Annotated in this window: 50 protein-coding genes, 1 tRNA gene and 3 rRNA genes (2 of these 54 cut by a window edge); 28 read left to right on the top strand and 26 right to left on the bottom strand. The window is 56.6% G+C overall.

The features are described from left to right. The 6 genes from fabY to AFK65_RS19550 all read right to left on the bottom strand — a co-directional run. On the bottom strand, positions 1–384 hold the 5' end (the start) of the coding sequence (fabY, locus tag AFK65_RS19525; RefSeq protein WP_007703451.1) for a fatty acid biosynthesis protein FabY. 558 nt of this gene lie to the left of the window's left edge; only the first 384 of its 942 coding nucleotides appear in the window; it begins with the start codon at positions 382–384; the stop codon falls past the left edge of the window. Positions 385–428: 44 nt separating this feature from the next. Next, positions 429–866, bottom strand: a complete 438-nt coding sequence (gene dtd / locus AFK65_RS19530) for a D-aminoacyl-tRNA deacylase (protein WP_038858583.1) — start codon at positions 864–866, stop codon at positions 429–431. Continuing rightward, positions 863–1,732 (bottom strand): virulence factor BrkB family protein, encoded by an 870-nt coding sequence (locus AFK65_RS19535; RefSeq protein ID WP_038858580.1) that lies wholly within the window; start codon positions 1,730–1,732, stop codon positions 863–865. The genes dtd and AFK65_RS19535 overlap by 4 nt, the downstream gene beginning before the upstream one ends. Continuing rightward, positions 1,726–2,325 (bottom strand): glucose-1-phosphatase, encoded by a 600-nt coding sequence (gene yihX, locus AFK65_RS19540; protein WP_007703458.1) that lies wholly within the window; start codon positions 2,323–2,325, stop codon positions 1,726–1,728. The genes AFK65_RS19535 and yihX overlap by 7 nt, the downstream gene beginning before the upstream one ends. Positions 2,326–2,434: 109 nt before the next feature. Further along, positions 2,435–3,238, bottom strand: coding sequence for a DeoR/GlpR family DNA-binding transcription regulator (locus tag AFK65_RS19545; RefSeq protein WP_038858578.1), 804 nt, complete (start codon positions 3,236–3,238; stop codon positions 2,435–2,437). Between the two features lie 36 nt (positions 3,239–3,274). Then, entirely contained in the window at positions 3,275–4,174 is a 900-nt protein-coding gene (locus AFK65_RS19550) for a sugar kinase (RefSeq protein WP_038858575.1), read from the bottom strand. A gap of 211 nt (positions 4,175–4,385) precedes the next feature. Between AFK65_RS19550 and yihU the strand changes: the two genes are divergently transcribed. From yihU to ompL, 7 genes are all read left to right on the top strand, one after another. Then, positions 4,386–5,285 (top strand): sulfolactaldehyde 3-reductase, encoded by a 900-nt coding sequence (yihU, locus tag AFK65_RS19555; protein WP_038858573.1) that lies wholly within the window; start codon positions 4,386–4,388, stop codon positions 5,283–5,285. A 24-nt stretch (positions 5,286–5,309) separates the two neighbouring features. Continuing rightward, entirely contained in the window at positions 5,310–6,185 is an 876-nt protein-coding gene (gene yihT, locus AFK65_RS19560) for a sulfofructosephosphate aldolase (RefSeq protein WP_038858572.1), read from the top strand. 14 nt (positions 6,186–6,199) lie between these two features. After that, positions 6,200–7,441, top strand: coding sequence for a sulfoquinovose isomerase (gene yihS / locus AFK65_RS19565; protein ID WP_038858570.1), 1,242 nt, complete (start codon positions 6,200–6,202; stop codon positions 7,439–7,441). Positions 7,442–7,457: 16 nt separating this feature from the next. Beyond that, complete coding sequence (locus AFK65_RS19570; RefSeq protein WP_007703500.1) at positions 7,458–9,482, top strand: alpha-glucosidase; 2,025 nt, start codon at positions 7,458–7,460, stop codon at positions 9,480–9,482. Between the two features lie 46 nt (positions 9,483–9,528). Further along, positions 9,529–10,923 (top strand): MFS transporter, encoded by a 1,395-nt coding sequence (locus AFK65_RS19575; RefSeq protein WP_038858568.1) that lies wholly within the window; start codon positions 9,529–9,531, stop codon positions 10,921–10,923. Positions 10,924–10,971: 48 nt separating this feature from the next. Beyond that, complete coding sequence (locus tag AFK65_RS19580; RefSeq protein ID WP_038858566.1) at positions 10,972–12,402, top strand: MFS transporter; 1,431 nt, start codon at positions 10,972–10,974, stop codon at positions 12,400–12,402. Positions 12,403–12,476: 74 nt separating this feature from the next. Beyond that, positions 12,477–13,163, top strand: a complete 687-nt coding sequence (gene ompL, locus AFK65_RS19585) for a porin OmpL (protein ID WP_007703512.1) — start codon at positions 12,477–12,479, stop codon at positions 13,161–13,163. An 84-nt stretch (positions 13,164–13,247) separates the two neighbouring features. Here ompL and typA read toward each other — a convergent pair whose 3' ends face one another. Then, positions 13,248–15,071 (bottom strand): ribosome-dependent GTPase TypA, encoded by a 1,824-nt coding sequence (gene typA / locus AFK65_RS19590; RefSeq protein ID WP_007703515.1) that lies wholly within the window; start codon positions 15,069–15,071, stop codon positions 13,248–13,250. Positions 15,072–15,449: 378 nt separating this feature from the next. On the opposite strand from typA, the gene glnA reads away from it, so the two are divergent. The 4 genes from glnA (at position 15,450) to AFK65_RS21965 (ending at position 19,759) form a co-directional block, all read left to right on the top strand. Further along, complete coding sequence (gene glnA, locus AFK65_RS19595) at positions 15,450–16,859, top strand: glutamate--ammonia ligase (protein ID WP_023899705.1); 1,410 nt, start codon at positions 15,450–15,452, stop codon at positions 16,857–16,859. A 199-nt stretch (positions 16,860–17,058) separates the two neighbouring features. Continuing rightward, positions 17,059–18,108 (top strand): nitrogen regulation protein NR(II), encoded by a 1,050-nt coding sequence (gene glnL, locus AFK65_RS19600; protein ID WP_038858564.1) that lies wholly within the window; start codon positions 17,059–17,061, stop codon positions 18,106–18,108. A gap of 8 nt (positions 18,109–18,116) precedes the next feature. Beyond that, positions 18,117–19,526: a nitrogen regulation protein NR(I) gene (gene glnG / locus AFK65_RS19605; protein ID WP_038858563.1), complete on the top strand. Its 1,410-nt coding sequence runs from the start codon at positions 18,117–18,119 to the stop codon at positions 19,524–19,526. Between the two features lie 110 nt (positions 19,527–19,636). After that, on the top strand, positions 19,637–19,759 hold the full coding sequence (locus tag AFK65_RS21965; RefSeq protein ID WP_007703532.1) for a YshB family small membrane protein: 123 nt from the start codon (positions 19,637–19,639) through the stop codon (positions 19,757–19,759). Positions 19,760–19,786: 27 nt separating this feature from the next. Here the strand turns inward: AFK65_RS21965 and hemN are convergent, their stop codons facing one another. Then, positions 19,787–21,160, bottom strand: a complete 1,374-nt coding sequence (gene hemN / locus AFK65_RS19610; RefSeq protein WP_038858560.1) for an oxygen-independent coproporphyrinogen III oxidase — start codon at positions 21,158–21,160, stop codon at positions 19,787–19,789. A 184-nt stretch (positions 21,161–21,344) separates the two neighbouring features. After that, positions 21,345–21,875 (bottom strand): Der GTPase-activating protein YihI, encoded by a 531-nt coding sequence (gene yihI, locus AFK65_RS19615; RefSeq protein ID WP_032805056.1) that lies wholly within the window; start codon positions 21,873–21,875, stop codon positions 21,345–21,347. Positions 21,876–22,465: 590 nt separating this feature from the next. On the opposite strand from yihI, the gene yihA reads away from it, so the two are divergent. After that, complete coding sequence (gene yihA / locus AFK65_RS19620; RefSeq protein ID WP_038858628.1) at positions 22,466–23,101, top strand: ribosome biogenesis GTP-binding protein YihA/YsxC; 636 nt, start codon at positions 22,466–22,468, stop codon at positions 23,099–23,101. Positions 23,102–23,194: 93 nt separating this feature from the next. Here yihA and AFK65_RS22495 read toward each other — a convergent pair whose 3' ends face one another. Continuing rightward, a complete protein-coding gene (locus tag AFK65_RS22495; protein WP_071892919.1) occupies positions 23,195–23,242 on the bottom strand; it encodes a spot 42 RNA, inhibition of DNA synthesis in 48 nt (15 codons plus the stop codon). A 164-nt stretch (positions 23,243–23,406) separates the two neighbouring features. Then, the gene (gene polA / locus AFK65_RS19625) at positions 23,407–26,190 is read right to left on the bottom strand and encodes a DNA polymerase I (protein ID WP_038858559.1); all 2,784 of its coding nucleotides are present in this window, start codon (positions 26,188–26,190) and stop codon (positions 23,407–23,409) included. A gap of 428 nt (positions 26,191–26,618) precedes the next feature. Here polA and AFK65_RS19630 point away from each other — a divergent pair, with 428 nt between their 5' ends. Further along, entirely contained in the window at positions 26,619–27,527 is a 909-nt protein-coding gene (locus AFK65_RS19630) for an acyltransferase (RefSeq protein WP_007703551.1), read from the top strand. Between the two features lie 26 nt (positions 27,528–27,553). Here AFK65_RS19630 and dsbA read toward each other — a convergent pair whose 3' ends face one another. The 3 genes from dsbA to AFK65_RS19645 form a co-directional block, all read right to left on the bottom strand. Next, a complete protein-coding gene (dsbA, locus tag AFK65_RS19635; protein ID WP_032805770.1) occupies positions 27,554–28,177 on the bottom strand; it encodes a thiol:disulfide interchange protein DsbA in 624 nt (207 codons plus the stop codon). Between the two features lie 27 nt (positions 28,178–28,204). After that, positions 28,205–29,191, bottom strand: coding sequence for a serine/threonine protein kinase (locus tag AFK65_RS19640; RefSeq protein WP_007703564.1), 987 nt, complete (start codon positions 29,189–29,191; stop codon positions 28,205–28,207). Between the two features lie 76 nt (positions 29,192–29,267). After that, positions 29,268–29,537 (bottom strand): YihD family protein, encoded by a 270-nt coding sequence (locus tag AFK65_RS19645; RefSeq protein ID WP_007703566.1) that lies wholly within the window; start codon positions 29,535–29,537, stop codon positions 29,268–29,270. Positions 29,538–29,603: 66 nt separating this feature from the next. Between AFK65_RS19645 and mobA the strand changes: the two genes are divergently transcribed. Continuing rightward, entirely contained in the window at positions 29,604–30,182 is a 579-nt protein-coding gene (gene mobA / locus AFK65_RS19650) for a molybdenum cofactor guanylyltransferase MobA (RefSeq protein WP_007703585.1), read from the top strand. Continuing rightward, entirely contained in the window at positions 30,182–30,694 is a 513-nt protein-coding gene (mobB, locus tag AFK65_RS19655) for a molybdopterin-guanine dinucleotide biosynthesis protein MobB (protein WP_007703586.1), read from the top strand. The genes mobA and mobB overlap by 1 nt, the downstream gene beginning before the upstream one ends. Positions 30,695–30,832: 138 nt before the next feature. Here the strand turns inward: mobB and rrf are convergent. The 4 genes from rrf to AFK65_RS19675 all read right to left on the bottom strand — a co-directional run bounded on the left by rrf (position 30,833) and on the right by AFK65_RS19675 (position 35,839). Further along, positions 30,833–30,948 (bottom strand): 5S ribosomal RNA (gene rrf, locus AFK65_RS19660). A gap of 90 nt (positions 30,949–31,038) precedes the next feature. Continuing rightward, positions 31,039–33,940: ribosomal RNA gene (locus tag AFK65_RS19665) — 23S ribosomal RNA — on the bottom strand. A 201-nt stretch (positions 33,941–34,141) separates the two neighbouring features. Further along, positions 34,142–34,217, bottom strand: a tRNA-Glu gene (locus AFK65_RS19670). A gap of 79 nt (positions 34,218–34,296) precedes the next feature. Beyond that, positions 34,297–35,839, bottom strand: a 16S ribosomal RNA gene (locus AFK65_RS19675). The 16S, 23S and 5S rRNA genes sit together here with 1 tRNA gene alongside, the layout of an rRNA operon. 466 nt (positions 35,840–36,305) lie before the next feature. On the opposite strand from AFK65_RS19675, the gene AFK65_RS19680 reads away from it, so the two are divergent. Beyond that, entirely contained in the window at positions 36,306–37,007 is a 702-nt protein-coding gene (locus AFK65_RS19680) for a FadR/GntR family transcriptional regulator (RefSeq protein WP_038858546.1), read from the top strand. 13 nt (positions 37,008–37,020) lie between these two features. Then, a complete protein-coding gene (gene mdtD, locus AFK65_RS19685) occupies positions 37,021–38,415 on the top strand; it encodes a multidrug transporter subunit MdtD (protein ID WP_007703588.1) in 1,395 nt (464 codons plus the stop codon). Here mdtD and rbsR read toward each other — a convergent pair. The 7 genes from rbsR to kup form a co-directional block, all read right to left on the bottom strand. Next, on the bottom strand, positions 38,412–39,395 hold the full coding sequence (gene rbsR, locus AFK65_RS19690; RefSeq protein WP_038858544.1) for a ribose operon transcriptional repressor RbsR: 984 nt from the start codon (positions 39,393–39,395) through the stop codon (positions 38,412–38,414). The two genes, mdtD and rbsR, sit on opposite strands and share 4 nt — an antisense overlap. Before the next feature lie 15 nt (positions 39,396–39,410). After that, on the bottom strand, positions 39,411–40,340 hold the full coding sequence (rbsK, locus tag AFK65_RS19695; RefSeq protein WP_007703591.1) for a ribokinase: 930 nt from the start codon (positions 40,338–40,340) through the stop codon (positions 39,411–39,413). Positions 40,341–40,405: 65 nt separating this feature from the next. Then, a complete protein-coding gene (gene rbsB, locus AFK65_RS19700; RefSeq protein WP_007703594.1) occupies positions 40,406–41,293 on the bottom strand; it encodes a ribose ABC transporter substrate-binding protein RbsB in 888 nt (295 codons plus the stop codon). 26 nt (positions 41,294–41,319) lie between these two features. Continuing rightward, entirely contained in the window at positions 41,320–42,285 is a 966-nt protein-coding gene (rbsC, locus tag AFK65_RS19705; RefSeq protein ID WP_007703596.1) for a ribose ABC transporter permease, read from the bottom strand. A 7-nt stretch (positions 42,286–42,292) separates the two neighbouring features. Further along, positions 42,293–43,798 (bottom strand): ribose ABC transporter ATP-binding protein RbsA, encoded by a 1,506-nt coding sequence (gene rbsA, locus AFK65_RS19710; protein ID WP_007703605.1) that lies wholly within the window; start codon positions 43,796–43,798, stop codon positions 42,293–42,295. A gap of 7 nt (positions 43,799–43,805) precedes the next feature. Further along, positions 43,806–44,225, bottom strand: a complete 420-nt coding sequence (rbsD, locus tag AFK65_RS19715) for a D-ribose pyranase (RefSeq protein WP_032805060.1) — start codon at positions 44,223–44,225, stop codon at positions 43,806–43,808. A gap of 192 nt (positions 44,226–44,417) precedes the next feature. Continuing rightward, the gene (gene kup / locus AFK65_RS19720; RefSeq protein WP_007703609.1) at positions 44,418–46,289 is read right to left on the bottom strand and encodes a low affinity potassium transporter Kup; all 1,872 of its coding nucleotides are present in this window, start codon (positions 46,287–46,289) and stop codon (positions 44,418–44,420) included. A gap of 220 nt (positions 46,290–46,509) precedes the next feature. Between kup and ravA the strand changes: the two genes are divergently transcribed. Beyond that, positions 46,510–48,009 (top strand): ATPase RavA, encoded by a 1,500-nt coding sequence (gene ravA, locus AFK65_RS19725; protein ID WP_007703611.1) that lies wholly within the window; start codon positions 46,510–46,512, stop codon positions 48,007–48,009. Beyond that, a complete protein-coding gene (gene viaA, locus AFK65_RS19730) occupies positions 48,003–49,454 on the top strand; it encodes an ATPase RavA stimulator ViaA (protein WP_007703613.1) in 1,452 nt (483 codons plus the stop codon). Before ravA ends, viaA begins: the two co-directional genes overlap by 7 nt. A 2-nt stretch (positions 49,455–49,456) precedes the next feature. Here the strand turns inward: viaA and asnA are convergent, their stop codons facing one another. Further along, complete coding sequence (asnA, locus tag AFK65_RS19735; RefSeq protein ID WP_007703614.1) at positions 49,457–50,449, bottom strand: aspartate--ammonia ligase; 993 nt, start codon at positions 50,447–50,449, stop codon at positions 49,457–49,459. 153 nt (positions 50,450–50,602) lie between these two features. Here asnA and asnC point away from each other — a divergent pair, with 153 nt between their 5' ends. From asnC to atpH, 9 genes are all read left to right on the top strand, one after another. Beyond that, a complete protein-coding gene (gene asnC / locus AFK65_RS19740; protein WP_004386178.1) occupies positions 50,603–51,061 on the top strand; it encodes a transcriptional regulator AsnC in 459 nt (152 codons plus the stop codon). 89 nt (positions 51,062–51,150) lie between these two features. Continuing rightward, a complete protein-coding gene (gene mioC / locus AFK65_RS19745) occupies positions 51,151–51,591 on the top strand; it encodes an FMN-binding protein MioC (RefSeq protein WP_007703617.1) in 441 nt (146 codons plus the stop codon). Between the two features lie 380 nt (positions 51,592–51,971). After that, positions 51,972–53,861: a tRNA uridine-5-carboxymethylaminomethyl(34) synthesis enzyme MnmG gene (gene mnmG / locus AFK65_RS19750; RefSeq protein WP_032805061.1), complete on the top strand. Its 1,890-nt coding sequence runs from the start codon at positions 51,972–51,974 to the stop codon at positions 53,859–53,861. A gap of 57 nt (positions 53,862–53,918) precedes the next feature. Next, positions 53,919–54,542: a 16S rRNA (guanine(527)-N(7))-methyltransferase RsmG gene (gene rsmG / locus AFK65_RS19755; protein WP_007703622.1), complete on the top strand. Its 624-nt coding sequence runs from the start codon at positions 53,919–53,921 to the stop codon at positions 54,540–54,542. A 609-nt stretch (positions 54,543–55,151) separates the two neighbouring features. Beyond that, the gene (gene atpI, locus AFK65_RS19760; RefSeq protein WP_007703625.1) at positions 55,152–55,532 is read left to right on the top strand and encodes a F0F1 ATP synthase subunit I; all 381 of its coding nucleotides are present in this window, start codon (positions 55,152–55,154) and stop codon (positions 55,530–55,532) included. A gap of 8 nt (positions 55,533–55,540) precedes the next feature. Further along, a complete protein-coding gene (atpB, locus tag AFK65_RS19765) occupies positions 55,541–56,359 on the top strand; it encodes a F0F1 ATP synthase subunit A (RefSeq protein ID WP_004386172.1) in 819 nt (272 codons plus the stop codon). Between the two features lie 50 nt (positions 56,360–56,409). Further along, positions 56,410–56,649, top strand: a complete 240-nt coding sequence (gene atpE / locus AFK65_RS19770; protein ID WP_000429386.1) for a F0F1 ATP synthase subunit C — start codon at positions 56,410–56,412, stop codon at positions 56,647–56,649. A gap of 64 nt (positions 56,650–56,713) precedes the next feature. Then, positions 56,714–57,184 carry a F0F1 ATP synthase subunit B gene (atpF, locus tag AFK65_RS19775; protein ID WP_004386171.1) on the top strand — a complete coding sequence of 157 codons (471 nt, stop codon included), beginning with the start codon at positions 56,714–56,716 and terminating at the stop codon, positions 57,182–57,184. Between the two features lie 14 nt (positions 57,185–57,198). After that, on the top strand, positions 57,199–57,671 hold the 5' portion of the coding sequence (gene atpH / locus AFK65_RS19780) for a F0F1 ATP synthase subunit delta (RefSeq protein WP_007703636.1). Its footprint extends 61 nt past the window's final position; only the first 473 of its 534 coding nucleotides appear in the window; its start codon is at positions 57,199–57,201; its stop codon lies off the right edge, out of view.

The following is a 57,671-nucleotide window of genomic DNA, read 5'->3' on the forward strand; positions in this document are numbered from 1 at the left end:
GATCTCGCCCTCATTCACAAAGCCCAGCTTGGCGAAAAACTCTACGGCGTCCTCGCGCGCGCTACAGACCACGCGCTTCACGCCCTCCTGGCGCGCGACCGATTCCAGCGTCATCGCCACCAGCGTGCCGAGCCCTTTCTCCTGCACCGCCGGGTCGACCGCCATAAAGCGGATCGAGCCTTCGTTATCGGCATTGATATACAGCCGCCCGATGGCGACGGGGTTGCCCTCTTCATCCACCACCATCTGATGATGGGCCATCGCATCGTAGCCGTCCCGCTCGGAGCCTTTCGGCTGATGCAGCGGTTTGCGTAACATCTCCCAGCGGAACTGGTAGTAGCGCTCAAGTTCTTCTTCTGTTTCGGGTACACGAAGGTGATACATAGCGGTACTCTCTCTTGTTGTCCACGACCACGCTGGCATCTGGTTCATATCTGCAACCAGAACGTCACGGGGCCGTCATTCGTCAGTGAGACCTGCATATCAGCGGCGAAACGTCCTGTTTCGGTGGTCATGCCCGCGGCCCGGCAGCGGCTGACAAAATAGTCGTAAAGGGCCTCAGCCTGCTCAGGCGGCGCGCCGCGCGAAAAGCTCGGGCGCAGGCCTTTTTCGGTATCCGCCGGCAGCGTAAATTGCGACACCACCAGCACGCTGCCGCCCGCCTGCTGCACGTTCAGGTTCATTTTGCCCTGATCGTCGCTAAAGATGCGGTAGCCGAGCACGCGCTCGCACAGCCGGTTCGCTTTCTGCTCGTCGTCGTCTTTTTCGACACCTAACAGCACTAAAAGTCCCGGCCCGATTTCACCCGTCACTTCGTCTCCCACGCGCACGCTGGCGTGGGTCACACGTTGAATTAATGCAATCATACTGATTCAGCTTCTTCTCTGGCGGCCTGTCGTAATTTGCGATAATCCCCGAGAGTGACAGTAATTTCAGCGCCAAGCAAGACGATACACCAGGTCCAGTAGACCCAGAGAAACAGGATAGGGATGACCGCCAGCACGCCATAAATCAGCTGATAAGAAGGGAACATCGTGATGTAAAGGGCAAAACCCTTTTTGCCCAGTTCAAAGAGCAGCGCGGCCACCAGCGACCCAATCAACGCATCACGAGCCGGCACGCGCGTCGTCGGCACCACGCTGTAGAGCAGCCAGAACGAAAGCCATGACAGCAGCAGCGGGAAAATACGCAGCACTTCGTCAATCATGGTGTTAAAGCCGCTCGCCCAGCGCAGCGACAGCAGATACGAGCTAATCACCAGGCTTGCGCCCGCCAGCAGCGGGCCAAGCGTCAGGATCATCCAGTAAACCGCAAAGGAATAAACCTTCGGGCGTTTACGGGTGCTGCGCCAGATGGTGTTTAGCGCGCTGTCGATGGCGTACATCAATAGCAGCGAGGTGACAATCAGCCCCAGCGCGCCAACCGCCGTCATCTTGCTGGAATTGGCGACGAACTGTTCGATATAACGCTGAATAATGTCGCCCGTGGCGGGCATAAAGTTGGCGAACACAAAATGACGTAGCTGAAGGCTGACGTCAGAAAACATCGGGAACGCGGCGAACAGCGCGAAAATCACCGCCACAAACGGCACGAGCGAAAGCAACGACACATACGCCAGGTTACCGGCAAGCGTCGTCATATTATCTTCATCGATCCGCGCCCAGAGCAGCTTAAGCCAGGCGAGCAGCGGCCCGGTACGACGGGCCACTTTTTGATGAACGGTTTTTAACATGCGGGATTGGAGAAATAGCTGGGTACAGTTTTACGGTCAGTCACCAGCACGCTGGTAATGCCCACCTTGCGCGCGCCGTCGATATTGGCTTCGTTATCATCGAAGAACACGGCGTCGCGGGCGCTAAAACCTTCCTGCTCCAGCACCTTCTGGTAGATTTCCGGCTCCGGCTTGCGCATCCCCATCTCCTGAGAGAGATAGATAGCGTCGGCGGCGGCCTGCACTTCCGGGTACTGTTCCGGCCAGTACGTCGTATGCAGCCGGTTAGTATTGGAGAGCACCACAACGCGATGCCCCTGCTCGCGCAACTGCTGCATGATAGTAATTACTTCCGGGCGCAGCCCGACAAACACCGCCTGCCAGCCCGCGGAGAACTGTTCAAAGCTCAGCGGCAACGCCATCTCTTCGCATAGCGCCTTCGCGAAATCCTCGTCGCTCAGCTCGCCGCGCTCGTGCTGATGAAACGGCTCGCCCATGGAGAAACTCTGCCGCAGATTCGCCAGCGGCACGCGGCTGAAATCACTCCAGACGCCCAGCACGCGGTTAAAGTCGATATCTACAATGACGTTACCTAAATCAAAGATATAGAGCATGACTCACTCTCCTTTCGGGCCATGTGAATGTTAACTGTAGCGAGAAAGGCGAACTTTGACTATGTGCTGACGCGCGGGTTTTGCATCGCCCGCGCGTGACGTGAGGAAATTAACGGTCGGTGTCGTCGCCAGACGGCGATTGCGCCTGCACCAGCTCAACCTGGTGGGCTTTTAAAATCGTGTTCAGCGATGATCCCGGCTGCCGGTCGGTAAAGAGCGCCGTGGCCTGCGAAAGATTGCCAATACTGACCGCCGCCGAGGCGTGGTATTTCGTATGATCGGCCGCCAGTAAGATGTGCCGCGAGTGGGCCATCATGGTTTTCACCACATTCGCCTCATTCACGTCAAACTCCAGCAGCTCGCCGTCGCTCTCGATAGCCCCGACGCTCGTTATCAGATAATCCGCACGAAACCCTTCCACAAACGCAGAAGCACCAGGGCCGATAATGCCGCCGTTGTGCGGGCGCAGCGTGCCGCCGGGCACCATGACCTCAAAACGGCTGTTTTTGTAGAGAATATGCGCCACGCGCAGGCTGTTGGTGATAATGCGCAGATGATTATGGTTCAGCAGCGCGCGCGCAATCTGCTCCACCGTGGTGCCTATGGTGATAAACAGCGTGGAGCCGTCCGGCACATAGTCGGCGATCGCCTGGGCTATCGCGATTTTCTCCCCGGTCATGGAGATCTCGCGCTGCTCAAACGCGGTATTCACCACGCTTGACGCCCGCCCCGCGCCGCCGTGATGCCGGGTAATCAGTCCCTGTTCGCTTAGCTTGCGAATATCGCGCCGCACCGTCTGGGTGGAGACGTCCAGCAGTTGCGCCAGCTCGTCGATATTCATATATCCCCGCTCGGCGATAAGCCCGATCAGCTGATCGTGGCGCGGATTGCCCGTCACTCCGGTAAGGCTCATGAACGATCCCCTTAAAATCATTGCTCGCCGGGCATTTTATACAAAAAGAGACAGAAAAGAGCGGGTTTGATCACAGTCGGGGATCCCGGCGCGCCCGCCTGGGCGGGTGCATTTCAGCGCGGCGACGGCGCTGGCGAAACGCACCGCCTCCTGCGGCGATTCGCCGCGAGCCAGCATTACCGCCAGCGCGCCGTGAAAAACGTCGCCCGCGCCGGTGGTATCCACTGTCTCGACCGTAAACCCGGCCTGGCGATGCAACGTGTCGTCATTCTCAAGCCACAGACAGCCCTCTTTGCCGAGCGTGACATACACATGACCGTGTGTGAGCGTTTTTGTCTTTTTGAGTGCGTCCTGCGGCGACAACCCCGGCGCCAGGCGCGCCAGCCCCGGCGCGGAGAACGCGGCGTGATCGCTTAAGGCCACCAGCGAGCGGATATCCTGCGGCGTGACGTCGCCATCCAGCAGCGTCATCACCCCGGCCCGACGCGCCAGCGTTAACGCGCGCGTCGCGCCTTCATGCCAGCGCACATCCGCCAGCACGGCGTCGTAGCGGCCAAAGTCGATGTCATCGAGCCAGCTCGCGTCATCAGGCAGATCGGGGCTGGGATAGTTAACAATCACTCTTTCGCCCGCGGCATCGACAAGAATGGCCGACTGCGACGAGCACGCGCCCGTAATCTGGCGCGCCAGCGAGGTATTAACCCCCAGCGATTCCAGCTCCGCAAAGAGTTGTTTGCCCGTCGCGTCATCGCCGACGCGGCCGATAAAATCCACCTGCGCGCCCAGTCGCGCGGCCGCCACGGCCGCCGTTGCCGCCGGGCCGCCGCCCACGTCGCGATACTGTTGCGCCACATATTTGCCGCCCTCCTGCGGCAGGGCTTCCAGCGTATAAATGCGATCCTGTACGGCGATACCCACACACGCGATGCGAACCATAGCTTCCTCTCTGTTTGCGCTCAGGACGGGCCTGCGCCCGTCACTGTTCCTGTTAACCAACATAGCGGCATTTTAATTTCCCCGGATCGTAAAAAAGTGATACCTGTCAATTTTTTGACTTTAAATTACAAATACGATCATAAACAGACAAAAATAACCCATCATGAATGACAAAACTGACATCCCGCTTTTACGCTGACAGGAGCATGTTATGGCGACGATTGGATTTATCGGACTGGGACAGATGGGCGCGCCGATGGCGGCAAACCTGCTGCGCCATGGGCACCGGTTGCAGGTGTGCGATGTAAACACCACCGCCGTGGAGACGCTGGCGTCAGAGGGCGCGATGGCGTGCGCCACGCCGCAGGCCGCCGCCCAGGACGCGGAATTCGTGATTACCATGCTGCCGAACGGCGATCTGGTGCGCGAGGTGCTGCTTGGCGATAACGGCGTCTGCCAGTCTCTCTCACGCGAGGCGCTGGTTATCGACATGTCCACCATTCACCCGCTGCAAACCGACAGGCTGATAAGCGATCTCGCCGCGCGCGGCTTTAGCATGATGGATGTGCCGGTAGGCCGTACCTCGGATCATGCGAAATCCGGCACGCTGCTGCTGCTGGCGGGCGGTACACAGGAGCAGGTGACGCGTGCCGAACCGGTGCTGATGGCGATGGGCTCAGAGCTCATCCGCGCAGGCGGGCCGGGGATGGGCATTCGCGTCAAGCTTATCAATAACTACATGAGCATCGCGCTCAACGCGCTCTCCGCCGAAGCCGCTGTGCTGTGCGAAGCGCTGGGCCTTTCATTCGACGTGGCGCTGCAAGTAATGAGCGGCACGCCTGCCGGTAAAGGCCACTTCACCACCTCCTGGCCCAACAAAGTACTCAAAGGCGATCTCTCGCCCGCCTTCATGATTGACCTTGCCCATAAAGATTTAAGCATCGCGCTGGACGTGGCGAATCAGCTGCATGTGCCGATGCCGCTTGGCGCCGCCTCGCGGGAAGTCTACAGCCAGGCGCGCGCCAGCGGGCGCGGTCGTCAGGACTGGTCCGCCATTTTAGAGCAGGTTCGCGTCAGCGCCGGGCTGACGCCGCGCCAGGCCGCGCTTTGACATTCACCCTTAAGGAAAACGTTGATGGAAAAATACACCCTGAAAGAGATTGCCCGCCCGTCCGGCGGATTCGCCATGCTGGCGGTGGATCAGCGCGAAGCGATGCGCCTGATGTTCGCCGCCGCGGGCGCGACGACGCCGGTCGCCGATGCCGTACTGACTGACTTTAAGCTCAACGCCGCGCGCGTTCTTTCACCGTATGCCTCCGCCATTCTGGTGGACCGCCAGTTCTGCTACCCGCAGGTGGTGGAGCAAAAGGCCATCGCAGACAGTTGCGCGATGATTGTCGCCGCCGACCAGTTTATCCCCGGCAACGGTATCCCCGTCGACAGCGTGACGCTGGATGACGCCGTCGACGCGCAGGCGGTGCGCCAGCAGGGCGGCAAAGCGCTCAAGTTGCTGGTGCTGTGGCGCAGCGATGAAGACTCGCAGCAGCGCCTCGCGATGGTGAAAGCCTTTAACGAGAAATGCCACGCGCAGGGGCTGCTTAGCATCATCGAGCCGGTGGTTCGCCCGCCGCGCCGCGGCGATAAGTTTGACCGCGAGCAGGCGATTATCGCGGCGGCGAAAGAACTCGGCGACAGCGGCGCCGATCTCTATAAAGTCGAGATGCCGCTTTCAGGGCGCGGCGACGCCAGCGCACTGCTTGGCGCGTCGCAGAAACTCAATGACCAGATCAATATGCCGTGGGTGATCCTCTCCTCCGGCGTCGATGAAAAACTCTTCCCGCGTGCCGTGCGCATCGCGATGAGCGCGGGCGCCAGTGGTTTTCTCGCCGGCCGCGCCGTCTGGTCGACGGTTATCGGGCTGCCGGATACCGACATGATGTTGCGTGACGTGGCGCTGCCGAAGCTGCGCCGCTTAGGGGAAATTGTGGACGACATGATGGCTCGCCGCTGAAAGGAGAACAGACAATGAAATGGTTTAACACACTGAGCCACCACCGCTGGCTGGAACAGGAAACCGACCGTATTTTCGCGTTTGGCCGCAACGCCGCCGTACCCACCGGCTTTGGCTGGCTGGGGAATAACGGCCAGGTGAAAGAGGAGATGGGCACGCATCTGTGGATCACCGCCCGTATGCTGCATGTTTACGCCGTCGCCGCCCTGATGGGCCGCCCTGGCGCTTACGCGCTGGTGGAGCATGGCATCAGCGCCCTTAACGGCCCGCTGCGTGATATAAAACATGGCGGCTGGTACGCCTGCGTAAATGACAAGGGCGTGATGGACGCCTCCAAGCAGGGCTATCAGCATTTCTTCGTGCTGCTCGGCGCCGCCAGCGCCGTCACCACCGGCCATCCCGCCGCCCGCGCGCTGCTGGATGACGCCATTGCGGTGATCGAGAACTATTTCTGGAGCGAAGAGGAGCAGATGTGCCTGGAGTCCTGGGATGAAGCCTTCACCGAGACGGAAAACTACCGCGGCGGCAACGCCAACATGCATGCCGTCGAAGCGTTTCTTATCGTCTACGACGTCACTCAGGACAAGAAATGGCTGGATCGCGCGCTGCGCGTCGCCTCGGTCATCATTCACGACGTCGCCCGTAAAGGCGATTACCGCGTCAATGAACACTTCGACACCCGCTGGAACCCCATCCGCGATTACAACAAAGAGAACCCGGCTCACCGGTTCCGCGCCTATGGCGGCACGCCGGGCCACTGGATCGAATGGGGCCGCCTGATGCTGCACCTGCGCGCCGCGCTAATCGCGCGCGGCGATGCGGCTCCGGAATGGCTGCTGGAAGACGCCAAAGGCCTGTTTAACGCCACGATCCGCGACGCCTGGGCGCCGGACGGCGCAGACGGTTTTGTCTACTCCGTCGGCTGGGACGGCAAACCGATTGTTCGTGAACGCGTGCGCTGGCCGATTGTCGAGGCGATGGGCACCGCCTGGGCGCTCTATAACGTCACCGGCGATCCGCAGTACGAAGCCTGGTATCAGAAATGGTGGGACTACTGCATGAAATACCTGATGGATTACGAAAACGGCTCGTGGTGGCAGGAGCTGGACGAGAACAATCAGGTGACCACCAAAGTCTGGGACGGCAAACAGGATATCTACCATCTGCTGCATTGCCTGGTTATCCCTCGCCTGCCGCTCGCGCCGGGCTTAGCCCCTGCCGTAGCCGCAGGTTTACTGGATAGCCTGGCCAAATAATAAAGGCGGAGTTTTTATGCGTACCCTACACAATATAGATCTGAAAAATAATGAAAATGGTTTCACCCTCAGCTGGGAAAATCGCCTGATTTTGTCCCACTCCGTGGATGCCCCCTGCCTGTGGGCGGGCGCAGGCGACGCGGATATCGAGATGTTCCGCGGCAACTTCAGCATTAAAGACCGGCTTAATGAAAAAATCGCCCTGACGCAGGCGACCGTCAGCGAGCGCCCCTCAGGCTGGGTGATCCGCTTTACCCGCGGCGATGCGGTCGGCGCCACGCTTGAGGTGAGCACCGATGACCACCAGCGCCTGGTGCTGAAGCTCAACAACGACGCCGTCGCGCACAATCGTCTCTGGCTGCGGCTGGCGGCGCAGCCAGAAGACCATATTTACGGCTGCGGCGAGCAGTTCTCTTACTTTGACCTGCGCGGTAAACCGTTCCCGCTGTGGACCAGCGAACAGGGCGTGGGCCGCAATAAACAGAGCCACGTCACCTGGCTTGCCGACTGTAAAGAGAACGCGGGCGGCGACTACTACTGGACGTTCTTCCCGCAGCCGACCTTCGTCAGCACCCAGAAGTACTACTGCCACGTTGATAACAGCGGCTATATGAATTTCGATTTCAGCGCGCCGCACTACCATGAGCTGGCGTTCTGGGAAAACCACGCCACGCTGCGCTTTGAATGCGCGCCGACCTACATTGAACTGCTGGAAAAACTCACCGGCCTGCTGGGCCGCCAGCCGGAGCTGCCGGACTGGATATACGATGGCGTGACGCTCGGCATTCAGGGCGGCACCGAGGTCTGCCAGCAGAAACTCGACGTGATGCGCCGCGGCGGCGTGAAGGTGAACGGTATCTGGGCGCAGGACTGGTCCGGCATCCGGATGACCTCCTTCGGCAAGCGCGTGATGTGGAACTGGAAATGGAACCGCGACCTCTACCCGCAACTCGATACACGCATCGCGCAGTGGAAACGCGAAGGCGTGCAGTTTCTCGCTTATATCAACCCGTATGTGGCAAGCGATCGCGACCTGTGCGAAGAGGCGGCGGCGCGTGGTTATCTGACAAAAGATGCCGCAGGCAAGGAGTATCACGTCGAGTTTGGCGAGTTCTACGCGGGCGTCGTCGACCTGACCAACCCGGAAGCGTACGCCTGGTATAAAGAAGTCATTAAAAAACAGCTGATCGAACTGGGTTGCGGCGGCTGGATGGCCGACTTTGGCGAGTATCTGCCGACCGACACGCACCTGCATAACGGCGTCAGCGCGGAAATTATGCATAACGCCTGGCCTGCGCTGTGGGCGAAATGCAACTACGAGGCGCTTGAGGAGACCGGCAAACTCGGCGAGGTGCTGTTCTTTATGCGCGCCGGTTATACCGGTAGCCAGAAATACTCCACGATGATGTGGGCAGGCGATCAGAACGTCGACTGGAGTCTCGACGACGGGCTCGCCTCGGTGATCCCCGCCGCGCTGTCGCTGGCGATGTCCGGGCACGGCCTGCACCACAGCGATATCGGCGGTTACACCACGCTGTTTGAAATGAAACGCAGCAAAGAGTTACTGCTACGCTGGTGCGATTTCAGCGCCTTTACGCCGATGATGCGCACCCATGAAGGCAACCGCCCCGGCGATAACTGGCAATTCGACGGCGACGCGGAAACCATCGCGCATTTCGCCCGCATGACGACAATTTTCACCACGCTCAAACCCTATATCAAACAGGCGGTGGCGCAGAACGCCCGCACCGGCCTGCCGGTGATGCGCCCGCTGTTTTTGCACTATGAGGACCAGCCCCGCGCCTACACGCTGAAATATCAGTATCTGTTTGGCCGCGATCTTCTGGTGGCGCCGGTGTATGAGGAAGGACGCCAGGACTGGACGCTGTGGCTGCCGGATGATCGCTGGGTAAACGTCTGGACCGGCGAAACGCACGGCGGCGGCGACATTACGGTGGATGCGCCGCTCGGCAAACCGCCGGTGTTCTACCGCGAGGGCAGCGAATGGCAGTCCCTTTTCGCCACGCTGCGCCACCTCTGATAAGACTCGCCCGCGACCATAGCGCGCGGGCAAAAGGAGAAAAATAATGAGTCAGATCGCTACCGAACCGACTACCGCGCGGTTGCCACTGAAGGAAAAGATCGCCTATGGAATGGGCGATCTGGGCTCCAATATCCTGCTGGATATCGGCACGCTGTATCTGCTGAAGTTCTATACCGATGTACTGGGGCTGCCGGGGACTTATGGCGGCATTATCTTCCTGATTGCCAAGTTTTTTACGGCGTTTACCGACATGGGCACCGGCATCATGCTCGATTCGCGCCGCCGGATCGGGCCGAAGGGCAAGTTCCGGCCTTTCGTGCTCTACGCCGCCTTTCCGGTGACGCTACTCGCTATCGCGAATTTCGTCGGCACGCCGTTTGAGATAACCGGCAAAGCCGTGATGGCGACGGTGCTATTTATGCTCTATGGGCTATTTTTCAGCATGATGAATTGCTCGTATGGCGCGATGGTGCCCGCCATTACAAAAAACCCGGATGAGCGCGCGTCGCTTGCCGCGTGGCGTCAGGGCGGCGCGACGCTTGGCCTGCTGCTCTGTACCGTCGGTTTTGTGCCGGTGATGAATCTTATCGAAGGTAACCCGCAGCTGAGCTATATCTTCGCCGCCACGCTGTTTTCGCTCTTCGGCCTGCTCTTTATGTGGTGGTGCTACGCGGGTACGCGCGAGCGGTATGTGGAAGCCGCGGCCACCAGCCCGGCGCACAAGCCGGGGCTGCTGGCGTCGTTTCGCGCCATCGCGGGTAACCGACCGCTGTTCGTACTGTGCATCGCCAATCTCTGCACGCTCGGCGCGTTTAACATCAAGCTCGCCATTCAGGTCTATTACACCCAGTACGTGCTGAACGATCCGATTCTGCTCTCGTACATGGGCTTCTTCAGCATGGGCTGCATTTTTATCGGCGTCTTCCTGATGCCGGGCGCGGTGCGGCGCTTTGGTAAGAAGAAAGTCTATATCGGCGGGCTGCTGATCTGGGCGGCGGGCGACGTTCTCAATTATGCCTTCGGCAGCGGTTCGGTGAGCTTTGTGGCGTTCTCCTGCCTCGCGTTTTTCGGCTCCGCGTTTGTGAACAGCCTGAACTGGGCGCTGGTCTCCGACACGGTGGAGTATGGCGAGTGGCGCACCGGCGTGCGCTCAGAAGGCACGGTCTATACCGGCTTCACCTTCTTTCGCAAAGTCTCCCAGGCGCTGGCCGGATTTTTCCCCGGCATGATGCTGACGCAAATCGGCTATGTGCCGAACGTCGTACAGTCGGCCGCCACGACCGAAGGCCTGCGCGAGCTGATTTTCATCTGGCCGTGCGTGCTGGCGGTGGTGACGATCGTCGCGATGGGCTTTTTCTACAACCTTAACGAGAAGATGTACGTGCGGATTGTGGATGAACTGGAAAACCGCAAGCGGGCGTTTTCGCCTGGCGCGTAACCATCACGGTGCCCGCGCCTGCGCGGGCCCTCGCTTTGAGGAACGGCTATGACGGCATTCACCAGGCAGGACCCGCTGACGCTGCGGCTGAGCCTGCGGGAGAAGTTTTCTTACGGCATGGGCGATTTTGGCTCCAACCTGATGCTGTGCATCGGGACGCTCTACCTTCTGAAATTTTATACCGATGAGCTTCACCTGCCGGCCTTTTACGGCGGCGTGATTTTTCTGGTGGCGAAGTTTTTCACGGCGCTGACCGATATGCTGACCGGCGTGCTGGTGGACTCACGCCGCGCGCCTGGCCCACGGGGCAAATTCCGGCCGTTTATTCTTTTCGCTTCCTTCCCGGTGGCGCTGGTGGCGACGGCGCAATTTGTGGCAAACGATCTGCCGCTGACCATGAAAACCGTGCTCGCCACAGTGCTGTTTATGCTGTTCGGCCTGTTTTACAGCCTGATGAACTGCTCATATGGCGCGATGGTGCCCGCCATCACTAAAAATCCGCAGGAGCGCGCGCATCTCGCCGCGTGGCGCCAGGGCGGCGCGACGCTCGGGCTGCTGCTCTGTACCGTCGGCTTTATGCCGATCCAGTCGCTCTTTACCGCGCGCCCGTCGCAGGGCTACCTGACGGCGGCGCTGATTTTCGCCGTAGTCGGGCTTATCAGCATGTTCTTCTGCTACCGCGGCGTGCGCGAGCGTTACGTGGAAGTGGTGCCCGCCGGGCATAAGCCCGGCATGCTGAAATCGTTCTGCGCGATTTTCCGGAACCCGCCGCTGCTGGTGCTGTGCATCGCCAATCTCTGCACGCTGGCGGCGTTTAACATCAAGCTCGCCATTCAGGTCTACTACACGCAGTACGTGCTAAACGATTTGCATCTGTTGTCGTGGATGGGCTTTTTCAGCATGGGCTGCATTCTGGTAGGCGTGTTTATGGTGCCGGGCGCGGTGAAGCGTTTTGGCAAAAAACAGGTTTATCTCGGCGGGCTGACGCTCTGGGCGCTCGGCGATATTTTCAATTACGTCTGGGGCGCGACATCACTCAGTTTTGTGCTGTTTTCCTGCATGGCGTTTTTCGGTACCGCGTTTGTGAATAGCCTGAACTGGGCGCTGGTGCCGGATACCGTGGATTACGGCGAATGGAAAACCGGCATCCGCGCCGAAGGATCGGTCTATACCGGCTATACCTTCTCCCGCAAGATTTCCGCGGCGCTGGCGGGGTTTCTGCCCGGCATTATGCTCACGGAGATTGGCTATGTGCCGAATGCGCTGCAAACGCCTGCGACGCTTGATGGCCTGCGCCAGCTGATTTTCCTCTGGCCCTGCGGGCTGGCGATTATCGCGGCCGTCACGATGGGGCTGTTTTATAAGCTCAATGAACAGCGCTTCGCCTTTATTATTGAGGAAATCGCCAGGCGGAAGAAATATGTCGCCGCCGCCCCGGAAGTCAGCGCCGACAATAAAGCCTCAGCCGTCACGTTATAACGATAACCATCTTCGCTCCTCCCCTTCTGTTTACAGAGGGGGCGGCCTTTCTGTACCTGTTATAGGGAAATACTATGAAGAGAATCGCAACCGCACTGCTCTGTTCGTCTGTGCCCTGCGCGGCTTTCGCGGGTGCCTATGTCGAAACCCGTGAAGCGTATAACACCGCCTCGGAATTGCACGAGGTTATTCTGCGCGCGGGCTATAACTTTGATATGGGCGCCGGTCTGATGGCCACCAACGCCTACAATGTGGGGAAATGGGACGAGATCAAGCACAGCTACAATGAAATCGAAGGCTGGTATCCGTTATTTAAACCAACAGAAAACCTGACGTTCCAGCCCGGCGGACTGATTAATGACAGTATCGACGGCTCCGGCGGCGCGCTCTATTTAGACACTAACTATAAATTTACGCCCTGGTTTAATCTGACGGTCCGCTATCGCTATAACCACAATAATTACGACACGCCGGATTTTAACGGGCAGAGGGATAAAAACGACACGCATGAATTCGCTAATTACTGGAATTTTAACGTCACGGATAAACTTGCGTATACGTTTGAGCCGCACTTCTTTCAGCGGGTGAATGATTACCACAGTAAAAACGGCAAAGACCACCACTGGGAAATCACCAACGGCTTTCGCTATAAGCTCGATCAGCACTGGCTGCCCTATGCCGAGTTGCAGTGGCTGGACCGCTGGAACGACTATCACCGTGAGCAGTACCGACTCCGTCTCGGGTTACGGTATTCGTTCTGACATAAAAAAAGCCGCTGAATCTTCAGCGGCTTTTTATTCATACCGGGCGGCGGGAACGCCTGCCCGGTTTACGGACGCACCGTATTACTCTTCTTTCGCACCGCGCATAGCACGTTTACGTTCGTTTTCCGTCAGGTGACGTTTACGGATACGTACGGACAGCGGGGTAACTTCGACCAGTTCGTCGTCATCGATGAACTCGAGCGCCTGCTCCAGGGTCATCTTGATAGGCGGAACCAGAACCGTCGCTTCGTCCGTACCGGACGCGCGCATGTTGGTCAGTTTCTTACCGGTCAGGCAGTTTACCGTCAGGTCGTTAGAACGGCTGTGAATACCGATGATCTGGCCTTCATAGACTTCCGCACCGTGACCTAGGAACAGCTTGCCGCGATCCTGCAGACCGAACAGCGCGAACGCGACCGCTTTACCCTGACCGTTGGAGATCAGGACGCCGTTGTTACGCTGGCCCACTTCGCCCGGACGAATATCGTCATAGTGGCTGAAGGTGGAGTACAGCAGACCGGTACCGGAGGTCATGGTCATGAACTCGGAACGGAAGCCGATCAGGCCACGGCTTGGGATCACGTAGTCGAGACGTACGCGGCCTTTGCCGTCCGGATTCATGTTTTTCAGGTCGCCTTTACGCTCGCCCAGCGCCTGCATCACAGAACCCTGATGCTGTTCTTCAACGTCCAGCGTCACGTTCTCGAACGGCTCTTGTTTACGGCCGTCGATTTCGCGGAAGATAACTTTCGGACGGGAAACCGCCAGTTCGAAACCTTCACGACGCATGTTCTCGATAAGAACAGACAGGTGCAGTTCGCCACGGCCAGAAACGCGGAACGCGTCAGCGTCTTCGGTCTCTTCAACGCGCAGCGCCACGTTGTGCACCAGCTCTTTGTTCAGACGGTCAAGGATCTGACGAGAGGTAACGTATTTACCTTCTTTACCGCAGAACGGAGAGGTGTTGACGTTGAAGTACATAGAAACGGTCGGTTCGTCAACGGACAGGGCCGGCAGCGCTTCGACATTCTGCGGATCGCAGATGGTGTCGGAGATGTTCAGCTCGCCAAGACCGGTGATAGCGATGATATCGCCCGCTTCCGCCAGATCGGTATCGATACGCTCCAGGCCCAGGTGGCCCAGTACTTTACCGACTTTACCGTTACGGGTTTTGCCTTCGCTATCAATGATAGTGACCTGCTGGTTCGGCTTCACTTTACCGCGTTTGATACGGCCGATGCCGATGACGCCAACGTAGTTGTTGTAGTCCAGCTGGGAGATCTGCATCTGCAGCGGGCCGTCAAGATCGACGTCCGGCGCCGGTACATGGTCGACAATCGCCTGATACAGCGGGGTCATGTCTTCAGCCATGTCTTCGTGATCCAGACCCGCGATACCGTTCAGCGCGGACGCGTAAACGATAGGGAAGTCCAGCTGCTCGTCGGTCGCGTCGAGGTTGACGAACAGGTCGAACACCTGATCCACAACCCAGTCAGGACGCGCGCCCGGACGGTCAACTTTGTTGATAACCACGATAGGTTTCAGGCCATGGGCAAATGCTTTCTTGGTCACGAAGCGCGTTTGCGGCATGGGGCCGTCAAATGCGTCAACCACCAGCAGCACGGAATCAACCATGGACATTACACGTTCAACTTCACCACCGAAGTCGGCGTGCCCTGGGGTATCAACGATATTGATACGGTAATCATTCCATTTGATCGCGGTGTTTTTCGCGAGGATGGTAATCCCACGCTCTTTCTCCAAATCGTTGGAGTCCATCACGCGCTCTTGAGTTTCAGCACGTTCGTCGAACGTACCGGATTGCTGCAGCAGCTTGTCAACCAGGGTCGTTTTACCATGGTCAACGTGCGCAATGATGGCGATGTTACGCAATTTTTCGATCACAACTTTGCCTCAGGCATTAGAAATAGCGCGTTATTGTACACGTATTAATCGAAGGACTAAACAGGATCACAATCATCTGACGCAAACAAGTGTTGTCGCCAGGCTTTGTGATCCTTTTCACGCAGCGGTAAAAGGGCTATTAAACGTAAATTGCACCAACACAGTGCTTGTTTTTTACACACAGGCACTATATTGGTGCAATCTCTCCATTGTGGTGCAGCCCTTTTGCACTATGACGCGCATCATAGCGCCTTTTTGGGGGAATTTGAAAGTTGGCACAGATTTCGCTTTAAAGATTACAGGGCGGCAACGCCAATTTTAATAAGTACTGAATACCTCGTTACCACGACGACAATGACAAATCCGGGAGAGTTAAGTATGTCCGCTGAACACGTTCTGACGATGCTGAATGAACATGAAGTGAAGTTTGTGGATCTGCGCTTCACTGATACTAAAGGTAAAGAACAGCACGTCACCATCCCAGCCCACCAGGTGAACGCCGACTTCTTCGAAGAAGGTAAAATGTTCGATGGCTCTTCCATCGGTGGCTGGAAAGGCATCAATGAATCTGACATGGTGCTGATGCCGGACGCCTCCACCGCTGTCATTGACCCGTTCTACGAAGAACCGACCCTGATTATTCGTTGCGACATCCTCGAGCCGGGCACCATGCAGGGCTACGATCGCGACCCGCGCTCCATCGCCAAGCGCGCAGAAGAATACCTGCGCTCCACCGGCATCGCGGACACCGTACTGTTCGGGCCGGAACCTGAGTTCTTCCTGTTTGACGACATCCGCTTCGGCAGCTCCATCTCCGGCTCCCATGTCGCGATTGACGACATCGAAGGCGCGTGGAACTCCTCCACCAAATACGAAGGCGGCAACAAAGGCCACCGTCCGGGCGTGAAAGGCGGTTATTTCCCGGTTCCGCCGGTTGACTCTTCTCAGGACATCCGTTCTGTGATGTGTCTGACCATGGAAGAGATGGGCCTGGTCGTTGAAGCGCACCACCACGAAGTGGCCACCGCCGGTCAGAACGAAGTGGCGACCCGCTTCAACACCATGACCAAGAAAGCGGACGAAATTCAGATCTACAAATATGTCGTGCATAACGTCGCGCACCGCTTCGGCAAAACCGCAACCTTCATGCCGAAACCGATGTTCGGCGATAACGGCTCCGGTATGCACTGCCACATGTCCCTGTCCAAGAACGGCACCAACCTGTTCTCTGGCGATAAATACGCGGGTCTGTCTGAGCAGGCGCTGTACTACATCGGCGGCGTAATCAAACACGCGAAAGCCATTAACGCCCTGTCTAACCCGACCACCAACTCTTACAAGCGTCTGGTTCCGGGCTACGAAGCGCCGGTGATGCTGGCTTACTCGGCGCGTAACCGCTCTGCGTCTATCCGTATCCCGGTGGTTGCGTCTCCGAAAGCGCGTCGTATCGAAGTGCGCTTCCCGGACCCGGCGGCTAACCCGTACCTGTGCTTCGCTGCCCTGCTGATGGCCGGTCTCGACGGCATCAAGAACAAGATCCACCCGGGCGAAGCGATGGACAAAAACCTGTATGACCTGCCGCCGGAAGAAGCGAAAGAGATCCCGCAGGTTGCCGGCTCTCTGGAAGAAGCCCTGCAGGCGCTGGACGCAGACCGCGAGTTCCTGACCGCAGGCGGCGTGTTCACTGACGATGCGATTGACGCTTACATCGCGCTGCGTATCGAAGAGAACGATCGCGTTCGCATGACGCCGCACCCGGTAGAGTTCGAACTCTACTACAGCGTGTAATGATTTATTGATGTTGATAGCCAGCGGATTTCAGGTTGTCGCCACTGCGTGAAATCCGCGAATGTTTTTTTGTTGCCGTGGAAACTTTAGCCCATCTTCGGATGGGCTTTTTTCACCGCCCGATACCGGTTTTAACGGTCTTTTTCGCGTTAAAACGCTATAATGCACTAAATTGGTGCAAACCCTGGGGGACTGCTGGATGGCAACAGGCACGCTGCCCGATGCTGGGCAGATCCTTAATGCATTAATCAATAGCATTTTACTGGTCGACGACGAGCTGGCGGTGCATTACGCCAACCCGGCGGCGCAGCAGTTGCTCGCGCAAAGCTCACGTAAGCTTTACGGCACGCCCTTACCGGAGCTGCTGAGTTATTTTTCCCTGAATATCAGCCTGATGCAGGAGAGCCTGAACGCGGGCCAGGGATTTACCGATAACGAAGTGACGCTGGTAATAGATGGCCGCTCGCACATTCTTTCCCTGACGGCGCAACGTCTGCCGGATGGCCTGATCCTGCTGGAGATGGCCCCGATGGATAATCAGCGACGTTTAAGCCAGGAGCAGCTCCAGCATGCCCAGCAAGTCGCCGCGCGCGACCTGGTACGCGGCCTGGCGCATGAAATCAAAAATCCGCTCGGCGGCCTGCGAGGCGCAGCGCAGCTGCTGAGCCGCGCCCTGCCCGACCCGTCGCTGACGGAATATACCAAAGTCATTATTGAACAGGCCGACCGCCTGCGTAACCTGGTGGACCGCCTGTTAGGGCCGCAGCAGCCGGGCATGCACGTCACCGAAAGCATCCATAAAGTGGCCGAGCGGGTCGTGAAGCTGGTCTCTATGGAGCTGCCGGAAAACGTCACGCTGGTGCGCGACTACGATCCGAGCCTGCCGGAATTTACCCACGACCCGGACCAGATAGAACAGGTACTGCTGAATATCGTGCGTAACGCGCTCCAGGCGCTGGGCGAGGAAGGCGGCGAGATCACGCTGCGCACCCGCACCGCGTTTCAGTTGACGCTGCACGGCGTACGTTACCGTCTGGCCGCCCGTATCGACGTGGAAGACAACGGGCCGGGCATTCCGGCGCATCTGCAGGATACGCTGTTTTACCCGATGGTCAGCGGCCGCGAAGGCGGCACCGGGCTGGGGCTTTCCATCGCCCGAAATCTTATCGATCAGCATTCGGGAAAAATCGAATTTAACAGTTGGCCAGGCCATACCGAGTTCTCGGTCTTCCTGCCTATTCGGAAATAGAGGTGATTATGCAACGAGGGATTGTCTGGATCGTCGATGACGATAGCTCCATTCGCTGGGTGCTTGAGCGCGCGCTCACCGGAGCAGGCTTAAGCTGCACCACCTTTGAGAGCGGTCACGAGGTGCTGGACGCGCTGAGCACTAAAACCCCGGACGTGCTGCTGTCCGATATTCGTATGCCGGGCATGGACGGCCTGACGCTGTTAAAACAGATCAAACAGCGTCATCCGATGCTTCCGGTCATCATTATGACCGCGCATTCCGATCTCGACGCCGCCGTCAGCGCCTATCAACAGGGCGCGTTTGATTATCTGCCGAAACCGTTTGATATCGACGAGGCGGTGGCGCTGGTCGAGCGCGCCATCAGCCACTATCAGGAACAGCAACAGCCGCGCAGCGCGCAGGTTTTCGGCCCGACGACCGACATCATCGGCGAAGCGCCGGCGATGCAGGATGTGTTTCGTATAATCGGCCGCCTCTCCCGCTCCTCCATCAGCGTGCTGATTAACGGCGAATCGGGCACCGGTAAAGAGCTGGTGGCGCATGCGCTGCACCGCCACAGCCCGCGCGTTAAAGCGCCGTTTATCGCGCTGAATATGGCGGCCATTCCCAAAGACCTTATCGAATCGGAGCTGTTCGGACACGAAAAAGGCGCGTTCACCGGCGCGAACCAGATTCGCCAGGGCCGTTTCGAACAGGCCGACGGCGGCACGCTGTTTCTTGATGAAATTGGCGACATGCCGCTGGATGTGCAGACCCGCCTGCTGCGCGTACTGGCGGACGGTCAGTTTTACCGCGTCGGCGGCTATGCGCCGGTGAAAGTGGACGTGCGTATTATCGCGGCGACGCACCAGAACCTGGAGCTGCGCGTCCAGGAAGGGAAATTCCGCGAAGATTTATTTCATCGCCTGAACGTGATCCGCGTGCATCTGCCGCCGCTGCGCGAGCGCCGCGAGGATATCCCGCGTCTGGCGCGCCATTTCCTGCAGGTGGCGGCGCGCGAGCTGGGTGTGGAAGCCAAACTACTGCACCCGGAGACGGAAGCCGCGCTGACGCGTCTCGCGTGGCCTGGCAACGTGCGCCAGCTGGAAAACACCTGTCGCTGGCTCACCGTCATGGCCGCAGGCCAGGAAGTGCTGATTCAGGATCTGCCGGCCGAGCTGTTTGAAACCAGCGTGCCGGACGCGCCGTCGCAGGCGCTGCCGGAGAGCTGGGCAACGCTGCTCGCGCAGTGGGCCGACAGGGCGCTGCGTTCCGGTCATCAAAACCTGCTTTCCGAAGCGCAACCGGAGATGGAGCGTACGCTTTTAACCACGGCGCTACGGCACACGCAGGGACATAAACAGGAGGCCGCGCGCCTGCTGGGCTGGGGGCGGAACACCCTGACGCGCAAGCTAAAAGAGCTGGGAATGGAGTAAGCGGCAGGGCGGTGTAAAAAAACGCTGCCGCCCGCAAATTGCTCTAATTTTGTACTTTACTGTCCGCCAGGCTTGAGTATGATCGGGCGCGGTTATGGGGGAGAGTTATTATGCTGGAATCACTGATCCATATCGCCACGCAAAGCGCAGAAGCGGGCGCCGCCGCGGGCCATACGCCCCAGACGGCGATTGCCGCCCTGCTTTGCGCAGCGATAATCAACTTCTTTAGTTAAAAAAAGCGGGCGTAACGCCCGCTTTTTTTATATCACGCGTGAGAACTGTTGCAGCCGCGCTTTGCGGCGCAGATAGACGTCAAAGCACATGCAGACATTGCGAATCAGCAAACGCCCTTTCGCCGTCACGGTGATTCCGCGCGCGTTCACGTCCACCAGCCCGTCTTTCGCCAGCGGCGCCAGCAGTTGCAGATCTTCGGCAAAATAGTCGGCGAAACGGAGCGACCACGTCTTCTCGATCTCAGCGAAATCGAGCCGGAAATTACAGATCAGCGCTTTGATGACGTCGCGGCGGATGCAGTCGTCGCGCGTCAGCGCAAGCCCGCGCCACAGCGCGTTGCCCTGCTCATCCACCGCCTGATAGTAACGCTTAAGCTCTTTCTGGTTCTGCGCGTAGCAGTCGCCGATCATACTAATCGCCGAGACGCCTAAACCGAGCAGATCGGTGTCGCCCTGCGTGGTGTAGCCCTGGAAGTTACGATGCAGCACGCCGTCACGCTGGGCGATAGCCAGCTCATCATCCGGCTTCGCGAAGTGATCCATACCGATGAACTGATAACCCGCGTGGGTCAGCGACTGGATAGTCTGCTGAAGGATATCGAGCTTCTGCTGCGCCGACGGCAGATCCGCCTCTTTGATTTTGCGCTGCGCGGCAAAGAGCGTCGGCAGGTGCGCGTAGTTAAAGACGCTCAGGCGGTCCGGGTTAAGCTCCGCCACGCGCTGCAGCGTAAAGGCGAAACTTTCCGGCGTCTGCTTCGGCAGACCGTAGATTAAATCGATATTGGCTGAGGTGAAGCCCACTTCCCGCGCGCGTTTGATGAGCGCAAAGATGAAGTCTTCATCCTGCTCGCGGTTCACCAGACGCTGCACCTCTTTATTGAAATCCTGCACGCCCATGCTGAGACGGCGGAAGCCTTCGGCGTGCAGGTGATCCAGCACGTCCAGCTCAATTTCGCGCGGGTCGACTTCAATGGAGATTTCGGCGTCGTCGTTGAACCGGAAATTCGCGCGCAGCAGGCCCATCAGGCGGCTGATTTGCGCTTTGCTGAGGTAGGTCGGCGTACCGCCGCCCCAGTGCAGCTGGCTGACGCGACGCCCGGCAAACAGCGGCGCGCGATGAATAATCTCCTGCTCCAGCACGTCGAGATACTGGTCGGCTTTATGCTGCTGGCGGGTGACGATTTTATTGCAGCCGCAGAAGTAGCAGAGCTTGTGGCAGAAAGGGATGTGAACGTAGAGCGAGAGCGGCCTGTCGGGATAACGCGCGACCGCGCGCGCGAAATCAGGCTCGCCAAACGTTTCTGAAAACTCAAGAGCCGTGGGATATGAGGTATAGCGCGGCCCGGAATAGTTATATTTCTGGATGAGGGCCAGATCCCAGTCGATTACCTGCTCAGACATGCTTACTCCTTCCGACGGTTTCGCCGACGCGTTCGGCGAACTGGCCCACCCGGATGGCGGGTGATAAGCCGGCTGCGCAGCCACTTCTGGCGCCGCGACAGCCGGTGTAGTTTAACGAATAACCACACCAGATAACATACTATCGGAAGGAGTATAAGCAGGACGGTCGGCCCCATCGGAAGGGTTAGTTTCCGCCTTTGAGCAGGCGCATCATATCTTCCTGCGGCTCTTCTTCTTCGTCTTCATCGTCGTCGTAAGAAAGGCCGAGCTGCTGCATCAGTTCATCAATGCGATCGAGACGGGAATCGACCCACGCCTGATCGTCCGCGCTCAGGGTTTCCCCCTCTTCCAGGCGTTCCAGCAGCGCGTCCAGGCGCTCGTCGTTCTCCAGCATGTCCAGCTCTTCCTGCGGTGACAACATAGGTTTCTCACTCTTAGGTTGTGGTTGGTGCTTCTGAGGTCGGGTGTCCTGAGCGTCGCTCACCCCGAGCGGAATCGGTTTCTTACTGCCGATGCGCGGATCTTTCTGCTTAGACTGGCCGGAGGATTTTCCGGACGCGTCGGCACCCGTCGCGCGGCTCCCCGGCGCATGGCCGCGGTGCTTTTTATCGCGCTTGCGATCGCGGGCTTCCTGATTTAATTCTTCACGCGTTTTACGGCGAGCTTTAGCTTTGGCGGGGCCTTTGCCACGCACAGAGGATGAGGGTTGCTTCATAATTTTTCGTCTTGGGCCGTTTTAAACAGTATAGAATTGCGGCGGAATCTAGCAGAAAGCAAGTAAAGAAAAAAGGCGACAGGTAAACCTGTCGCCTTTTTTCCTGACTTTTTAACCGGTCATCGGTATCCACCGTCTTGGTGCGCTTACAACCAACCCTGTTTTTCCTTCAGCCGACAACGCTCCGTGTCGTGTTCCTTTATCCTTGTTAACGTCTCCGACGTTTACCGTCCTGGTATGCTGTGTGCTTCGTCACCCTGACGCTCCAGACCCCTCATCCTGAGTTATTATCCGTTGCGACACTCCGTTGCCCGTGACCATTACTTTACCAGTCTGAGCGAGGGGCTCAAGCCGCAAACGGCTCTAAAAGTCCATTTTCGGACATTTCTGCAAGGTTAACTCACTGTTTTTACTTAACTAAAACTTACAGAGCGGTTTTTAATACTGGCGAAATCTCAACATAAGGCGGGCGGATCTCTTACATCTCGCCAGGGCATTTTGTAAGCCTCGGGAGAGAACAACAGCCTTTTATCCCTGTTCAGGTATAATCGCGGCTATTGCTTAAGCTTATCCTGACGGAGACGACCGTTTTGACTCAGTTGAACTATCAACAGACGCACTTTGTGACCAGTGCGCCAGATATTCGCCACCTGCCTTCCGATACCGGCATTGAGGTGGCATTCGCAGGCCGCTCCAACGCCGGGAAATCCAGCGCGCTCAATACGCTGACCAATCAGAAAAGCCTGGCGCGCACCAGTAAAACGCCGGGACGCACGCAGCTGATTAACCTGTTTGAAGTCGCCGACGGCAAGCGCCTGGTGGATCTGCCAGGCTACGGCTACGCCGAAGTCCCGGAAGAGATGAAGCGCAAATGGCAGCGCGCGCTGGGTGAATACCTGGAAAAACGCCTGTGCCTGAAAGGCCTGGTGGTGCTGATGGATATTCGCCATCCGCTGAAAGATCTCGACCAGCAGATGATTGAGTGGGCCGTGGACAGCGGTATTCCCGTTCTGGTGCTGCTGACCAAAGCCGACAAACTGGCGAGCGGCGCGCGTAAAGCGCAGCTGAATATGGTGCGTGAAGCGGTGATTGCCTTTAATGGCGATGTGCAGGTTGAAGCGTTTTCTTCACTGAAGAAAACAGGCGTGGATAAGCTGCGCATTAAGCTGGACAGCTGGTTTAACGATCTGCCGTCTGTGGCCGAAGACGCCGCCCCGCAAGCGTAACCCTTTCTCCGGCGCGGGCCTGGCTCGCGCGTCCGCTTTTTCCGACGCAATAAAAAACGCCCCAGTCATTTCTGACTGGGGCGGCTAAAATATTCAGCCAAATCCGATTACGTGAAGTAAAAGGTCTGAAAGATAGAACATCTTACCTCTGTACCCTACGTCGATAACTCTACCCTTTTTTTATGACGGGAAAAAGCACTTTTTGTAATTTCTTTTCATCCTTTACATAGCAATTTCTAATGATTATCACAAAAATCTATTAGTTATGTTGCTAAGTTACAAAAGCGACCACGCGCGTTTGAGCATCAGTGCGCCTCATCCCAGTTTACGCCGCTGCCCACTTCCACCAGCAACGGCACGTCAAGCTGCATGCTGTTTTCCATGAGTTCATGGATTTTCTGCGATACCGCTTCCACGTCATCTTTATGCACTTCGAACACCAGTTCATCGTGCACCTGCATGATCATTTTGACGCGCGGCTGCGCTTTCTCCAGCCAGCCATCGACCGCGATCATGGCGCGTTTGATGATGTCTGCGGCCGTTCCCTGCATCGGGGCGTTGATCGCCGCGCGCTCAGCGCCTGCGCGCCGCGCCGCGTTGCTGGCATTGATATCCGGCAGGTAAAGGCGACGCCCGTCCAGCGTTTCCACATAGCCCTGTTCTTTCGCCTGCTTGCGGGTGCGCTCCATATACTCCAGCACGCCAGGATAACGCTCGAAGTAGAGATCCATGTACTTCTGCGACTCTTTACGCGGGATATTGAGCTGGCGCGACAGGCCGAACGCGCTCATGCCGTAAATGAGACCGAAGTTAATCGCCTTGGCGCTGCGGCGCTGCTCGTTAGAGACGCTCTCCAGCGGCAGACCGAACACTTCCGCCGCCGTCGCGCGGTGGATATCTTTGCCTTCCGCAAACGCGCTGAGCAGCCCTTTATCGCGCGAGAGATGCGCCATGATGCGCAGCTCAATCTGCGAGTAGTCCGCCGAGACAATTACATAATCCTCCGGCGCGATAAACGCCTGGCGGATACGGCGGCCTTCGTCGTTACGCACCGGAATGTTTTGCAGGTTCGGATCGGTGGACGACAGACGGCCAGTGGCCGTGACCGCCTGATGATAGGAGGTGTGCACGCGGTCGGTTTTCGGGTTAATCATCTGCGGCAGTTTATCGGTGTAAGTCGATTTCAGCTTCGCAAGGCCGCGGTATTGCAGAATGACTTTCGGCAGCGGGTAGTCGAGCGCCAGCTCTTCCAGCACTTCTTCTGAGGTAGACGGCGCGCCGCCCGGCGTTTTCTTCAGCGGCTTGATGCCCTGCTTTTCAAACAGGATGGTTTGCAGCTGTTTGGTGGAGGAGAGGTTAAACGGCTCGCCCGCAATCTCATGCGCTTTTTGCTCAAGCTCGGCGAGCTTAAGGGCAATCTCCTGCGAATGCGCGTGCAGCACCGCCGGATCGATTTTCACGCCGTTGCGCTCAATACGCGACAGCACCGGCACCAGCGGCATCTCAATGTGTTCAAAGATATTCAGCGGGCCTTTGTGCTGCTGGAGTTTCGGCCACATCTTCAGGTGCAGCTGGAGCGTCACGTCGGCGTCTTCCGCCGCGTAGCGCCCGGCCTGTTCGAGATCGATCTGGTTAAACGTGAGCTGGTTTTTACCTTTGCCGGCGATCTGCTCAAACGTGATGGTGGTGTGTTTAAGCCAGCGGCTGGACAGGCTGTCCATATCGTGGCGGCCGGAGACGCTGTCCAGAATGTAAGATTCCAGCATGGTGTCGAAGACAATGCCGCGCAGCTCAATGCCGTAGTTCTGCAAAATGCCGCGGTCGAATTTCAGGTTCTGGCCCACTTTCACCAGCGAGTCGTCTTCCAGCAGCGGTTTTAATAATTCCAGCACGCGATCGCGGGACAGCTGATCCGGCGCGTCGAGGTAATCATGCGCGACCGGAATATAGGCGGCAAGGCCAGGCTCGGTGGCGAACGAGATGCCGACGAGGTTAGCTGTCAGGTTATCCAGGCTGTCCGTTTCGGTGTCCACAGCCACCACCGGCGCGTTTTTAATGCGCTCGATCCACGCCTGAAGCGTCTCTTCATCAAGAATGGTGACATAGCGCTCCGCAGAAAGCGCGACGGCCTCTTCTTCCGGCTCCGCGTCGACGACAATGGTTTCTGTGGGCTTCGCGGCGGGTTTGCCACGGGACTGGAGCCATTTGCCGGCTTCGAGATCGGACGTCCAGCGCTTAAATTCGTACTGACGGAAGAGCGCGAGCAGTTCATCGGCCAGCGGTTGCTGCACTTCCAGACGATCGTGGCTCAGCTCCAGCTCCACGTCGGTTTTAATGGTCGCCAGCTGATAGGAGAGATACGCCACCTCTTTGTTCTGCTCAAGCTTCGCCGCCATGGTTTTAGCGCCGCGGAAGGAGAGCTCAGCGATTTTCTCCGGGTTGGCGTAGAGCGCGTCCAGACCGCCGAGCCCCTGTAACAGCGCCTGGGCGGTTTTCTCGCCGACGCCCGGCACGCCCGGAATGTTATCGGACGAGTCGCCCATCAGCGCCAGGAAGTCGATGATAAGCTCCGGCGGCACGCCATATTTCGCGCGCACTTCTTCCGGGCCCAGCACGGTGTTGGTCATGGTATTGATAAGCGTGACGTCTGGCGTGACAAGCTGCGCCATGTCTTTATCGCCGGTGCTGATGAGCACCGCCCGGCCAGCGGCGGCGGCTTCTTTGGCGAGCGTGCCGATAACGTCGTCCGCCTCCACGCCGGAGACCGCAAGAAGCGGCAGGCCCATCGCTTTAACCATCGCATGCAGCGGTTCAATCTGCGCGCGCAGATCGTCAGGCATCGGCGGACGGTGCGATTTATAGTGCTCGAACAGTTCATCGCGGAAGGTTTTGCCTTTCGCGTCGAACACCACGGCCGCGTGGGTCGGCTGGTACTGCAGTATCAGGCTGCGCAGCATATTCAGCACGCCATACATCGCGCCGGTGGGCTCGCCGGCGCTGTTGGTGAGCGGCGGAAAAGCATGATACGCCCGATACAGGTAAGAAGAGCCATCGACGAGAATAAGGGGATTTTCTGGGATCTGAACCATAATGTCCGTGCCTGATAATGAAGTTATGGATAAAGGATGCCATAGCCTGGCGCAAAACATGAAACCCAAAGGGCCGATCGCAGGGAAAGTTTTGTCGATCCGCGCGATCACTCGCAATGCTGCCTGTGGATAACTTTGTGCACAAAAACCTAAGCTATTAATAACGTGAGATAAAAACGTAGCGAAGCGCTGTAAATAACCCAATAAATCATAAACTTATAAAAACCCTGACGTCGCTAATTATTTTTTGGCGGAAAAGTTTTATTGTGGATATAAAAAACGGCTTTTGCCGTTTCGTCTGAAGCACGCTTAAAGCAGGGGTTTATTCATCGCAGGTTACGTTTAGGCTCATTACGTCAGAATGTTTTCTGTTAGAATCTGCGCCCTCTGCCGTCCCCGGCATTTTATCGAATCGCCTGAAAACTATTATGTCGAGATTACTCGCTGCGATGACGCTTATGCTGAGCGTCGCGTTGACTATTGTGGTAACTATTTTATGTTCCGTGCCGATTATCCTTGCCGGAATAATTAAGCTGCTGCTGCCGTTGCCGGCGGTCTGGCGCTCGGTTTCCCGCTTCTGTAATTTTATGATGTATTGCTGGTGCGAAGGGCTGGCATTACTGCTGCGCCTGAACCCGCATCTCAAATGGGAAGTTCATGGGCTCACCGGGTTAAATAAAAAGAGCTGGTATTTACTTATCTGCAATCACCATAGCTGGGCGGATATTGTGGTGCTGTGCGTGCTGTTTCGTAAGCATATTCCGATGAATAAATATTTTCTGAAACAGCAGCTTGCCTGGGTGCCCTTTATTGGGCTCGCCTGCTGGGCGCTGGATATGCCATTTATGCGCCGTTATTCCCGCAGCTATCTGCTGCGTCACCCCGAACGACGCGGCAAGGATGTGGAAACCACGCGCCGCTCCTGCGAGAAATTCCGCCATCATCCGACAACCATCGTGAATTTCGTTGAAGGCTCACGTTTTACCGAAGAAAAACAGCGCCAGCTGCGTTCACCCTTCCGGCATTTACTTCCGCCAAAAGCGGCGGGCATTGCGATGACGTTAAACGTACTGGGGAAACAGTTCGATAAGATGTTAAACGTGACGCTTTGCTACCCGGAAAATAACCGCACGCCGTTTTACGATATGCTGAGCGGAAAGTTAACGCGCATCGTGGTGCATATCGATTTATTGCCGGTGGAGGCCTCGCTGCACGGCGATTACGTTAATGATAAAAACTTTAAACGGGGTTTTCAGCAGTGGCTCAATGGATTGTGGAACGAGAAAGACGCCAGACTTGAAGCCATTTATCAGCAACATAAAAAAGCCGGTCAGTGACCGGCTTTTTTAGTTATTTAATATGCTTACTTTTTGCCAAGCAGGTAGTTAACGGTATCCGCATATTGCTGGACAAAGACATCCATATTGCTGGTATCCATACCCTGCGGATTCAGCTGATATTTACCGTTAACGTACATGGCAGGCACGCCCTGCAGGCCAACATCAGCCGCCGCTTTTTCCTGCTGCGCCACGAGCGATTTCACGACAAAGCTGTTCCAGGCGGCGTCATATTCTTCCGGCTTTACACCCGCATCGATAAAGACTTTGCGGATATCGGCGGGCGTTTGTACGGTCTGGGTTTTCTGCACCGCTTCAAACATCGGGGTCGTAATTTTATCTTCGATGCCCATCGCCATCGCTACCGCCCACGCCTGCGTCAGTTCTTTACCCAGCGGGCCCAGGAACTCGACGTGATATTTAGTCATTTTAGTGCCTGCCGGCAGCTTTTTCTTCACGCCGTCGGAAATATGCAGCACTTCTTCAAACTGGTAGCAGTGCGGGCAGTAGAAGGAGAAGAACTCCATCACCTGCGGAGCTCCGGCAACCGGCTTCTCCAGCGTGTTGTACTGCTTCCCGTCAGCGTAGTCGGCGGCGGAAACGCTGAATGCCATCACCATACCGGCCAGCGCCAGCCAAATCTTCTTCATCATTTACTCTCTCCTGAATATTACAGATCAATACATTGGCGTTAGTTGTAAAGGAGGCTCATTGAGCGCCCGAATTTGCTCGTTAAAAGTCGCCGTCTGACGGCGCCAGAAATCTTCTTCCGCAAGCCAGGGGAAGTTGCGTGGAAACGCGGGATCTTCCCAGCGGCGGATAAGCCAGGCCAGATAGTAGACCTGTCGCATCGCGCGCAGCGGCTCTATCAGCTCAAGCTCTTTGATATTGAATGTAGTGAACTCTTCGTAGGCTTCCAGAATGGTTTCCATCTGCATGCGCTGTTCGGCCGTATCGCCGTTCAGCAACATCCAGAGATCCTGAATGGCCGGACCGTTGCGGGCGTCATCAAGATCGACAAACAGTGGGCCGTCGCGCCAGAGAATATTGCCTGGATGGCAGTCGCCGTGCAGACGCAGGGCGTCATAACCTGGCTGCCAGCGAGCGGTTACCGCGTTCGTCAGCGCATCGGTTGCCTGCAAAAATGCCGCCTTGAGCGAAGCAGGAATAAGCGTGCTCGCCTCATAGACCGCGCGCGGCTCCAGCAGGTATTCATTGATGCCGATGGTCGGACGGTGCGAGAAGAGCCGCTGTTTGCCGGTCTGATGAATACGACCCAGATAGCGGCCAACCCATTCCATCTGGTCAAGGTTATCCGTTTCATACTGACGGCCGCCAAGGCCCGGGAAGACGGCAAACATAAAGCCATCATGCGTTAACAGCGTATCGCCATGAAGACGCAGCGGCGCGGCAACCGGGACTTCGTCGTTTTCCAGCTCCAGCGCGAAATGATGCTCTTCGCGGATTTGATCGGCGCTCCAGCGGTGAGGGCGGTAAAACTTCACAACAAAACGCTTACGATCTTCATCCTGAAAAAGATAAACGCGGTTTTCAAAGCTATTAAGCGCGGTTAAGCCAGAATCCACACGAATCCCGTGTTCAAACAGGGCGTCCATGATGGTGTCTGGCTGTAGCGTCTGGAAATTAAAAGCGTTATCTGTCATCCCGATATCCGGAAAACACAAGCAATGCTTCAGGATATCATCTCAAAGCCGCAGCGAGAGCGTCTCTTACAAGCTTTTACTCTTTTATCACGCCGCGGGCGCGCAACAGGGCGGTTTTAAAATCGTCTTCGTAATCTTTCTGGATGCCAGGGATCACGGCGTCTTTATCAGCGTCACGCATTTTTAACTGATAAATCAGGATATCATCGGTAAGATCGGCCAGTTCGCCGGTAAAACCGGATTCAGCGGCCAGCTTTTGCAGGAACTCCAGCAGGTTGAGATCGGGCTCTTTTTCCCAGGCCGGCTGAAGCAGTTCGATAACTTCATTAAGACGTTTGCATTTCATCAGGGTCTCCTTTTATCTGGCTGACACGTTAGCAGGGACAAAACCGTATGAAAAGAGGTGATATTCTTGGATAAGCTTAGCGCGATTACCGGCGTGGTGCTGGCGGGCGGCCGTGCGACGCGAATGGGCGGGCGGAACAAAGGGCTGATGCAACTGAATGGCAAAGCGCTCTGGAGGCATGTGGCGGAGCGCCTGGCGGCGCAGGTAGCGCACGTTGCGGTGAGCGCTAACCGGGATTTGAACGCCTATCGCGAATGCGGTTATCCGGTCATTACCGATACCCTCCCGGATTTTCCAGGGCCACTTGCGGGAATGCTTGCTGTTATGCAGCAGCGTCATAGCGAATGGTATCTCTTTTGCCCGTGCGACACGCCGCATATTCCGGCCGATCTCGCGCAACGTCTGTGGACCGCGAAAGAAGCGCGCCCTGCCGTATGGGTTAACGATGGCGAGCGCGATCACCCTGCCATTGCGCTGATGCATCAATCCGTTAAGGTGCCTCTGGCCGAATACCTTGCGCGAGGAGAACGCCGTGTGATGGTTTTCATGCGTGAGATTAATGGCTGTGGCGTGACGTTTGCGAATAAAGATGACTTTGCCAATGTGAATACGCTGGCCGAGCTTGAACGCTGGCAGGAGGAATAATGGTTCCGTTACTGGGGATTGCCGCGTGGAGCGGTACGGGAAAAACGACGCTGCTTAAGGCCCTGATTCCGCTACTGCGCGAACGAGGCATACGGCCAGGGCTCATTAAGCATACTCACCACGATATGGACGTGGATACGCCGGGCAAAGACAGTTATGAGCTTCGCAAAGCGGGCGCGGCGCAGACGCTGGTCGCCAGCGCGAAACGCTGGGCGTTGATGACGGAGACGCCGGACGAGGCTGAGCCGGACCTGCACTATCTGGCGAGCAGGATGAACAGCTCACAGCTGGATCTGATTCTGGTTGAAGGGTTTAAACATGACGCGATCGCGAAAATTATGTTGTTCCGGGAGGGCACCGGGCGGGACCCCGCAGAACTGGCGCCGGATGATCATGTTATCGCCATTGCCAGTGACAGACCGCTATCTGAGGCGGAATTACCTGTACTGGATATTAACGATCCGGCGCAGATCGCGGCGTTTATCGCTGACTGGCTGGCGCAACAGCGCTAAGTGAGGAGTTATTCAGGGAAGGGAGGCGGATGGAAAAGGATGAAGAGCTGAGGCCGGTAGCCTTATCTTTTTCTCCGGGTGCTCGGGGCGCTAAAAAGCAAAAACCCCTCAGCGGTGCTGAGGGGTTCTTTATTTGATGCCTGGCAGTTCCCTACTCTCGCATGGGGAGGCCCCACACTACCATCGGCGCTACGGCGTTTCACTTCTGAGTTCGGCATGGGGTCAGGTGGGACCACCGCGCTACAGCCGCCAGGCAAATTCTGTCCGTCCACCGCTTTCGCCATGAACGTTATCCGTCACAAGCTGAATGTCTCTCTCAACACGCCAGACTTCTTTGGCGTTGTAAGGTTAAGCCTCACGGTTCATTAGTACCGGTTAGCTCAACGCATCGCTGCGCTTACACACCCGGCCTATCAACGTCGTCGTCTTCAACGTTCCTTCAGGAGACTTATAGTCTCAGGGAGAACTCATCTCGGGGCAAGTTTCGTGCTTAGATGCTTTCAGCACTTATCTCTTCCGCATTTAGCTACCGGGCAGTGCCATTGGCATGACAACCCGAACACCAGTGATGCGTCCACTCCGGTCCTCTCGTACTGGGAGCAGCCCCCCTCAATTCTCCAGCGCCCACGGCAGATAGGGACCGAACTGTCTCACGACGTTCTAAACCCAGCTCGCGTACCACTTTAAATGGCGAACAGCCATACCCTTGGGACCTACTTCAGCCCCAGGATGTGATGAGCCGACATCGAGGTGCCAAACACCGCCGTCGATATGAACTCTTGGGCGGTATCAGCCTGTTATCCCCGGAGTACCTTTTATCCGTTGAGCGATGGCCCTTCCATACAGAACCACCGGATCACTATGACCTGCTTTCGCACCTGCTCGAGCCGTCACTCTCGCAGTCAAGCCAGCTTATGCCATTGCACTAACCTCCTGATGTCCGACCAGGATTAGCTGACCTTCGTGCTCCTCCGTTACACTTTGGGAGGAGACCGCCCCAGTCAAACTACCCACCAGACACTGTCCCCACGCCGGATCACGGCGCCAGGTTAGAACATCAAACATTAAAGGGTGGTATTTCAAGGTTGGCTCCACGCAGACTGGCGTCCACGCTTCAAAGCCTCCCACCTATCCTACACATCAAGGCTCAATGTTCAGTGTCAAGCTGTAGTAAAGGTTCACGGGGTCTTTCCGTCTTGCCGCGGGTACACTGCATCTTCACAGCGAGTTCAATTTCACTGAGTCTCGGGTGGAGACAGCCTGGCCATCATTACGCCATTCGTGCAGGTCGGAACTTACCCGACAAGGAATTTCGCTACCTTAGGACCGTTATAGTTACGGCCGCCGTTTACCGGGGCTTCGATCAGGAGCTTCTCTTGCGATAACCCCATCAATTAACCTTCCGGCACCGGGCAGGCGTCACACCGTATACGTCCACTTTCGTGTTTGCACAGTGCTGTGTTTTTAATAAACAGTTGCAGCCAGCTGGTATCTTCGACTGACTTCAGCTCCACCCGCAGGGGCTTCACCTACATGTCAGCGTGCCTTCTCCCGAAGTTACGGCACCATTTTGCCTAGTTCCTTCACCCGAGTTCTCTCAAGCGCCTTGGTATTCTCTACCTGACCACCTGTGTCGGTTTGGGGTACGATTTGATGTTACCTGATGCTTAGAGGCTTTTCCTGGAAGCAGGGCATTTGTCACTTCAGCACCGTGGTGCCTCGTCATCACGCCTCAGCCTTAACCTTCCGGATTTGCCTGGAAAGTCAGCCTACACGCTTAAACCGGGACAACCGTCGCCCGGCCGACATAGCCTTCTCCGTCCCCCCTTCGCAGTAACACCAAGTACAGGAATATTAACCTGTTTCCCATCGACTACGCCTTTCGGCCTCGCCTTAGGGGTCGACTCACCCTGCCCCGATTAACGTTGGACAGGAACCCTTGGTCTTCCGGCGAGCGGGCTTTTCACCCGCTTTATCGTTACTTATGTCAGCATTCGCACTTCTGATACCTCCAGCATGCCTCACAGCACACCTTCACAGGCTTACAGAACGCTCCCCTACCCAACAACACATAGTGTCGCTGCCGCAGCTTCGGTGCATGGTTTAGCCCCGTTACATCTTCCGCGCAGGCCGACTCGACCAGTGAGCTATTACGCTTTCTTTAAATGATGGCTGCTTCTAAGCCAACATCCTGGCTGTCTGGGCCTTCCCACATCGTTTCCCACTTAACCATGACTTTGGGACCTTAGCTGGCGGTCTGGGTTGTTTCCCTCTTCACGACGGACGTTAGCACCCGCCGTGTGTCTCCCGTGATAACATTCTCCGGTATTCGCAGTTTGCATCGGGTTGGTAAGCCGGGATGGCCCCCTAGCCGAAACAGTGCTCTACCCCCGGAGATGAGTTCACGAGGCGCTACCTAAATAGCTTTCGGGGAGAACCAGCTATCTCCCGGTTTGATTGGCCTTTCACCCCCAGCCACAGGTCATCCGCTAATTTTTCAACATTAGTCGGTTCGGTCCTCCAGTTAGTGTTACCCAACCTTCAACCTGCCCATGGCTAGATCACCGGGTTTCGGGTCTATACCCTGCAACTTAACGCCCAATTAAGACTCGGTTTCCCTTCGGCTCCCCTATGCGGTTAACCTTGCTACAGAATATAAGTCGCTGACCCATTATACAAAAGGTACGCAGTCACCCTCTTACGAAGGCTCCCACTGCTTGTACGTACACGGTTTCAGGTTCTGTTTCACTCCCCTCGCCGGGGTTCTTTTCGCCTTTCCCTCACGGTACTGGTTCACTATCGGTCAGTCAGGAGTATTTAGCCTTGGAGGATGGTCCCCCCATCTTCAGACAGGATATCACGTGTCCCGCCCTACTCATCGAGCTCACAACCTGTGTGCCTTCGTGTACGGGGCTGTCACCCTGTATCGCCGGCCTTTCCAGACCGTTCCACTGACACACACGCTGATTCAGGCTCTGGGCTGTTCCCCGTTCGCTCGCCGCTACTGGGGGAATCTCGGTTGATTTCTTTTCCTCGGGGTACTTAGATGTTTCAGTTCCCCCGGTTCGCCTCGTTTGACTATGTATTCATCAAACGATGATGCACCGAAGTGCACCGGGTTTCCCCATTCGGACATCGCCGGTTATAACGGTTCATATCACCTTACCGGCGCTTTTCGCAGATTAGCACGTCCTTCATCGCCTCTGACTGCCAGGGCATCCACCGTGTACGCTTGTTCGCTTAACCTCACAACCCGAAGAAGTCTTCGCGCTGCGAGTTTGAGAGACTCTGACACACCGCGCATTCCTTATTACGGAAGAATGCAACAGCGTGTCTGTTTCAATTTTCAGCTTGTTCCGGATTGTTAAAGAGCAAATATCTCAAACGTGACTTTACAGTCAGTTTTGAGATATTAATCGGTAACGCCTTTCACTCATTACCAGCAGGTGGCGTCCCTTAGGGGATTCGAACCCCTGTTACCGCCGTGAAAGGGCGGTGTCCTGGGCCTCTAGACGAAAGGGACTTCGCTTTCGCAGACAACCCTGCTTCTTTACTTTCTATCAGACAATCTGTGTGAGCACTACGAGGTTGTATCTTTCAGGTAAGGAGGTGATCCAACCGCAGGTTCCCCTACGGTTACCTTGTTACGACTTCACCCCAGTCATGAATCACAAAGTGGTAAGCGCCCTCCCGAAGGTTAAGCTACCTACTTCTTTTGCAACCCACTCCCATGGTGTGACGGGCGGTGTGTACAAGGCCCGGGAACGTATTCACCGTGGCATTCTGATCCACGATTACTAGCGATTCCGACTTCATGGAGTCGAGTTGCAGACTCCAATCCGGACTACGACGCACTTTATGAGGTCCGCTTGCTCTCGCGAGTTCGCTTCTCTTTGTATGCGCCATTGTAGCACGTGTGTAGCCCTGGTCGTAAGGGCCATGATGACTTGACGTCATCCCCACCTTCCTCCGGTTTATCACCGGCAGTCTCCTTTGAGTTCCCACCATCACGTGCTGGCAACAAAGGATAAGGGTTGCGCTCGTTGCGGGACTTAACCCAACATTTCACAACACGAGCTGACGACAGCCATGCAGCACCTGTCTCAGAGTTCCCGAAGGCACTCCCGCATCTCTGCAGGATTCTCTGGATGTCAAGACCAGGTAAGGTTCTTCGCGTTGCATCGAATTAAACCACATGCTCCACCGCTTGTGCGGGCCCCCGTCAATTCATTTGAGTTTTAACCTTGCGGCCGTACTCCCCAGGCGGTCGACTTAACGCGTTAGCTCCGGAAGCCACGCCTCAAGGGCACAACCTCCAAGTCGACATCGTTTACGGCGTGGACTACCAGGGTATCTAATCCTGTTTGCTCCCCACGCTTTCGCACCTGAGCGTCAGTCTTCGTCCAGGGGGCCGCCTTCGCCACCGGTATTCCTCCAGATCTCTACGCATTTCACCGCTACACCTGGAATTCTACCCCCCTCTACGAGACTCAAGCCTGCCAGTTTCAAATGCAGTTCCCAGGTTGAGCCCGGGGATTTCACATCTGACTTAACAGACCGCCTGCGTGCGCTTTACGCCCAGTAATTCCGATTAACGCTTGCACCCTCCGTATTACCGCGGCTGCTGGCACGGAGTTAGCCGGTGCTTCTTCTGCGAGTAACGTCAATGACTGTGGTTATTAACCACAACCCCTTCCTCCTCGCTGAAAGTACTTTACAACCCGAAGGCCTTCTTCATACACGCGGCATGGCTGCATCAGGCTTGCGCCCATTGTGCAATATTCCCCACTGCTGCCTCCCGTAGGAGTCTGGACCGTGTCTCAGTTCCAGTGTGGCTGGTCATCCTCTCAGACCAGCTAGGGATCGTCGCCTAGGTGAGCCTTTACCCCACCTACTAGCTAATCCCATCTGGGCACATCTGATGGCATGAGGCCCGAAGGTCCCCCACTTTGGTCCGAAGACGTTATGCGGTATTAGCTACCGTTTCCAGTAGTTATCCCCCTCCATCAGGCAGTTTCCCAGACATTACTCACCCGTCCGCCACTCGTCAGCAGAGCAGCAAGCTGCTCTCTGTTACCGTTCGACTTGCATGTGTTAGGCCTGCCGCCAGCGTTCAATCTGAGCCATGATCAAACTCTTCAATTAAAAGTCTGATGCTCAAAGAATTAAACTGTTAGTTCGTAATGAATTAACTGTTGTTCACTTGAGACTTGATATTCGTTTATCGTCCGTAGACGTTAAGATATCAGTGCCCCGAGTGCCCACACAGATTGTCTGATAAATTGTTAAAGAGCGGTGCGACGCGGCCTTCAGCCTGCTGTCGCGAGGTGGCGTATATTACGCTTTCCTCTTTCAGAGTCAAGCGTTTATTTTCGCTTTCGTCTGCCTGACGGGCCGGCTCGTTCGCCGTTGTGCCGTGTCAGTGGAGGCGCATTATAGGGAGTTCTTCTCAGCTGACAAGAGGAAATTTAAAAAAACTTTCTAAGCGCGCTTTTTTTCACCATTTATCGCGTAAAACCGCCATATAGCCTGTTATTTGCCGTTTTTTACATCAGATCATGCCCTGCGGTGGCATACTACTGCGCGATGTACAGCTGAAGGAACTGCCATTATGTCGTTACTGGCGCATCAACAGGCCGCCCAAAAGAACCTTTCTTATGTCCTGGCCGAAAAGCTGGCGCAACGCATCCTTAAAGGAGAGTTCAAGCCAGGCGAGATTTTACCCGGCGAGATGGAGCTGGGCGAACAGTTCGGCGTGAGCCGCACGGCGGTAAGAGAGGCCGTGAAAACGCTGACCGCCAAAGGTCTGGTTTTACCACGCCCGCGCATTGGCACGCGCGTGCTGCCCCAGAGCCAGTGGAACTTTCTGGATAAAGAGTTGCTGACGTGGTGGATGGGCATCGAAACCTTCACGACCGTAGTTAATCACTTTCTGGTGATGCGCCACAGTCTTGAACCTCAGGCCTGCGCGCTGGCCGCGCTAAACGGTACCGATGAGCAAAAGCAGCGCTTCAGGAACACGCTTGATGAGATGGCCGCGCTCCAGGTCGCTTTTAACCGCGAACGCTGGATAGAAACCGACATGGCCTATCATGAGCTGATCTATGAAATGAGCGGCAATCCTTTTATGACCGCTTTCGCCAGTCTGTTCCGCTCCATCTATTACAATTATTTCACGTCGATAACGCACAACCAGGTTATCAAGCCCGACATTCATCAGGCGATAGCGGACGCCATTCTCTCGTCCCAAAGCGAAGAGGCGTATCGCGCCTGTCAGTCGCTTTTGCAGGCGACCGCATCGCAGGAAATATAACAACAGGATCCGCATGACTAAAAAAGCGCGCAGTATGGCGGGCCTGCCGTGGATAGCGGCAATGGCCTTTTTTATGCAGGCACTGGATGCCACCATTCTCAACACAGCCCTGCCGGCTATCGCTCAAAGTCTTAACCGCTCGCCGCTGGCGATGCAGTCCGCGATTATCAGCTACACCCTGACTGTCGCGATGTTAATCCCGGTCAGCGGCTGGCTGGCCGATCGCTTCGGCACCCGCCGCGTCTTCATGACGGCCGTCTCCTTGTTTACCCTCGGTTCGCTCGCTTGCGCCATGTCCGGGTCGCTGAGCGAACTGGTGATATTCCGTATTGTGCAGGGTATTGGCGGCGCCATGATGATGCCGGTGGCGCGTCTCGCGCTTCTGCGCGCCTACCCGCGAAGCGAGCTTCTGCCGGTGCTGAATTTCGTGACGATGCCAGGCCTGGTCGGCCCCATTCTCGGGCCGCTGCTCGGGGGCGTGCTGGTCACCTGGGCAAGCTGGCACTGGATTTTCCTGATCAATATTCCGATTGGCGTCGCCGGCCTGTTCTATGCGCGTAAATATATGCCTAACTTCACCACGCCGCGCCGCCGCTTTGATATGCCGGGCTTCTTTCTGTTCGGTCTGAGCCTGGTGCTGTTTTCGAGCGGAATGGAGCTGTTTGGCGAGCGTATCGTGGCCACCTGGATGGCGCTCGCCGTTATTGCCGGTGGGTTATTGTTGATGATGGCTTATATCTGGCATGCGCGTCGGCACAGCGCGCCGCTGATTTCGCTTTCTCTGTTCAAAACGCGCACCTTTTCCGTCGGCATCGCCGGGAATATCGCTTCCCGTCTGGGTACAGGCTGCGTACCGTTTCTGATGCCGCTAATGCTCCAGGTAGGCTTTGGCTATCCGGCGTTTATCGCCGGTTGCATGATGGCGCCGACAGCAGTCGGGTCGATTATCGCGAAATCTGGCGTAACGCAGGTGCTGCGCTGGTTTGGCTATCGAAAAACGCTGGTCGGCATCACGCTGTTTATCGGGCTGATGATTGCGCAGTTCTCGTTACAGTCGCCGGATAACCAGGTCTGGCTGCTGATCCTGCCGCTGTTTGTGCTGGGCCTTGCGATGTCCACGCAGTTCACCGCGATGAATACCATTACGCTTGCGGATCTTAACGATGAAAGCGCCAGCGGCGGCAACAGTATGCTGGCGGTAACGCAGCAGCTGTCGATAAGCCTTGGTGTTGCGGTCAGCGCCGCGGTGCTGCGCTTCTATGAAGGGTTCGATAACGCCAATACCGTCGAGCAGTTCCACTACACCTTTATTACGATGGGCGTGATTACCGTAGTGTCGTCGCTGGTCTTTATGCTGTTACGCCCTAAAGATGGCCGTAACCTTATAAAAGATCGCCACAAAGCCTAAGCGGAGCCGCGCACCGTCAGCACCGGCGTTAACTGCAAACGCTGCTGCTGAAGCTCCGGCTGCGCCATCCGATGAATCAGCACATCGATGGCCAGCTCGCCCAGCTCATCTTTGGGCTGATGAATGGTGGTCAGCGGCGGCGTCATATAGCTTGCAAGCTCTATATCGTCGTAACCCACCAGCGCGATATCCTGAGGAATGCGAAGGCCAGCCTGATAAAGCGCCTGGTAAGCGCCGACCGCCATCGCGTCATTTCCCATAAATACCGCCTGCGGCGGCTCGGGCAGCGCCAGCAGCGACTGCATCGCCCGCAGGCCGCCCGCGAATTCAAAATCGCCGATCACCTCATAACCTTCCGCCACCGGCAGGCCCGCCCGCTGCATCGCGGTGCGATACCCTTCAAGGCGCAGACGCGCCGGCGTTTTATCCAGCGGGCCAGTTACACAGGCAATACGCGTATAGCCTTTATCGATTAAATATCGCGTGGCGATATCGCCGCCCAGCAGCGAGTTATCCTGAATCACATCGCTGTCGCCGTCGAAGGGCGACCAGTCCATCATCACGGTAGGAATAGCCGGGTAGCGCTTCATAATGGCGGGAGAGGGCTGATGCGTTTCGGTGCAAAGCAGCAGCAGTCCGTCGACGCGTTTTTGCAGCAGCGTCTCCAGATTGCGGTTCATGCGCTGCTCGTCGCCGTCGGTATTACACAGCACCAGGCTATAGCCGCGCTCAAAACAGCTACGCTCCACGCCACGCACCAGCTCGGAGAAAAAGGGGTTAGAGCTTGCGGTGATCAGCATGCCGATGGTGCGGGTCTGGTTCAGCTTCAGGCTGCGCGCCAGCGCTGACGGCGCGTAATTCAGCGTTTTGATGGCGTCTTCCACCCGCAGGCGGATCGCCTCGCTGACGAAGCGGTCTTTATTAATGACGTGCGAGACGGTGGAGGTGGAGACACCCGCAAGGCGGGCGACATCTTTCATTGTCGCCACGATGGCTTACCCCTGCGCTTGTAAGAAGGCGTCAATCTCGTCGCGCCACGGAACAGAGGGCTGCGCGCCAGGACGCGTCACGGCGATAGCCGCGGCAGCATGGGCGAAGCGGATAGCCGTAAGCATCGGCGTGCCTTCCAGTAGCGCCGTCATCAGCGCGCCGTTGAAGGTGTCGCCAGCGGCGATGGTATCGACGGCTTTCACGCTAAAGCCGGGCACGCGTTGCCCTTCGCCGTTCATGCTCAGCCATACGCCGCGGCTGCCGAGCGTAATGATGACCGTTTCAATACCTTTCTGGTGCAGTACCCTGGCGGCCTGCGCCGCGCTGCCGTCATCAACGACTTTTACGCCGGTAAGTTTTTCCGCTTCGGTTTCATTGGGGGTAATGATATCCACCAGCGCCAGCAGATCGTCAGAAAGCGCGCGGGCGGGTGCCGGGTTAAGAATGACGGTGGTCTGGTGTTCATGCGCGATGCGCGCGGCGGCGATAACGCTTTCTACCGGCGACTCCAGCTGCATCAGCAGCGCGCGGGCGTTGGCGATTTTCTCCCGCTGCTGTTCTACACGCGCGGGCGTTAATGCCGCGTTCGCGCCAGCATGAATGCCAATGACGTTTTCACCTTCGCCATTGACGAAAATCAGCGCCACGCCGGTCGATTCGCCCGCAACGGCGCTGACAGGCGAGACATCAATCTTGTCGCGTGAAAGCTGCTGGCGAATGCGCTCGCCGATATCATCCTCGCCCACACAGGCGACAAACGCGATCTCCGCGCCGCTGCGCCCGGCCGCGACGGCCTGATTGGCGCCCTTACCGCCGAACGCCACCTGGTACTGGCTGCCGGTCACGGTCTCGCCCGGCGCGGGGAAGGCCTCAAGGTTAAGGATATGGTCGGCATTGATACTGCCGAGAACGACGAGTTGGTCAGCGCTTTTCATGTTGTGTGTCCCTGTAAAAGCGCCACGTCCTGTGGCGCATTGCCCTGCTTTTCTTTATGACGGTTTTATTTGATAACCAGCTTCAGATCGACCGGGATGCGGGCGCGCACTTTCTCGCCTTTCAGCACTTTATCCGCGGTCTGTACGCCGATAACGCCGATCTGCTCCGGCTGCTGCGCCACGGTCGCGGTCATCTTACCATCCTGAACCGCTTTCACGCCGTCAGCGGTGCCGTCGAAACCCACCACCAACACATCGGTTTTACCCGCGGTTTGCAGCGCACGCAGGGCGCCCAGCGCCATTTCGTCGTTCTGCGCGAATACCGCTTTCACATCAGGATGCGCGGTCAGCAGGTTCTGCATCACGTTCAGACCTTTGGTGCGATCGAAATCCGCCGGCTGGCTGGCCAGCACGTCCAGCTTGTGCGCTTCTACGGCCTGCTTAAAGCCTTCGCCGCGCTCGCGAGCCGCAGAGGTGCCTGCGATGCCCTGCAGTTCGATCACTTTCGCGCCGTCACCGGCCTGCTTCGCAATATAGTTACCGGCGATTTTACCGCCCGCGATGTTATCAGACGCGATATGGCTCACTACGTCGCCTTTCGAGGCCATACGGTCGAGGGTAATTACCGGGATTTTCGCCTGGTTCGCCATCTTCACGGCGTTACCCACCGCGTCGGAGTCGGTCGGGTTAATCAGCACAAGTTTGGTGCCGCGCACGGTCAGATCCTGCACGTTCGCCAGCTCTTTCGCCGGGTTGTTCTGGGAATCCAGCACCACCAGCTCGTAACCCAGTTTTTCCGCTTCTTTCTGCGCGCCATCTTTCAGCGAGACGAAGAACGGGTTGTTGAGCGTTGAAACCACCAGAGCAATCGTGTCTTTCGCCATCGCGTTGGCGCTGACGGTCGCGCTTAACGCCACGGCGGAAACCAGTGTAGCTAGCTTTTTCATATTCATAATCAGATGTCCTGTTGAGTAATGAGTTACTGCTTTTTGTTATCCACCAGCACCGCCAGCAAAATGACCACTGCTTTGACGATCATCTGGTAATAGGGAGAAACACCTAAGAGATTCAGACTATTATTCAGGAAACCGAGGATCAGCGCGCCGATCAGCGTCCCAACAATGCGACCTTTACCGCCGGCAAGGCTGGTGCCGCCGAGCACGACCGCCGCGATGGCGTCCAGCTCATAGCCCGCGCCCGCCAGCGGCTGCGCCGAAGAGAGACGCGCCACTTCTATCACGCCCGCCAGCGACGCCAGCAGGCCCGACAGCGAATAGACGATGATTTTGATTTTATTGACGCTGATGCCCGACAGACGCGTCGCCGCTTCGTTGCCGCCCAGCGCGTAAATATAGCGGCCCAGACGGGTGTGGTGCAGCACATACCAGGTCACCAGGAACACCAGCGCCATGATCCACACCGGCGTCGGGACGCCCAGAGGACGGCCAATACCGAACCAGCCAAACAGATCGGCGTTATCGTTAAAACCCGTACTGACCGGGCTGCCGTTGGTGTACTGAAGCGTCACCCCACGCAGCAGCAGCATCATCACCAGCGTAGCGATAAACGCCTGTACGCGGCCTTTCGCCACAATCACGCCGGTCACCGCGCCGATAGCCGCGCCAAGCGCGAGGGCGGCAGCCACCGCCACCAGCGCGTTGACCTCAATACCGACGAGCGAGGCGGCGACCGCCCCGGTTAACGCCAGCAGGGAACCGACGGACAGATCGATACCCGAGGTAAGGATCACCAGCGTCATCCCGACCGCCATGATGGCGTTCACCGATGTCTGCTGGAGAATGTTCAGCATATTGTTAACGGTAAAGAAATTCGGGCTCAGGGTGGAGACAATCGCAATCAGCACCAGCAGGGCTATCAGCGACTTTTGCTCCATCAGCCACGCTTTGGTGAAAAAGCGACGAGTCGCAATGGTCTGGGTAGTCATACGTCTTTTACTCCTGGGTCACGCGATTGAGCTTGCCGACAGCCGCCGCCATCAGCAGTTCCTGGGTGGCCTGCTCGCGTGTGAATTCACCGCCGAGATGCCCTTCATGCATCACCATGATGCGATCGCTCATTCCCAGCACTTCCGGCATCTCAGACGAGACCAGAATGATGCTCAGCCCGTCGGCTTTGAACTGGTTAATGAGCTGATAAATCTCTTTTTTGGCTCCGACGTCCACGCCGCGGGTCGGCTCGTCGAGGATCAGCACTTTCGGGCGCGTCATGAGCCCGCGGGCGATCGCCACTTTCTGCTGGTTGCCGCCGGACAGCAGCCCAATGGCCTGGTCCATCGACGGCGTTTTTACATTGAAGAGGCGAATAAAATCGCTGACCGCCTGCTGCTCATCTTTATGCTTCAGGCTGCCGACGTCGCGGCTGAAATAGCGCAGCGCGGTCAGCGACATGTTCTCTTTCACCGACATGCCGAGCACCAGCCCGTCGCGTTTGCGGTCTTCGGAGATATAAACGATGCCGTTGGCAAGCCCGTCCTGCGGGGAGCGCGTCACCACCTCGCGGTTATCCAGCGTGACGCGACCGCCCGTGCGCGGCAGCGCGCCGTACAGCACTTTCATCAGTTCGGTGCGGCCCGCGCCCATCAGCCCTGACACGCCCAGGATTTCTCCCTGACGCAGCGTAAAACTCACGCCGTTCACGCCAGGGCCGCTCAGGTTGTCGACTTTCAGACGGATCTCGCCCGGCGCTTTGTCGAGATGCGGGTATTGATCTTCAAGCTTGCGGCCGACCATCATCTCGATCAGCGTCTCTTCGGTGAGCGAGCTGACTTCACGCTCGGCGATAAACTGGCCGTCGCGCATCACCGTCACGTCATCGCAGATCTCAAAAATCTCTTTCATGCGGTGGGAGATATAGACAATCCCGCAGCCCTGCGATTTCAGCTCGCGGATGGCGCGGAACAGGGATTCGGTTTCGGTATCGGTCAGGGCGTCGGTGGGTTCATCCATAATGATGACGCGCGATTCAAAACTCAGCACTTTGGCGATTTCCACCATCTGCTGATCGCCTATCGACAGCTCGCCCACCAGCCGGCGGCTGTTAAAGCGCAGGTTGAGCTTCGCCAGCAGTTTGTCCGCTTCGGCATACATCTTTTTCCAGTCGATTTTGCCGAAATGGCTGACAAACTCGCGCCCTAAAAAGATGTTTTCCGCGATGGAAAGCTGCGGGATCAGGTTCAGTTCCTGATGAATGATACCGATACCGGCTTCCTGAGAGGCTTTCGGCCCGCTGAAGGTCGTCTCCTGGCCGAGCCAGAGCAGCGAACCGGCGTCGCGGGTATAGATGCCGGTCAGCACTTTCATCAGCGTGGATTTACCGGCGCCGTTTTCCCCCACCAGCGCCATTACGCGTCCGGCGTAGACATTCAGCGTCGCGCCGGAAAGCGCCTTAACGCCGGGGAAGGATTTATCAATGCCTTTGAGCTGGAGTAAAGGTTCCATGGCGGCCTCAGAACGTGACGCCGGCACAGAGAATGATATTCGCATACGGGGAACACTCCCCGCTGCGAATGACCGCCTGACTGTCCGCGGTTTTTTGTTTGAACTGTTCATGTGAAACATAGTGAACAGCGATGATATTTCCCTGGTGCTGCTGCAGCCGCTCGATCTGCCCGAGCAACGTTTCGTGGAGCTGCGGATTATGCTGTTTAATCTCTTCTGCGAGGATCGCCGCTTCGACCTGCATTTCACGCGTCACGACATCAACCACCTGTAAGAATCCCGGCACGCCCTGGGTCAGCGCGAGATCGATACGTTCAGTCGTGGACGGAATCGGCAGCCCGGCGTCGCACACCACAACGGTATCCGTGTGGCCAAGACGCGAGATGACGGATGAAATGCCGGAATGAAGAACGGTGCCTTTTTTCATTTTTTGCTCCATCAGCGAAACGTTTCGCTAACAGGGAGTTTATCCGGCTAAATGAACAATAAACAAACATGACGTTGCGAAACTGTGATCGCCATCGAAACGTTTCGCTTAAGGAAAAACTGAGAGAAAAAAGAGAGCGCGACCACCATGAAAAAACGCCTCCCGGAGTGCGGAAGGCGTTTCGCTTAAGGATTAAATCTCGACCTGCGTTCCCAGCTCGATAACGCGGTTTGGCGGGATCTCAAACTGGTCTGGCGCGCGTAAGGCGTTGCGCTGTAAGAGCAGGAACAGTTTGCCGCGCAGGCGCAAATACCAGGGGCGATTATCACCAATAATGAGCGACTCGTGCGACATGAAGAAGGAGGTTTCCATCATCCGGCAGCTTAAGCCTTCCAGCCCACAGCGATGGAAAATCTCTTCCACGTTCGGCGTTTCGCGCCAGCCATAGCTCGCCACCACGCGCCAGAACGTCGGCGACAGCTGTTCGAGCGTCACGCGCTTCACGTTATGGACGTAAGGCGCGTCTTCGGTACGCAGCGTCAGCAGGATCACGCGCTCATGCAGCACTTTGTTGTGCTTGAGGTTATGCAGCAGCGCGAACGGAATCACGTTCAGCGCGCGGGACATATACACCGCGGTGCCCGGCACGCGGACCGGCGGCGATTTCTCAAGCGAGGTGATCATGGCGTCCAGCGAATTGCCGTGCTCATGCATGCGGCGCAGCAGGCGGAAGCGCTCGCTTTTCCAGGTCGTCATAATAATGAACATCACCAGACCCAGGCTTAACGGCAGCCAGCCGCCGGAGAAGAGTTTCTCCAGGTTCGCCGAAAAGAGTGGTACGTCAACGCACAGAAACGCCGTCACCATCAGGCCCACCAGAATGCGGTTCCAGTGCCAGTTTTTACGCGCCGCGGTGGAAAACAGAATCGACGTCAGCACCATCGTGCCGGTTACCGCGATGCCGTAAGCCGCCGCGAGATTACTGGAGTGCTCGAAGCTCACGATGACAATCACCACCGCGAAATAGAGCATCCAGTTCACCACCGGGATATAGATCTGGCCCGATTCCATCTCCGAGGTATGGATAATACGCATCGGCGACAGATACCCCAGGCGCACCGCCTGACGGGTCAGGGAGAAGACGCCGGAAATCACCGCCTGCGACGCGATAACCGTGGCGAGCGTCGCCAGGATCAGCATCGGGATCAGCGCCCAGTCCGGCGCCAGCAGGAAGAAGGGGTTTTTGATCGCTTCCGGCGTTTTCAGCAGCAGCGCGCCCTGGCCGAAGTAGTTCAGCACCAGAGAAGGCAGCACCACCGAGAACCACGCCACGCGGATCGGCAGTTTACCGAAATGCCCCATATCAGCGTACAGCGCTTCAACGCCGGTAATCGACAGCACCACCGCGCCCAGGGCCGCAAAGGAAACCGCTTTATATTCCAGGAAGAAATGCACCGCCCAGACCGGGTTCAGCGCCTGCAACACTTCCGGGTTGTTCATAATGCCGCGCGCGCCGAGTATCGCCAGAATCAAAAACCAGGCGAGCATAATCGGCGCGAAGAGTTTTCCCACCATGCCGGTGCCGTGTTTCTGGATAATAAACAGCAGCGTCAGTACGACGATAGAGAGCGGAACGATATACGGGTCTAGCGACGGCGCGGCGATTTCCAGCCCTTCGATGGCCGACATCACCGAAATGGCGGGCGTAATCACCACCTCGCCATAAAAGAAGCTGCCGCCGATAAGCCCGAGGATCACCAGCACCGACGTCATGCGCGCCGAGGTATTGCGCCCGGCCAGCGACATCAGCGTCAGGATACCGCCTTCGCCGGCGTTGTCCGCCCGCATAACAAAGGTGAGATATTTAAAAGAAACAACAAAAACCAACAGCCAGAAAATTAAAGAAAGAAAGCCAAAAACGGCGTCCCGCTCCACGCCAAACCCAAACTGGCCGGAAAGACACTCTCGTAATGTATAAAGCGGGCTGGTGCCGATATCGCCGTACACCACCCCGATAGCCGCCAGCGTAATCGCAGGCAACGACTGCTTATTCTCAGTGCTCATAGACTAGTCTTCGTTGAAATCCCGTGTGCGCTTCGTCCCTTGGCCCACAAAAAGCGCACAGTATGCACGATTCGTTAAAAAATCGTACCCCTCAATCACCGAGTCTTTACCCAAATCAAGCCAAATAGATAATGGCATCAATCCATTATTAGCATGAATATGAAACGTCTATACTCGCACCAGAAACCAGGCGGCGTAGTCAGAATGCAGAGTAACTATTATGGCTCAACCCAATTTATTGGCGGAAAGAATTTCACGTCTCAGCGCAGCGCTGGAAAAAGGGCTGTTTGAACGCAGCCATGCCATCCGGATGTGTCTGCTGGCGGCGCTGAGCGGCGAGAGCGTTTTTCTGCTCGGCCCGCCCGGCATTGCGAAAAGCCTTATCGCCCGGCGGCTTAAATTCGCGTTTCAGCACGCGCGCGCGTTTGAATACCTGATGACGCGCTTCTCCACGCCGGAAGAGGTCTTCGGGCCGCTCTCCATTCAGGCTCTAAAAGATGAAGGGCGTTATGAACGCCTGACCGCAGGTTATCTGCCGGAAGCCGAAATCGTCTTTCTGGATGAGATCTGGAAAGCGGGCCCGGCGATTCTCAATACCCTGCTCACCGCTATTAACGAACGCCGCTTCCGTAACGGCGCGCATGAAGAAAAAATTCCGATGCGCCTGCTGGTGACGGCATCCAACGAGCTGCCCGAAGCGGACAGCAGCCTTGAAGCGCTTTATGACCGCATGCTGATTCGCCTGTGGCTCGACCGGGTGCAGGAGAAAAACAGCTTTCGCGCCATGCTGGTGAGCCAGCAGGATGAAAACGAAAACCCGGTGCCGGCGGGTCTTCAGGTGAGCGATGAGGAATATCAGCAGTGGCAGACCGGCATCGGCAACGTCAAACTGCCGGACACCGTGTTTGAGCTGATTTTCACCCTGCGCCAGCAGCTTGACGCGCTGCCGAACGCGCCCTATGTCTCAGATCGCCGCTGGAAGAAAGCCATTCGCCTGTTGCAGGCCAGCGCCTTTTTCAGCGGGCGCGATGCCGTGGCGCCCATCGATCTGATCCTTTTGAAAGACTGCCTGTGGCATGACGCCAGCGCCATGACGCTGATGCAACAGCAAATCGCGCAGCTGATGACGTCTCATGCATGGGGCCAGTACGCGATGCTAAGCCGCCTGGGCGCCATCACCCAGCGCCGGATGCAGTTAGAACAGCAGCACAGCGATAAAACGGCGCTGCGCCTTGAGAAACAGAGCGGCATGTTCAGCCGTCGTCCGCAATATCAGCTGCCCGCCACGCTCACGGAACCCACCCTGACGCTGCTGCTGCAAAAACCGCTTAAGCTGCACGATATCGACGTCATTCATGTGGCGTTTGCGCGAGAGGCGCTGGAGACATGGCTGCAAAAAGGCGGCGAAATCCGCGGCAAACTCAACGGTATTGGTTTCGCCCAGGCGCTGAATCTGGAAGTGGATGCGAGCCAGCATCTGGTGCTGCGCGATGTCAGCCTCCAGGGCACGCGCCTTGCGCTGCCCGGCGCCACCTCGACCAACGGGTTACCCGATGAAATTAAACAGCAGCTGGAAGATCTGGATAACGAATGGCACCAGCAGCATACGCGCTTCAGCGAACAGCAAAAATGTCTGTTTGTTGAGACCGACTGGTTAGGACGCATTGAGGCCAGCCTTCAGGACGTGGGCGAGCAGATTAAACAGGCGCGCCAATGCTGACAGCGGATTCGCTGAACCTCATTCTGGCTATCAGCGAAGGCGAGCTGGTAGAGGAAATCGTCATTGCGCTGCTGGCGTCGCCGCAGCTGGCGGTCTTTTTCGAAAAGTTTCCCCGCCTGAAACACGCGCTGACCCAGGATATTCCGCGCTGGCGCAAACAGCTCAAAACCCGGCTGAAAGAGGCGCACGTCCCGCCGGAGCTGGAAGAAGAGGTGATCGGCTATCAGAAAAGCCAGCTGCTCTCCACCAGCCAGTTTATCGTTCAGTTGCCGCAAATCAGCGCACTGCTGCGCCGCGTCGGCTCGCCGTTTGCCGACCAGGCGCAGCGGCTTATCGCCGACAACCCTCATTTTACGCCCGCCCTGCATACGCTCTTTTTACAGCGCTGGCGGTTAAGCCTCGTCGTGCAGGCGACGTCCTTTAACCAGCAGTTGCTGGAAGAGGAGCGCGAGCAGTTGCTAAGCGAGGTTCAGGAGCGCATGACCCTGAGCGGCCAGCTTGAGCAGGTGCTGGTGGAGAACGAAGATTCCGCTGGCCGTCTGTGGGACATGAGCGACGGTAAACTGCGGCGCGGCGATTACCAGCTTATCGTGAAATATGGCGATTTCCTGGCCGATCAGCCGGAGCTGATGCAGCTTGCCGAACAGCTTGGCCGTTCGCGTGAAGCGAAATCGGTGCCGAAGAAAGAGGCGCCGCTGGAAACCTTCCGCACGCTGGTGCGCGAGCCGGCTTCAGTGCCGGAACAGGTCGACGGCTTACAGCGCAGCGACGATATTCTGCGCCTGCTGCCGCCGGAGCTGGCGACGCTTGGCATCACTGAGCTGGAATATGAGTTTTACCGGCGGCTGGTGGAGAAGCAGTTGCTGACCTACCGGCTTCAGGGCGACGCGTGGCGCGAGAAAGTCATGCAACGTCCGGTGACGCGTCAGGATTATGACGAACAGCCGCGCGGGCCATTTATCGTCTGCGTGGATACGTCCGGCTCGATGGGCGGCTTTAACGAGCAATGCGCCAAGGCCTTTTGCCTCGCGCTGATGCGTATTGCGCTGGCAGATAACCGCCGCTGTTTCATTATGCTGTTTTCCAGCGAAGTAGTGCGCTATGAGCTGTGCGGCCGCGACGGCATTGATCAGGCGATCCGCTTTCTGAGCCAGCGCTTTCGCGGCGGCACCGATCTGGCGAGCTGTTTTCGCGCGATAGCGGAAAAGCTTCAGGGCGGCGAGTGGTTCGACGCCGACGCGGTGGTGGTTTCCGATTTTATCGCCCAGCGGCTGCCGGATGAGGTGGTTAACAAGGTAAAGGAGTTACAGCGCGTTCATCAGCACCGCTTTCATGCGGTGGCGATGTCCGCGCATGGCAAACCCGGCATCATGCGTATTTTCGATCATATCTGGCGCTTTGATACCGGGATGCGCAGCCGTCTGGTGCGCCGTTTACGTCGCTGACGTTACAGCAGCTCAGCGACGGTGGACTGTACTTGTTCCGGCCAGACGCCGCACTGCACCTGACCGATGTGCGGCAGTTGCAGCAGCAGCATCGTGAGACGCGACTGACCGATCCCGCCGCCGATCGTCTGCGGCATTTCACCGTTAAGCAGCGCCTGGTGCCACTCCAGCGCCAGACGATCCTGATCGCCGGTAAGCGCCAGCTGCCGTTTAAGCGTGTCGGCATCCACGCGGATCCCCATTGAGGAGATCTCAAACGCGTCTTCCAGCAGCGGGTTCCAGACGAGGATATCGCCGTTGAGACCGGCAAAACCGCTTTCGGTCGGCGTGGTCCAGTCATCATAATCCGGCGCGCGTACATCATGGCGTTTGCCGTCGGCAAGCTTACCGCCGATACCAATCAGGAAAACCGCCCCCAGCTCTTTCGCAATCGCGCGCTCGCGCCCTTTGGCGTCCAGCTCCGGGAAGCGGCGTTGCAGCGTTTCGCTGTGCACAAAGTGAATGGCGTCCGGCAGGAACGGCGTCAGCCCGAAGCGCTCCGCGGCCGCCAGTTCGGTTTCCTTAATCGCTGACCAGATGCTCTCCACCGTCTGCTTCAGCGTACCGAGATGGCGTTCGCCGTCGCCCATCACACGCTCCCAGTCCCACTGATCCACATACACCGAGTGCACCGGCGAGAGGCGGTCTTCATCAGGACGCAGCGCTTTCATATGGGTGTAGAGCCCTTCGCCGGCGCTGAAGTCATGCTGGCCCAGCGTTTTACGCTTCCATTTCGCCAGCGAATGCACCACTTCAAACTGCGCCTGCGGCAGCGTTTTGACATTGACCTGCACCGCTTTTTCACAGCCGGAAAGGTTATCCTGCGTCCCGTCGCCGACGCGGCTCAGGATCGGCGCCTGCACTTCAAGCAGACCGAGTTTCTCCTCAAGCTGGCGGGAAAAATGGGCTTTCACAAAGCTAATCTGACGCTGGCGTGTGATATAGGCGGTTTTCATTTTTTAGGGCTCCTGTACCTCTGTTACTTTCGATTAATCAATAAAAAAGCCCACCATTTCAATAATCATCAATAAAAAAGGCCACATGCCTTTTAATCCGATAATATAGACGGCATGAAACTGACGATTGCTGAATAATCATAAGGAAAACGTATGGAAAATTATCAGATCGATAATCTGGACCGCGGCATTCTGGAAGCGCTGATGGCGAATGCGCGTACCGCCTACGCCGAACTTGCCAAGCAGTTCGGCGTCAGCCCGGGCACTATCCATGTGCGCGTGGAGAAGATGAAGCAGGCAGGGATCATTACCGGCGCGCGCATTGATATCAGCCCGAAACAGCTTGGTTACGATGTCTGCTGCTTTATCGGCATCATTCTCAAGAGCGCGAAAGATTACCCGGCCGCGCTCGAAAAGCTGGAAAGCCTCGATGAAGTGACCGAGGCCTATTACACCACCGGCCACTACAGCATCTTTATCAAGGTGATGTGTCGATCGATAGACGCGCTGCAGCAGGTGCTTATCAACAAGATCCAAACAATTGATGAAATTCAGTCCACCGAGACGTTGATCTCCCTGCAGAACCCGATCATGCGCACCATTCGCCCATAAAGGGATTTTTTAATACCCATATTATCCACAGGTAGATCCCAGCCCCTGCACAGCGTACAATACGCGTGGTTTACTCAAGGCGGACATCCATGACAGACATTACCCTGATCAGTGGCAGCACTCTTGGCGGCGCGGAATATGTGGCGGAACACCTGGCTGAAAAGCTGGAAGACGCCGGTTTTAGCACCGAAACGCTGCATGGCCCGCTTCTTGAGGATCTTAAGCCTGAAGGCACCTGGCTGATTGTCACCTCCACGCATGGCGCGGGCGATCTGCCGGACAACCTGCAACCTTTATATGATGCGCTTGCAGAGCAGCGTCCCGATCTGAGCCTGGTTCGCTACGGCGCTATCGGTATCGGTAGCCGTGAATACGACACGTTTTGCGGGGCGATTGAAAAACTGGACGCGCTGTTAATCGAATGTGGGGCGAAACGGGTCGGCGAACCGCTTAAGATCAACATTCTCGATCATGATATTCCGGAAGATCCCGCAGAGGTGTGGCTCGGATCTTGGAAAAATTTACTCTGATCGGCGAAAAGATCGCCATTCAGCTGTGGATAAAAGTGCTTAAAAGCTTGGATCAACCCGTAGTTATCCAAGGTATAAGTGTTGTTCGCTTTTTGAGTTGTGTATAACCCTCATTTCTGATCCCAGCTTATACGGTCTGGGATCACCGATCATTCACAGCAAGCGATCCCGGATAACCTTTTGATCCCAAATGGGCGATCCGGGTTATCCACAAGGGATGTCGATCCTAATAAGAGATCATAATAAAACAGATCCTTTAGATAAAAGATCTTCTTTTTAATACCAACGATCCCGGCGCTTTCTCACCAGGCTAAAGTTGAGTAGAATCCACGCCCCGGGCTAGCTAACCCTCTTTCGCACAACCGCGAGGTCATACCAACATGTTTTATCCGGATCCTTTTGACGTCATTATCATTGGCGGGGGTCATGCAGGTACCGAGGCCGCAATGGCCGCTGCACGCATGGGTCAACAGACCCTGCTTTTGACACACAATATCGACACGCTTGGACAGATGTCCTGCAACCCGGCGATCGGCGGTATTGGTAAAGGACATCTGGTTAAGGAAGTGGATGCCCTCGGCGGGCTTATGGCGAAAGCGATCGACCAGGCGGGTATCCAGTTTAGGATACTAAACGCCAGCAAAGGCCCGGCGGTGCGCGCTACCCGCGCTCAGGCGGATCGCGTGCTGTACAAGCAGGCTGTGCGTACCGCGCTGGAGAATCAGCCGAACCTGATGATCTTCCAGCAGGCCGTTGACGATCTGATCGTGGAAAACGATCGTGTGGTGGGCGCCGTCACACAGATGGGGCTGAAATTCCGCGCAAAAGCGGTCGTCCTCACGGTTGGTACGTTCCTCGACGGCAAAATTCATATCGGGCTTGATAACTACAGCGGCGGCCGTGCGGGCGATCCGCCTTCCGTACCGCTGGCGCGTCGCCTGCGTGAACTGCCGCTGCGCGTCAGCCGCCTGAAAACCGGAACGCCGCCGCGTATCGACGCGCGTACCATCGATTTCAGCGTGCTCGATCAGCAGCATGGCGATAACCCGATGCCGGTCTTCTCGTTCATGGGATCCGCGGATCAACATCCGCGTCAGGTGCCGTGCTATGTCACGCACACCAACGAAAAAACCCACGACGTGATCCGCAATAACCTCGATCGCAGCCCTATGTACGCCGGCGTGATTGAGGGGATCGGCCCGCGCTACTGCCCTTCTATCGAAGACAAAGTGATGCGCTTCGCCGATCGCAACGCGCACCAGATTTTCCTGGAGCCCGAAGGGCTGACCAGCAATGAAATTTACCCGAACGGCATCTCCACCAGCCTGCCGTTCGACGTGCAGATGCAAATCGTCCGTTCCATGAAAGGGATGGAGAATGCGAAGATTGTTCGCCCGGGCTACGCGATTGAGTACGATTTCTTCGATCCGCGCGACCTGAAGCCGACGCTCGAAAGCAAATACATCCAGGGGCTGTTCTTCGCAGGCCAGATCAACGGCACCACCGGTTATGAAGAAGCCGCCGCCCAGGGCCTGCTGGCTGGCCTTAATGCGGGCCGTTATTCGGCGGAGAAAGAGGGCTGGGCGCCAGGTCGCTCACAGGCGTATCTTGGCGTGCTGGTTGATGACCTCTGCACGCTCGGCACTAAAGAGCCGTACCGCATGTTTACCTCGCGCGCGGAATATCGTCTGATGCTGCGTGAAGACAACGCCGATTTACGCCTGACGGAAGCCGGTCGTGAAATGGGTCTGGTCGACGATGCGCGCTGGGCGCGTTTCAACGAGAAGCTGGAAAATATCGAGCGTGAGCGCCAGCGTCTGAGAAGCACCTGGGTGACGCCGTCTACCGCCTCGGTGGAAGAGATCAACGCGACGCTTACCGCGCCGCTCTCCCGTGAAGCCAGCGGCGAAGATCTGCTGCGCCGCCCGGAAATGACCTATGCTCAGTTGACCACGCTGTCGGCTTTCGCCCCGGCGCTGGACGACGCGCAGGCGGCTGAGCAGGTTGAAATCCAGGTGAAATACGAAGGCTATATCGCCCGCCAGCAGGATGAGATCGAAAAACAGCAGCGCAACGAAAGCACGCTACTGCCGGCGACGCTGGATTATCGGCAGGTGAATGGCCTCTCCAATGAGGTGATCGCCAAGCTTAACGATCATAAACCGGCATCGATTGGCCAGGCGTCCCGTATCTCCGGGATCACGCCCGCCGCCATTTCGATTCTGCTGGTCTGGCTGAAAAAACAGGGGTTACTGCGCCGCAGTGCCTGAGTCAGGTCTCTCTTCGGGCCAGCCTTTGTCTGGCCCTTTTTATATGGAAACACCGTCGTGCTGAATACACTGACCCGCCTGCTTGATGACGCAGGGATTACGCTGCCCGAACACCAGAAAGCGCAGCTGGTGGCCTATGTCGATATGCTGAACAAGTGGAACAAGGCCTATAACCTGACCTCCGTACGCGACCCGAACGAGATGCTGGTGCGCCACATTATGGACAGCATCGTGGTGGAGCCGCACTTACAGGGCTCGCGTTTTATCGATGTCGGCACGGGCCCCGGCCTGCCGGGTATTCCGCTGGCGATAGTGCGCCCGGACAGCCATTTCACGCTGCTGGACAGCCTTGGCAAGCGCGTGCGCTTTTTGCGTCAGGTGCAGCACGAACTGAAGCTCGACAATATCGCGCCGGTACAAAGCCGCGTCGAAGCCTTTCCTGCCGAGCCGCCGTTTGATGGCGTCATCAGCCGCGCGTTCGCGTCGCTCTCCGACATGGTGAACTGGTGTCATCATCTGCCGGGGGAGCAGGGGCATTTTTATGCCCTGAAAGGCCAGCGTCCTGATGATGAGATAAGCGCGCTGCCGTCAGGCTTTGCTGTTGATGACATCATCAAATTGTCGGTTCCGCGTCTCGACGGCGAACGCCATCTGGTTATCCTTAAAGCAAACAGAACTTAATATTTATCAAAAAAAGTAGAAATAAGGCGCTGCGCTTGCGGCTGGCAAAAAAGAAAACCGGCCTGCAATAACAACCTCTTATTTCACTTTTTATTAACTTCATTGCAGCTTAAGTATAACGAAGCACCATTTGCGCTAAAAATTTAATAGTCACCTATGAAAATATAAGGGTGCTATGTTCAGGCGGCACAATGATAACGGGGCGTAAATTGTTTCCCGTAGATGTCAATGAAAGGTTTTAATCGTGTTTCGGGGTGTTTTAAAAAATTTAGGGTTTAAAGAGATTTAAATTCAAAAGGTTATAAAAGGCGCATTCCTAAAGGATGTGACAAACCTTGAGCGGTAATTGTTTAGAATGTGATCTCGTGCACGCTTTATTCGCAAGGTTTACGCGCAATTTGCACTTTTCACATTTGTTTTGCGGATTGCGAGAAAGTTGAAAAAAACGCGTCCTGAAAATTATTTAAACATTTATTCACCTTTTGGCTACTTATAGTTTGAAATCACGTGCTCGCCCCGTATAATTTGAGCGCTTTTTGAGGCTTGACTCAGAGCGTCAAAGAACGTTTTATACGACACGCGACATACCTCGAAGGGAGCAGTGGCAAAATGTCTGCGTCGCTCATGAGTAAAAAAGTGGCCCGCAAGCTCCTGCTCATCCAGTTCATCGCGGTTCTGGCGGCAGGGTTGTTGTTTTGCCTCAAAGACCCTTTCTGGGGCCTCTCTGCGGTATGCGGAGGGCTGGCAGTGTGGCTGCCGAATGTGCTGTTTATGAATTTTGCCTGGCGTCATCAGGCGCATACACCCGCTAAAGGCCGCGTGGCCTGGTCTTTCGCCTTCGGCGAAGCGTTTAAGGTGGTTGCGACCTTTACCCTGCTGGTGGTGGCGCTGGCGTGTTTGAAGGCGGTTTTCTTGCCGCTGATCGTGACGTGGGTTTCGGTGCTGGTTGTGCAGATACTGGCGCCAGCTGTAATTAACAACAAAGGGTAAGAGGCATCATGTCTGCAGGAGAAATCTCGACGCCGCAGGAGTACATAGGCCACCATCTGAATAACCTTCAGATTGACCTGCGTACCTTCTCGCTGGTGGATCCGCATAACCCCCCGGCCACCTTCTGGACGCTCAACATCGACTCGATGTTTTTCTCGGTGGTGCTGGGCCTGTTATTCCTGGTTCTGTTCCGTAAAGTCGCCAAACATGCGACCAGCGGCGTACCGGGCAAATTCCAGACAGCGGTAGAGCTGGTTATCGGCTTTGTGCATGGTAGCGTACAAGACATGTACCACGGCAAAAGCAAGCTCATTGCGCCGCTGGCCCTGACGATTTTCGTCTGGGTATTCCTGATGAACCTGATGGATTTGCTGCCTATCGACCTGCTGCCGTACATCGGCGAGCACGTATTTGGCTTGCCAGCCCTGCGCGTGGTGCCGTCTGCGGACGTGAACATCACCCTTTCCATGGCGCTTGGTGTATTTATCCTCATTCTTTTCTACAGCATCAAAATGAAAGGCGTTGGCGGCTTTACTAAAGAGCTGACGCTGCAGCCGTTCAATCACCCGGTATTTATTCCGATCAACCTGATTCTGGAAGGTGTGAGCCTGCTGTCCAAACCGGTTTCTCTCGGTCTGCGACTGTTCGGCAACATGTATGCCGGTGAGCTGATTTTCATTCTGATTGCGGGTCTTCTGCCGTGGTGGTCACAGTGGTTGTTAAATGTGCCCTGGGCCATTTTCCACATCCTGATCATCACGTTGCAGGCCTTCATTTTCATGGTTCTGACGATTGTCTATCTGTCGATGGCATCTGAAGAGCATTGATTTTTTACTCAACACTACTGCGTTTTAACTGAAACAAACTGGAGACTGTCATGGAAAACCTGAATATGGATCTGCTGTACATGGCTGCCGCTGTGATGATGGGTCTGGCGGCAATCGGTGCTGCGATCGGTATCGGCATCCTCGGGGGCAAATTCCTGGAAGGCGCTGCGCGCCAGCCTGATCTGATTCCTCTGCTGCGTACTCAGTTCTTTATCGTAATGGGTCTGGTGGATGCTATCCCGATGATCGCTGTGGGTCTGGGTCTGTACGTGATGTTCGCCGTCGCGTAGTAAACGAAGTTGTCTGAATTTCCAGACAATATCAGAACATTAACCAGATAAGAGGCATTGTGCTGTGAATCTTAACGCAACAATCCTCGGCCAGGCCATCGCGTTTGTCCTGTTCGTTCTGTTCTGTATGAAGTACGTATGGCCGCCAATTATGGCTGCCATCGAAAAACGTCAGAAAGAAATTGCTGACGGTCTGTCTTCTGCAGAACGCGCTAAAAAGGATCTGGAGCTTGCACAGTCCAACGCGACCGACCAGCTGAAAAAAGCGAAAGCGGAAGCCCAGGTGATTATTGAGCAGGCGAACAAACGCCGCGCTCAGATCCTGGACGAAGCGAAAGCTGAAGCAGAGCAGGAACGTAACAAAATCGTGGCGCAGGCCCAGGCCGAAATCGAAGCCGAGCGTAAACGTGCCCGTGAAGAGCTGCGCAAGCAGGTTGCTATCCTGGCTGTTGCTGGCGCCGAGAAGATCATTGAACGTTCCGTGGATGAAGCTGCTAACAGCGACATCGTGAATAAACTGGTCGCTGAACTGTAAGGAGGGAGGGGCTGATGTCTGAATTTGTAACGGTAGCTCGCCCCTACGCCAAAGCAGCTTTTGACTTTGCCGTCGAACACCAAAGCCTCGACCGCTGGCAGGATATGCTGGCGTTTGCCGCTGAAGTGGCCAAAAACGAACAGATGGCTGAGCTCCTCTCTGGCGCCCTGGCGCCAGAAACGCTCGCTAAGTCGTTTATCGCAATCTGTGGTGACCAGCTAGACGCCAACGGCCAGAACCTGATTAAGGTGATGGCAGAAAACGGCCGTCTGAAGGTTCTTCCTGATGTTCTTGAGCAGTTCATTCAGTTACGCGCAGCCCTTGAGGCTACCGTTGAAGTCGAAGTGACTTCCGCCAGCGCGCTGAGCGATGAACAGCTTGCGAAAATCAGCGCCGCGATGGAAAAACGTCTGTCACGCAAAGTGAAGCTGAATTGCAAAATTGATAAGTCTGTAATGGCGGGCGTCATCATCCGTTCGGGTGATAC

This window comes from Cronobacter universalis NCTC 9529, from assembly GCF_001277175.1.
In the GTDB taxonomy this organism is placed as follows: domain Bacteria; phylum Pseudomonadota; class Gammaproteobacteria; order Enterobacterales; family Enterobacteriaceae; genus Cronobacter; species Cronobacter universalis.

Coding starts and splice junctions, on each gene's coding strand:
- dtd (WP_038858583.1), bottom strand. CDS start 866: ATGATTGCATTAATTCAACGTGTGACCCACGCCAGCGTGCGCGTGGGA.
- AFK65_RS19535 (WP_038858580.1), bottom strand. CDS start 1,732: ATGTTAAAAACCGTTCATCAAAAAGTGGCCCGTCGTACCGGGCCGCTG.
- yihX (WP_007703458.1), bottom strand. CDS start 2,325: ATGCTCTATATCTTTGATTTAGGTAACGTCATTGTAGATATCGACTTT.
- AFK65_RS19545 (WP_038858578.1), bottom strand. CDS start 3,238: ATGAGCCTTACCGGAGTGACGGGCAATCCGCGCCACGATCAGCTGATC.
- AFK65_RS19550 (WP_038858575.1), bottom strand. CDS start 4,174: ATGGTTCGCATCGCGTGTGTGGGTATCGCCGTACAGGATCGCATTTAT.
- yihU (WP_038858573.1), top strand. CDS start 4,386: ATGGCGACGATTGGATTTATCGGACTGGGACAGATGGGCGCGCCGATG.
- yihT (WP_038858572.1), top strand. CDS start 5,310: ATGGAAAAATACACCCTGAAAGAGATTGCCCGCCCGTCCGGCGGATTC.
- yihS (WP_038858570.1), top strand. CDS start 6,200: ATGAAATGGTTTAACACACTGAGCCACCACCGCTGGCTGGAACAGGAA.
- AFK65_RS19570 (WP_007703500.1), top strand. CDS start 7,458: ATGCGTACCCTACACAATATAGATCTGAAAAATAATGAAAATGGTTTC.
- AFK65_RS19575 (WP_038858568.1), top strand. CDS start 9,529: ATGAGTCAGATCGCTACCGAACCGACTACCGCGCGGTTGCCACTGAAG.
- AFK65_RS19580 (WP_038858566.1), top strand. CDS start 10,972: ATGACGGCATTCACCAGGCAGGACCCGCTGACGCTGCGGCTGAGCCTG.
- ompL (WP_007703512.1), top strand. CDS start 12,477: ATGAAGAGAATCGCAACCGCACTGCTCTGTTCGTCTGTGCCCTGCGCG.
- glnA (WP_023899705.1), top strand. CDS start 15,450: ATGTCCGCTGAACACGTTCTGACGATGCTGAATGAACATGAAGTGAAG.
- glnL (WP_038858564.1), top strand. CDS start 17,059: ATGGCAACAGGCACGCTGCCCGATGCTGGGCAGATCCTTAATGCATTA.
- glnG (WP_038858563.1), top strand. CDS start 18,117: ATGCAACGAGGGATTGTCTGGATCGTCGATGACGATAGCTCCATTCGC.
- AFK65_RS21965 (WP_007703532.1), top strand. CDS start 19,637: ATGCTGGAATCACTGATCCATATCGCCACGCAAAGCGCAGAAGCGGGC.
- hemN (WP_038858560.1), bottom strand. CDS start 21,160: ATGTCTGAGCAGGTAATCGACTGGGATCTGGCCCTCATCCAGAAATAT.
- yihI (WP_032805056.1), bottom strand. CDS start 21,875: ATGAAGCAACCCTCATCCTCTGTGCGTGGCAAAGGCCCCGCCAAAGCT.
- polA (WP_038858559.1), bottom strand. CDS start 26,190: ATGGTTCAGATCCCAGAAAATCCCCTTATTCTCGTCGATGGCTCTTCT.
- AFK65_RS19630 (WP_007703551.1), top strand. CDS start 26,619: ATGTCGAGATTACTCGCTGCGATGACGCTTATGCTGAGCGTCGCGTTG.
- dsbA (WP_032805770.1), bottom strand. CDS start 28,177: ATGAAGAAGATTTGGCTGGCGCTGGCCGGTATGGTGATGGCATTCAGC.
- AFK65_RS19640 (WP_007703564.1), bottom strand. CDS start 29,191: ATGACAGATAACGCTTTTAATTTCCAGACGCTACAGCCAGACACCATC.
- AFK65_RS19645 (WP_007703566.1), bottom strand. CDS start 29,537: ATGAAATGCAAACGTCTTAATGAAGTTATCGAACTGCTTCAGCCGGCC.
- mobB (WP_007703586.1), top strand. CDS start 30,182: ATGGTTCCGTTACTGGGGATTGCCGCGTGGAGCGGTACGGGAAAAACG.
- AFK65_RS19680 (WP_038858546.1), top strand. CDS start 36,306: ATGTCGTTACTGGCGCATCAACAGGCCGCCCAAAAGAACCTTTCTTAT.
- mdtD (WP_007703588.1), top strand. CDS start 37,021: ATGACTAAAAAAGCGCGCAGTATGGCGGGCCTGCCGTGGATAGCGGCA.
- rbsR (WP_038858544.1), bottom strand. CDS start 39,395: ATGAAAGATGTCGCCCGCCTTGCGGGTGTCTCCACCTCCACCGTCTCG.
- rbsK (WP_007703591.1), bottom strand. CDS start 40,340: ATGAAAAGCGCTGACCAACTCGTCGTTCTCGGCAGTATCAATGCCGAC.
- rbsB (WP_007703594.1), bottom strand. CDS start 41,293: ATGAATATGAAAAAGCTAGCTACACTGGTTTCCGCCGTGGCGTTAAGC.
- rbsC (WP_007703596.1), bottom strand. CDS start 42,285: ATGACTACCCAGACCATTGCGACTCGTCGCTTTTTCACCAAAGCGTGG.
- rbsA (WP_007703605.1), bottom strand. CDS start 43,798: ATGGAACCTTTACTCCAGCTCAAAGGCATTGATAAATCCTTCCCCGGC.
- rbsD (WP_032805060.1), bottom strand. CDS start 44,225: ATGAAAAAAGGCACCGTTCTTCATTCCGGCATTTCATCCGTCATCTCG.
- kup (WP_007703609.1), bottom strand. CDS start 46,289: ATGAGCACTGAGAATAAGCAGTCGTTGCCTGCGATTACGCTGGCGGCT.
- ravA (WP_007703611.1), top strand. CDS start 46,510: ATGGCTCAACCCAATTTATTGGCGGAAAGAATTTCACGTCTCAGCGCA.
- viaA (WP_007703613.1), top strand. CDS start 48,003: ATGCTGACAGCGGATTCGCTGAACCTCATTCTGGCTATCAGCGAAGGC.
- asnA (WP_007703614.1), bottom strand. CDS start 50,449: ATGAAAACCGCCTATATCACACGCCAGCGTCAGATTAGCTTTGTGAAA.
- asnC (WP_004386178.1), top strand. CDS start 50,603: ATGGAAAATTATCAGATCGATAATCTGGACCGCGGCATTCTGGAAGCG.
- mioC (WP_007703617.1), top strand. CDS start 51,151: ATGACAGACATTACCCTGATCAGTGGCAGCACTCTTGGCGGCGCGGAA.
- mnmG (WP_032805061.1), top strand. CDS start 51,972: ATGTTTTATCCGGATCCTTTTGACGTCATTATCATTGGCGGGGGTCAT.
- atpI (WP_007703625.1), top strand. CDS start 55,152: ATGTCTGCGTCGCTCATGAGTAAAAAAGTGGCCCGCAAGCTCCTGCTC.
- atpB (WP_004386172.1), top strand. CDS start 55,541: ATGTCTGCAGGAGAAATCTCGACGCCGCAGGAGTACATAGGCCACCAT.
- atpE (WP_000429386.1), top strand. CDS start 56,410: ATGGAAAACCTGAATATGGATCTGCTGTACATGGCTGCCGCTGTGATG.